This window comes from Acidithiobacillus sp. (assembly GCF_023229925.1).
In the GTDB taxonomy this organism is placed as follows: Bacteria; Pseudomonadota; Gammaproteobacteria; order Acidithiobacillales; family Acidithiobacillaceae; genus Acidithiobacillus.
The window spans coordinates 57,672-112,800 of the sequence record NZ_JALNYM010000004.1 but is presented as its reverse complement, the minus strand read 5'-3'; the positions used below and the strand labels follow the sequence as shown (position 1 = coordinate 112,800).

Annotated in this window: 62 protein-coding genes and 1 tRNA gene (1 of these 63 running past the window's edge); 40 read left to right on the top strand and 23 right to left on the bottom strand. The window is 57.7% G+C overall.

Annotated elements, in window-relative coordinates; translation table 11 throughout:
* Nucleotides 1-630: the final stretch of an ATP-dependent Clp protease ATP-binding subunit ClpA gene (gene clpA, locus M0P56_RS12055; RefSeq protein WP_291510270.1), read on the top strand. 1,629 nt of this gene lie to the left of the window's left edge; only the last 630 of its 2,259 coding nucleotides appear in the window; its start codon lies beyond the left edge, outside the window; the stop codon is at nt 628-630.
* A gap of 14 nt (nt 631-644) precedes the next feature.
* Nucleotides 645-2,108 (top strand): YdiU family protein, encoded by a 1,464-nt coding sequence (locus M0P56_RS12050; protein WP_291510326.1) that lies wholly within the window; start codon nt 645-647, stop codon nt 2,106-2,108.
* 67 nt (nt 2,109-2,175) lie between these two features.
* On the opposite strand, the gene M0P56_RS12045 is transcribed toward M0P56_RS12050, so the two are convergent.
* The gene (locus tag M0P56_RS12045) at nt 2,176-2,784 is read right to left on the bottom strand and encodes a uracil-DNA glycosylase family protein (RefSeq protein ID WP_291510269.1); all 609 of its coding nucleotides are present in this window, start codon (nt 2,782-2,784) and stop codon (nt 2,176-2,178) included.
* Nucleotides 2,785-3,437: 653 nt separating this feature from the next.
* Here M0P56_RS12045 and tatA point away from each other — a divergent pair.
* The gene (gene tatA / locus M0P56_RS12040; protein WP_291510268.1) at nt 3,438-3,671 is read left to right on the top strand and encodes a twin-arginine translocase TatA/TatE family subunit; all 234 of its coding nucleotides are present in this window, start codon (nt 3,438-3,440) and stop codon (nt 3,669-3,671) included.
* Nucleotides 3,672-3,888: 217 nt separating this feature from the next.
* Complete coding sequence (locus M0P56_RS12035; protein ID WP_291510267.1) at nt 3,889-5,301, top strand: chloride channel protein; 1,413 nt, start codon at nt 3,889-3,891, stop codon at nt 5,299-5,301.
* An 80-nt stretch (nt 5,302-5,381) separates the two neighbouring features.
* Here the strand turns inward: M0P56_RS12035 and M0P56_RS12030 are convergent, their stop codons facing one another.
* The 7 genes from M0P56_RS12030 to M0P56_RS12000 form a co-directional block, all read right to left on the bottom strand.
* Complete coding sequence (locus M0P56_RS12030) at nt 5,382-6,851, bottom strand: sensor domain-containing diguanylate cyclase (RefSeq protein WP_291510266.1); 1,470 nt, start codon at nt 6,849-6,851, stop codon at nt 5,382-5,384.
* Nucleotides 6,852-7,257: 406 nt separating this feature from the next.
* Nucleotides 7,258-7,722, bottom strand: a complete 465-nt coding sequence (locus M0P56_RS12025) for an EVE domain-containing protein (RefSeq protein ID WP_291510265.1) — start codon at nt 7,720-7,722, stop codon at nt 7,258-7,260.
* Between the two features lie 4 nt (nt 7,723-7,726).
* Nucleotides 7,727-8,041 (bottom strand): iron donor protein CyaY, encoded by a 315-nt coding sequence (gene cyaY / locus M0P56_RS12020; RefSeq protein WP_291510264.1) that lies wholly within the window; start codon nt 8,039-8,041, stop codon nt 7,727-7,729.
* A gap of 87 nt (nt 8,042-8,128) precedes the next feature.
* A complete protein-coding gene (recQ, locus tag M0P56_RS12015) occupies nt 8,129-9,940 on the bottom strand; it encodes a DNA helicase RecQ (protein ID WP_291510263.1) in 1,812 nt (603 codons plus the stop codon).
* A gap of 38 nt (nt 9,941-9,978) precedes the next feature.
* Nucleotides 9,979-10,809 (bottom strand): hypothetical protein, encoded by an 831-nt coding sequence (locus M0P56_RS12010; RefSeq protein WP_291510262.1) that lies wholly within the window; start codon nt 10,807-10,809, stop codon nt 9,979-9,981.
* A 115-nt stretch (nt 10,810-10,924) separates the two neighbouring features.
* Complete coding sequence (locus M0P56_RS12005) at nt 10,925-11,764, bottom strand: symmetrical bis(5'-nucleosyl)-tetraphosphatase (RefSeq protein ID WP_291510261.1); 840 nt, start codon at nt 11,762-11,764, stop codon at nt 10,925-10,927.
* 3 nt (nt 11,765-11,767) lie between these two features.
* A complete protein-coding gene (locus M0P56_RS12000; protein ID WP_291510260.1) occupies nt 11,768-12,115 on the bottom strand; it encodes a DsrE family protein in 348 nt (115 codons plus the stop codon).
* 288 nt (nt 12,116-12,403) lie between these two features.
* Here M0P56_RS12000 and M0P56_RS11995 point away from each other — a divergent pair, with 288 nt between their 5' ends.
* From M0P56_RS11995 to rpsT, 3 genes are all read left to right on the top strand, one after another.
* A complete protein-coding gene (locus tag M0P56_RS11995) occupies nt 12,404-13,207 on the top strand; it encodes an ABC transporter permease (protein ID WP_291510259.1) in 804 nt (267 codons plus the stop codon).
* Between the two features lie 19 nt (nt 13,208-13,226).
* On the top strand, nt 13,227-14,240 hold the full coding sequence (locus M0P56_RS11990) for an ABC transporter ATP-binding protein (RefSeq protein WP_291510258.1): 1,014 nt from the start codon (nt 13,227-13,229) through the stop codon (nt 14,238-14,240).
* 138 nt (nt 14,241-14,378) lie between these two features.
* Nucleotides 14,379-14,654: a 30S ribosomal protein S20 gene (gene rpsT / locus M0P56_RS11985; protein WP_291510257.1), complete on the top strand. Its 276-nt coding sequence runs from the start codon at nt 14,379-14,381 to the stop codon at nt 14,652-14,654.
* Nucleotides 14,655-14,757: 103 nt separating this feature from the next.
* Here rpsT and M0P56_RS11980 read toward each other — a convergent pair whose 3' ends face one another.
* Both M0P56_RS11980 and lgt read right to left on the bottom strand, forming a co-directional pair.
* Nucleotides 14,758-16,740 carry a UvrD-helicase domain-containing protein gene (locus tag M0P56_RS11980; RefSeq protein ID WP_291510256.1) on the bottom strand — a complete coding sequence of 661 codons (1,983 nt, stop codon included), beginning with the start codon at nt 16,738-16,740 and terminating at the stop codon, nt 14,758-14,760.
* A gap of 29 nt (nt 16,741-16,769) precedes the next feature.
* Nucleotides 16,770-17,588, bottom strand: a complete 819-nt coding sequence (gene lgt, locus M0P56_RS11975) for a prolipoprotein diacylglyceryl transferase (protein ID WP_291510255.1) — start codon at nt 17,586-17,588, stop codon at nt 16,770-16,772.
* Between the two features lie 189 nt (nt 17,589-17,777).
* Between lgt and M0P56_RS11970 the strand changes: the two genes are divergently transcribed.
* The 3 genes from M0P56_RS11970 to M0P56_RS11960 all read left to right on the top strand — a co-directional run bounded on the left by M0P56_RS11970 (nt 17,778) and on the right by M0P56_RS11960 (nt 20,547).
* A complete protein-coding gene (locus tag M0P56_RS11970; RefSeq protein ID WP_291510254.1) occupies nt 17,778-18,221 on the top strand; it encodes a MarR family winged helix-turn-helix transcriptional regulator in 444 nt (147 codons plus the stop codon).
* Nucleotides 18,218-19,768, top strand: coding sequence for a DHA2 family efflux MFS transporter permease subunit (locus M0P56_RS11965; protein WP_291510253.1), 1,551 nt, complete (start codon nt 18,218-18,220; stop codon nt 19,766-19,768). The genes M0P56_RS11970 and M0P56_RS11965 overlap by 4 nt, the downstream gene beginning before the upstream one ends.
* Nucleotides 19,769-20,202: 434 nt before the next feature.
* Entirely contained in the window at nt 20,203-20,547 is a 345-nt protein-coding gene (locus M0P56_RS11960) for a hypothetical protein (protein WP_291510252.1), read from the top strand.
* A 121-nt stretch (nt 20,548-20,668) separates the two neighbouring features.
* Here the strand turns inward: M0P56_RS11960 and M0P56_RS11955 are convergent, their stop codons facing one another.
* The 3 genes from M0P56_RS11955 to lptF form a co-directional block, all read right to left on the bottom strand.
* Nucleotides 20,669-22,672, bottom strand: a complete 2,004-nt coding sequence (locus M0P56_RS11955; protein ID WP_291510251.1) for a dynamin family protein — start codon at nt 22,670-22,672, stop codon at nt 20,669-20,671.
* Between the two features lie 131 nt (nt 22,673-22,803).
* Nucleotides 22,804-23,877, bottom strand: a complete 1,074-nt coding sequence (lptG, locus tag M0P56_RS11950; RefSeq protein WP_291510250.1) for an LPS export ABC transporter permease LptG — start codon at nt 23,875-23,877, stop codon at nt 22,804-22,806.
* Nucleotides 23,874-24,995, bottom strand: coding sequence for an LPS export ABC transporter permease LptF (gene lptF, locus M0P56_RS11945; protein WP_291510249.1), 1,122 nt, complete (start codon nt 24,993-24,995; stop codon nt 23,874-23,876). The genes lptG and lptF overlap by 4 nt, the downstream gene beginning before the upstream one ends.
* Before the next feature lie 115 nt (nt 24,996-25,110).
* Between lptF and M0P56_RS11940 the strand changes: the two genes are divergently transcribed.
* Genes M0P56_RS11940 through nadC form a run of 6 tightly spaced genes read left to right on the top strand, consistent with a single transcriptional unit; the run spans nt 25,111 to nt 32,976 of the window.
* Nucleotides 25,111-26,613 carry a leucyl aminopeptidase gene (locus tag M0P56_RS11940; protein ID WP_291510248.1) on the top strand — a complete coding sequence of 501 codons (1,503 nt, stop codon included), beginning with the start codon at nt 25,111-25,113 and terminating at the stop codon, nt 26,611-26,613.
* Between the two features lie 12 nt (nt 26,614-26,625).
* On the top strand, nt 26,626-27,051 hold the full coding sequence (locus M0P56_RS11935; RefSeq protein WP_291510247.1) for a DNA polymerase III subunit chi: 426 nt from the start codon (nt 26,626-26,628) through the stop codon (nt 27,049-27,051).
* Nucleotides 27,052-27,065: 14 nt separating this feature from the next.
* A complete protein-coding gene (locus M0P56_RS11930; RefSeq protein WP_291510246.1) occupies nt 27,066-27,956 on the top strand; it encodes a hypothetical protein in 891 nt (296 codons plus the stop codon).
* An 11-nt stretch (nt 27,957-27,967) separates the two neighbouring features.
* Complete coding sequence (locus M0P56_RS11925) at nt 27,968-30,784, top strand: valine--tRNA ligase (RefSeq protein WP_291510245.1); 2,817 nt, start codon at nt 27,968-27,970, stop codon at nt 30,782-30,784.
* Between the two features lie 18 nt (nt 30,785-30,802).
* Nucleotides 30,803-32,152, top strand: a complete 1,350-nt coding sequence (gene nhaA, locus M0P56_RS11920; protein ID WP_291510244.1) for a Na+/H+ antiporter NhaA — start codon at nt 30,803-30,805, stop codon at nt 32,150-32,152.
* A complete protein-coding gene (gene nadC / locus M0P56_RS11915) occupies nt 32,149-32,976 on the top strand; it encodes a carboxylating nicotinate-nucleotide diphosphorylase (RefSeq protein WP_291510243.1) in 828 nt (275 codons plus the stop codon). Before nhaA ends, nadC begins: the two co-directional genes overlap by 4 nt.
* Before the next feature lie 9 nt (nt 32,977-32,985).
* On the opposite strand, the gene M0P56_RS11910 is transcribed toward nadC, so the two are convergent.
* A complete protein-coding gene (locus M0P56_RS11910) occupies nt 32,986-34,221 on the bottom strand; it encodes a hypothetical protein (RefSeq protein WP_291510242.1) in 1,236 nt (411 codons plus the stop codon).
* A gap of 140 nt (nt 34,222-34,361) precedes the next feature.
* Between M0P56_RS11910 and M0P56_RS11905 the strand changes: the two genes are divergently transcribed.
* The 3 genes from M0P56_RS11905 (at nt 34,362) to M0P56_RS11895 (ending at nt 36,867) form a co-directional block, all read left to right on the top strand.
* On the top strand, nt 34,362-34,979 hold the full coding sequence (locus M0P56_RS11905) for a TetR/AcrR family transcriptional regulator (protein ID WP_291510241.1): 618 nt from the start codon (nt 34,362-34,364) through the stop codon (nt 34,977-34,979).
* An 86-nt stretch (nt 34,980-35,065) separates the two neighbouring features.
* Nucleotides 35,066-35,794, top strand: a complete 729-nt coding sequence (locus M0P56_RS11900; RefSeq protein ID WP_291510240.1) for a dienelactone hydrolase family protein — start codon at nt 35,066-35,068, stop codon at nt 35,792-35,794.
* Nucleotides 35,791-36,867: an NADH:flavin oxidoreductase/NADH oxidase gene (locus M0P56_RS11895; RefSeq protein WP_291510239.1), complete on the top strand. Its 1,077-nt coding sequence runs from the start codon at nt 35,791-35,793 to the stop codon at nt 36,865-36,867. The genes M0P56_RS11900 and M0P56_RS11895 overlap by 4 nt, the downstream gene beginning before the upstream one ends.
* Nucleotides 36,868-36,877: 10 nt before the next feature.
* Here M0P56_RS11895 and M0P56_RS11890 read toward each other — a convergent pair whose 3' ends face one another.
* Nucleotides 36,878-37,504 (bottom strand): nucleotidyltransferase, encoded by a 627-nt coding sequence (locus M0P56_RS11890; RefSeq protein WP_291510238.1) that lies wholly within the window; start codon nt 37,502-37,504, stop codon nt 36,878-36,880.
* 54 nt (nt 37,505-37,558) lie between these two features.
* On the opposite strand from M0P56_RS11890, the gene M0P56_RS11885 reads away from it, so the two are divergent.
* Nucleotides 37,559-37,643 (top strand) — tRNA-Leu (locus tag M0P56_RS11885).
* A 130-nt stretch (nt 37,644-37,773) separates the two neighbouring features.
* The gene (locus M0P56_RS11880; protein ID WP_291510237.1) at nt 37,774-38,094 is read left to right on the top strand and encodes a hypothetical protein; all 321 of its coding nucleotides are present in this window, start codon (nt 37,774-37,776) and stop codon (nt 38,092-38,094) included.
* Here the strand turns inward: M0P56_RS11880 and M0P56_RS11875 are convergent.
* The gene (locus M0P56_RS11875; RefSeq protein ID WP_291510236.1) at nt 38,081-38,323 is read right to left on the bottom strand and encodes a hypothetical protein; all 243 of its coding nucleotides are present in this window, start codon (nt 38,321-38,323) and stop codon (nt 38,081-38,083) included. The genes M0P56_RS11880 and M0P56_RS11875 overlap by 14 nt on opposite strands.
* A gap of 184 nt (nt 38,324-38,507) precedes the next feature.
* On the opposite strand from M0P56_RS11875, the gene M0P56_RS11870 reads away from it, so the two are divergent.
* From M0P56_RS11870 to M0P56_RS11860, 3 genes are read left to right on the top strand one after another with little or no spacing between them, the layout of a single operon-like run.
* Nucleotides 38,508-38,744, top strand: coding sequence for a hypothetical protein (locus M0P56_RS11870; RefSeq protein ID WP_291510235.1), 237 nt, complete (start codon nt 38,508-38,510; stop codon nt 38,742-38,744).
* A 52-nt stretch (nt 38,745-38,796) separates the two neighbouring features.
* Nucleotides 38,797-39,108, top strand: coding sequence for a BrnT family toxin (locus M0P56_RS11865; protein WP_291510234.1), 312 nt, complete (start codon nt 38,797-38,799; stop codon nt 39,106-39,108).
* The gene (locus M0P56_RS11860; RefSeq protein ID WP_291510233.1) at nt 39,095-39,385 is read left to right on the top strand and encodes a hypothetical protein; all 291 of its coding nucleotides are present in this window, start codon (nt 39,095-39,097) and stop codon (nt 39,383-39,385) included. Before M0P56_RS11865 ends, M0P56_RS11860 begins: the two co-directional genes overlap by 14 nt.
* 161 nt (nt 39,386-39,546) lie before the next feature.
* Here M0P56_RS11860 and M0P56_RS11855 read toward each other — a convergent pair whose 3' ends face one another.
* Entirely contained in the window at nt 39,547-40,035 is a 489-nt protein-coding gene (locus M0P56_RS11855; RefSeq protein WP_291510232.1) for a tetratricopeptide repeat protein, read from the bottom strand.
* Nucleotides 40,036-40,350: 315 nt separating this feature from the next.
* Here M0P56_RS11855 and M0P56_RS11850 point away from each other — a divergent pair, with 315 nt between their 5' ends.
* The 3 genes from M0P56_RS11850 to M0P56_RS11840 all read left to right on the top strand — a co-directional run bounded on the left by M0P56_RS11850 (nt 40,351) and on the right by M0P56_RS11840 (nt 41,973).
* Nucleotides 40,351-40,965, top strand: a complete 615-nt coding sequence (locus M0P56_RS11850) for a prepilin-type N-terminal cleavage/methylation domain-containing protein (protein ID WP_291510231.1) — start codon at nt 40,351-40,353, stop codon at nt 40,963-40,965.
* Between the two features lie 215 nt (nt 40,966-41,180).
* Nucleotides 41,181-41,771: a hypothetical protein gene (locus M0P56_RS11845; protein WP_291510230.1), complete on the top strand. Its 591-nt coding sequence runs from the start codon at nt 41,181-41,183 to the stop codon at nt 41,769-41,771.
* Nucleotides 41,758-41,973 (top strand): hypothetical protein, encoded by a 216-nt coding sequence (locus M0P56_RS11840; RefSeq protein ID WP_291510229.1) that lies wholly within the window; start codon nt 41,758-41,760, stop codon nt 41,971-41,973. The genes M0P56_RS11845 and M0P56_RS11840 overlap by 14 nt, the downstream gene beginning before the upstream one ends.
* A gap of 207 nt (nt 41,974-42,180) precedes the next feature.
* Here the strand turns inward: M0P56_RS11840 and M0P56_RS11835 are convergent, their stop codons facing one another.
* On the bottom strand, nt 42,181-42,435 hold the full coding sequence (locus M0P56_RS11835; RefSeq protein WP_291510228.1) for a DUF2442 domain-containing protein: 255 nt from the start codon (nt 42,433-42,435) through the stop codon (nt 42,181-42,183).
* Nucleotides 42,436-42,783: 348 nt separating this feature from the next.
* Here M0P56_RS11835 and M0P56_RS11830 point away from each other — a divergent pair, with 348 nt between their 5' ends.
* Genes M0P56_RS11830 through M0P56_RS11805 form a run of 6 tightly spaced genes read left to right on the top strand, consistent with a single transcriptional unit; the run spans nt 42,784 to nt 50,322 of the window.
* Nucleotides 42,784-44,043 (top strand): type II secretion system F family protein, encoded by a 1,260-nt coding sequence (locus M0P56_RS11830; RefSeq protein ID WP_291510227.1) that lies wholly within the window; start codon nt 42,784-42,786, stop codon nt 44,041-44,043.
* Nucleotides 44,033-44,599 (top strand): GspH/FimT family pseudopilin, encoded by a 567-nt coding sequence (locus tag M0P56_RS11825; RefSeq protein WP_291510226.1) that lies wholly within the window; start codon nt 44,033-44,035, stop codon nt 44,597-44,599. Before M0P56_RS11830 ends, M0P56_RS11825 begins: the two co-directional genes overlap by 11 nt.
* A gap of 11 nt (nt 44,600-44,610) precedes the next feature.
* The gene (locus tag M0P56_RS11820; protein ID WP_291510225.1) at nt 44,611-45,084 is read left to right on the top strand and encodes a prepilin-type N-terminal cleavage/methylation domain-containing protein; all 474 of its coding nucleotides are present in this window, start codon (nt 44,611-44,613) and stop codon (nt 45,082-45,084) included.
* Nucleotides 45,085-45,086: 2 nt separating this feature from the next.
* On the top strand, nt 45,087-46,295 hold the full coding sequence (locus tag M0P56_RS11815; RefSeq protein ID WP_291510224.1) for a PilW family protein: 1,209 nt from the start codon (nt 45,087-45,089) through the stop codon (nt 46,293-46,295).
* Nucleotides 46,292-46,894, top strand: coding sequence for a hypothetical protein (locus M0P56_RS11810; protein ID WP_291510223.1), 603 nt, complete (start codon nt 46,292-46,294; stop codon nt 46,892-46,894). Before M0P56_RS11815 ends, M0P56_RS11810 begins: the two co-directional genes overlap by 4 nt.
* The gene (locus M0P56_RS11805; RefSeq protein ID WP_291510222.1) at nt 46,891-50,322 is read left to right on the top strand and encodes a type IV pilin biogenesis protein; all 3,432 of its coding nucleotides are present in this window, start codon (nt 46,891-46,893) and stop codon (nt 50,320-50,322) included. The genes M0P56_RS11810 and M0P56_RS11805 overlap by 4 nt, the downstream gene beginning before the upstream one ends.
* Nucleotides 50,323-50,390: 68 nt before the next feature.
* Here M0P56_RS11805 and M0P56_RS11800 read toward each other — a convergent pair whose 3' ends face one another.
* The 3 genes from M0P56_RS11800 to M0P56_RS11790 are packed head-to-tail and all read right to left on the bottom strand — an operon-like array spanning nt 50,391 to nt 51,546.
* Nucleotides 50,391-50,672, bottom strand: coding sequence for an XRE family transcriptional regulator (locus M0P56_RS11800; protein WP_291510221.1), 282 nt, complete (start codon nt 50,670-50,672; stop codon nt 50,391-50,393).
* Entirely contained in the window at nt 50,669-51,325 is a 657-nt protein-coding gene (locus M0P56_RS11795) for a type II toxin-antitoxin system RelE/ParE family toxin (protein WP_291510220.1), read from the bottom strand. The genes M0P56_RS11800 and M0P56_RS11795 overlap by 4 nt, the downstream gene beginning before the upstream one ends.
* Nucleotides 51,326-51,354: 29 nt before the next feature.
* Complete coding sequence (locus tag M0P56_RS11790) at nt 51,355-51,546, bottom strand: hypothetical protein (protein WP_291510219.1); 192 nt, start codon at nt 51,544-51,546, stop codon at nt 51,355-51,357.
* 90 nt (nt 51,547-51,636) lie between these two features.
* Between M0P56_RS11790 and M0P56_RS11785 the strand changes: the two genes are divergently transcribed.
* Nucleotides 51,637-51,894, top strand: coding sequence for an antitoxin (locus M0P56_RS11785; protein ID WP_014028940.1), 258 nt, complete (start codon nt 51,637-51,639; stop codon nt 51,892-51,894).
* Entirely contained in the window at nt 51,891-52,217 is a 327-nt protein-coding gene (locus M0P56_RS11780; protein ID WP_014028939.1) for a type II toxin-antitoxin system PemK/MazF family toxin, read from the top strand. The genes M0P56_RS11785 and M0P56_RS11780 overlap by 4 nt, the downstream gene beginning before the upstream one ends.
* A 115-nt stretch (nt 52,218-52,332) precedes the next feature.
* Here M0P56_RS11780 and M0P56_RS11775 read toward each other — a convergent pair whose 3' ends face one another.
* Nucleotides 52,333-52,698 (bottom strand): winged helix DNA-binding protein, encoded by a 366-nt coding sequence (locus M0P56_RS11775; protein ID WP_291510218.1) that lies wholly within the window; start codon nt 52,696-52,698, stop codon nt 52,333-52,335.
* Nucleotides 52,691-53,065, bottom strand: a complete 375-nt coding sequence (locus M0P56_RS11770; RefSeq protein WP_291510217.1) for a DUF6516 family protein — start codon at nt 53,063-53,065, stop codon at nt 52,691-52,693. Before M0P56_RS11770 ends, M0P56_RS11775 begins: the two co-directional genes overlap by 8 nt.
* Before the next feature lie 116 nt (nt 53,066-53,181).
* On the opposite strand from M0P56_RS11770, the gene M0P56_RS11765 reads away from it, so the two are divergent.
* The 5 genes from M0P56_RS11765 to M0P56_RS11745 all read left to right on the top strand — a co-directional run bounded on the left by M0P56_RS11765 (nt 53,182) and on the right by M0P56_RS11745 (nt 55,119).
* Nucleotides 53,182-53,748, top strand: a complete 567-nt coding sequence (locus M0P56_RS11765) for a Fic family protein (protein ID WP_291510216.1) — start codon at nt 53,182-53,184, stop codon at nt 53,746-53,748.
* 146 nt (nt 53,749-53,894) lie between these two features.
* Nucleotides 53,895-54,110, top strand: a complete 216-nt coding sequence (locus tag M0P56_RS11760) for a type II toxin-antitoxin system VapB family antitoxin (RefSeq protein ID WP_014028935.1) — start codon at nt 53,895-53,897, stop codon at nt 54,108-54,110.
* Nucleotides 54,097-54,510 carry a PIN domain nuclease gene (locus tag M0P56_RS11755; RefSeq protein ID WP_291510215.1) on the top strand — a complete coding sequence of 138 codons (414 nt, stop codon included), beginning with the start codon at nt 54,097-54,099 and terminating at the stop codon, nt 54,508-54,510. The genes M0P56_RS11760 and M0P56_RS11755 overlap by 14 nt, the downstream gene beginning before the upstream one ends.
* 130 nt (nt 54,511-54,640) lie before the next feature.
* Nucleotides 54,641-54,856 (top strand): antitoxin MazE family protein, encoded by a 216-nt coding sequence (locus tag M0P56_RS11750; protein ID WP_291510214.1) that lies wholly within the window; start codon nt 54,641-54,643, stop codon nt 54,854-54,856.
* Nucleotides 54,853-55,119: a type II toxin-antitoxin system PemK/MazF family toxin gene (locus M0P56_RS11745; RefSeq protein ID WP_291510213.1), complete on the top strand. Its 267-nt coding sequence runs from the start codon at nt 54,853-54,855 to the stop codon at nt 55,117-55,119. Before M0P56_RS11750 ends, M0P56_RS11745 begins: the two co-directional genes overlap by 4 nt.
* The last annotated feature ends 10 nt before the right edge of the window (nt 55,120-55,129 follow it).

The following is a 55,129-nucleotide window of genomic DNA, read 5'->3' as shown; positions in this document are numbered from 1 at the left end:
CAGGCTGGACAACTGACGGAGGCGGTGAGCCGTAATCCACATGCGGTGCTGTTGTTGGATGAAATTGAGAAGGCACACCCGGATATCTTCAATGTCCTCCTGCAAGTGATGGATCACGGCAAACTGACGGATGCCGGCGGCCGCACAGTAGACTTCCGCAATGTAGTGCTCATTATGACCACCAATGCGGGCGCCGAGTCACGTGGCAAAACGAATATTGGTTTCATGAACGTCCCCCAGAGTGATGGCGGACAGGAAATGGAGACCATCCGCCGGGTCTTCGCGCCAGAGTTCCGCAATCGCCTGGATGCCGTCGTACCCTTCACACCACTTTCCAAGGAGACGGTGCTGCACGTGGTGGACAAGTTCGTCATGGAGCTGGACGAGCAGTTGCTGCAAAAGGGCTATAGCCTGGAAATCAGCGCTGAACTACGGCAATGGCTGGCGGACAAGGGCTACGACCCGCAGATGGGCGCACGGCCGATGACGCGGATTATTCAGGAGCACCTGAAGAAGCCGCTGGCGGAGCATATCCTTTTCGGCGAGCTACCTAAAGGCACACGGATTACAGCGCGGCTGGAAAATGGCGAGGTAAAACTGGCCATACCGGAGCCGGTGCATCAAGACTGACGGACGGATAAGACATCATCACATTTGACAATACTTATGCGCGCGAGTTAGAGGGGTTTTACGCTCCCTGGCAGGCGGCCACGGCACCAGCACCCCGACTGCTGCTGTTGAACCAGGCACTGGCGGAGGAGCTGGGGCTCGACAGTGCTGTGCTAGACCGCGATCTGGGTGCCGCCATTTTTTCAGGAAATCAGGTCCCGGAAGGCGCGCAGCCTCTGGCCCAGGCCTATGCTGGCCATCAATTCGGCCATTTCTCTCCGCAACTGGGCGATGGCCGCGCCCTCCTGCTCGGCGAGCTGATCGATCGCCATGGTCGGCGCCGGGATATACAACTGAAAGGCTCTGGTCGCACGCCCTTTTCGCGGGGCGGCGATGGCAAGGCGGCACTGGGGCCGGTGCTGCGCGAATATGTCATCGGTGAAGCCATGCATGCGCTGGGCATCCCCACGACCCGCGCCCTGGCCGCCGTCACGACAGGGGAAACCGTCCGTCGGGAAACATCGCTCCCCGGCGCCATCCTCACCCGCATCGCCGCCAGCCATATTCGCGTCGGCACCTTTCAGTTCTTTGCTGCACGCAACGAAAATGCCAGGGTCAAACAACTGGCTGATTACACCATTGCCCGCCACTACCCCGCTCTGAAAAGTGCGGACAATCCCTACCTGGAGCTGTTTGCGGCAGCGTCCGCCGCACAGGCCGCACTGATCGCACGCTGGATGCTGGTCGGTTTCATTCACGGTGTGATGAATACGGACAACATGAGCATCGCCGGCGAAACCATCGACTATGGCCCCTGCGCCTTCATGGATGCCTATGATCCGGAGACGGTTTTCAGCTCCATCGACGCGCAGGGCCGTTATGCCTATGCCCACCAGCCGTTGATCGCACAATGGAACCTCACGCGCTTCGCCGAAACGCTGATTGATCTGGTTCACCCCGACGCCGATGCAGCCGTGCGCTTACTGACCGAGCAGATCAACGAGTTTCCTACGCTCTACACCCGCCACTGGCTCGATGGCATGCGCGCCAAGATGGGCCTGACCACGGCAGAGGACGGCGATCTCGCGCTGGCGCAAGCTCTTTTGTCCGCCATGGAAGGCCAGAATGCCGACTACACACAGGTCTTCCGCGGTTTATCAGCGGCAGTGCGCGGTGATCCGGCGCAGGTCCGCGCCCACTTTGCCAAGCCGGCGCCGTTTGATCTCTGGTTAGCGCAATGGCAGGCCCGGCTGGCGCGCGAAAGCACCACCGCGGAGGCGCGCGCCGCAGCTATGGATCAGGTCAATCCGCTCTACATACCCCGCAACCACAAAGTCGAGGAAGCCTTGGCCGCCGCCACACAGGACCAGGACCTCAGCCTGTTTAAAGCGCTGCTCGCCGTGCTGGAACAGCCCTTCACGGAGCGTCCGGGGCTGGAGAGCTATACTCAGCCCGCCCCCGAGAGTTTCGGGCCGTTCAAGACGTTTTGCGGAACGTAGCGATCACTGGGGCGCGGCCGCATGGCTGCCATGCACATCCGAGGATAACGCACTCCTGAATGCCATGTTAACGGTCATGCCCAAGCACCTCGGCTACGCGCGCCTGAAGCACCGGGATAAGTTCTTCCTCGAACCACGGATTGCGCTTTAGCCACAGATTATTACGCGGGCTGGGATGCGGCAGCGGGATCAGGTAGGGCCAGCCTTTCCGCCATGCATGAACCACCTGCGTCAGTGTCCCGCTTTCGGCTGGAAGGTGATAAGCCCGAGCATATTGGCCGATGACCAGGGTGAGCTGCAGATGCCGCAAATGCGGCATTAATTCCCCATGCCAGGCACGAGCGCACTCTGATCGCGGCGGCAAGTCTCCAGACGTTCCAGTGCCCGGGTAGCAGAAACCCATGGGCACGATCGCCACCTGTCGGGCGTCGTAGAATATCTCCCGGGAGATACCCAGCCACGCACGAAGCCTATCACCGCTGGCATCGTTAAAGGGAATACCTGTTTCATGCACCCTCCTGCCCGGTGCTTGCGCAGCAATCAAAATATGCGCGCGCGAATCCATCTGCAGCACCGGACGCGCACCAAACGGCAGGTGCTCGGCACAACGTTCGCAATGGCGAACACGGGTGAGTAGCGCGTCGAGAGCATGATAACACGTTGTGAAATCGGGCATCCAAATCTCATCGGAACAGGGGAAAACCTCACCATCTTACCCATCCCACACCACCGTGCATATGGGACCATACACGGTGGTTCAATGAACGCATTCCTGTCATCCGGCTACGCCGCGTTTGCGGTGAAACAGCCGCGGCTTCGCCATACCACAAATCCCTCTACCTCAATAATAGCGCGTTGGAATCCTTGCCCAGCCTCTGCAACATTAGTATACTCGGACTTTGCTGAAAAAATTATGCGATTTGATATTGAATTATTTACGTACAACTTTTCTGATCATATCATCCGGATCCTTTTTATTTTTCTTCTGGAGTTCGTTCCGTCTTACGCACCCGCTCCCGCCGATGCACCAACTGACGTTTGACCGGACCACCAGCATATAAAATATCGTTAAATATGAAATCCAGTGCACCATATGCTTAATTTTTAGAACGGCCATCAATCAAGCGTTCGCGTCGGTGAATGATTTATTTTGGGCTTGATTATAGATCAGTGTGTATAACGGGCGCTAGCTTAAGCGCGTCTCATGAAAGGACCGCTATTTAATCTGGCCTTACGCATGGGTTGTCCTGTTACGGGAGGGGCTACTTCCTTCAGGTACAGGCCGGATAAATCGGGATGAGATATGGATCAACCAGTGAGGATATGATCATGGATATATTCAGTCTTCCGCATTTGATTATTTTGTTATTAATTGTTATGGCGCTTTTTGGGACATCCAAAATCAAAAATACAGGAGCAGATTTAGGCTCTGCCATAAAAAGTTTTCGGCAGGCCATGAAGGAAGAAAAGCAACTACCCTCATCAGAAGTCGCAGACGCTGCGACCCAGCCGCTTGAGCACATGAGGGAGACGACCGCAGAAACTCTTCATACGAAGTCATAGGATAATAAATATACAACATATCCCGGAATATGAACGGCCGGAATACGTGGGCACTCAAAGGCGCCGCCGTTGATCTACACCTTTGTACCGACCTTTCCGTCTCGGTAAACGTCATCGAGCAAGCGGGTGTCATCCTTGGCTAATGACAGACGGTTTGGTAAAACCAAAAAGATCACCGGGCAGGCTATGGATTAACCAATATCAGACGGAATAATCAATGGGAAACGAAAAATTAGTCGCGAATTCCACCGGGGCTATTGATGAGAACATAATCAATCACAGTTGGAGAGATATACTGTCGCCACCGGCAAAAGGCAAAAACAAGGCGCGCTATTTTATTACTCCCATTATCATCGGGCTTATTACCGGGACGTTGTCTCTGGTGTTCATCGAGATAATGGATTTTTTTACCCAGTTCTCCTTGGGGACCCTCTCCCATTTCATCCCGCCGCGTTCATCCGGTTTCGGTGGCGGAGTTCAGACGTCTTATACACCCACTCCGGGCTACCCGTTCATGATACCCATCGTTGAGGGAGCGGCTGGGTTCATTTCTGGGGTACTATCCCATCTCGTTCTTAAAAACCCCAGCAGCCTGGGCGCCAATAAGGCGATTCGCGCCTACCATGAAAATCCGGAATCGCTCACCCTGGGGGAGTCTTTCACCACGCTTTTTACCTCGGCGATGGTGCTGGGTTCCGGCGGACCTTCCGGCCGCGAGGGTGCGATGAGTATGGTGGGGGGGAGCGTCGGTGTGTCTATCGCCAAACTGCTCAAGCAAAAGCCGCACGAAGTGCGCGAGGCCTTGGCCATAGGGGTTGGCGCAGGACTGGGGGCCATGTTCAAGGCCCCTTTGGCGGGCGCCATCGCCAGCAGTGAAATATTTTTCAAGCACGATTTCGATATCGAAACGATCATCCCTGCTTTTGCCGCCTCGGCGGCGGCTTACCTAGTGGTGGCCACCAAGGAGGGATTTTCGCCCTTGTTCCATATCGGCCTTCTACCGGTGCACAACTTCGAGTTGAAATATCTTCTGTGGTTTTCCATTTTTGGTGTTTTTGCCGGTCTGATTGCCCGTTTTTTGCTGTGGGTGTTTTATTATATCTCGGCTTTATGCAAGAAGATGAAGCGGCCGATCTATCTCCGCGCCATGATAGGTGGCGTCTTGGCTGGCTGCGTTGGCCTGTTATCATCTTATGCCATAGGAAACGGCTATGGATGGTTGCAATTGATCATGGACCACAAAATCTCTCCGGGGTTGACCGAGCTAGCCCTTGGTATAGTGTGCGTCATTCTGGCCATGTCACTGATTGCCGGCTCTGGCGCATCCGGCGGTGCCTTTAGTCCGACGGTAGTCATCGGTGGTCTTTCAGGCGCTCTATTTTGGCATCTTGCAAAGACCGTTTCCCCCGACCTTAATATACCCATTGCCATGTTCGTGGTGGTCGGAATGATGGCGGTCTTTTCCGTAGCGGCGAATGCTCCCTTGTCTACCATCGTTATGATCACCGAAATGACCGGAAGTTATGGCGTACTTTTGCCAGCTATGCTCACGGTAGGAATAGCTATGATGTTTGGCGGCGATCATTCGTTGTTCGACGCACAACACGATCATCGCACCGTGTCTAGCTGACTACATATTTGAGTTTGCAGCTCGAAAACAAGCGTTGACACAGCATCCTCTGCCGGAATAATGCGAAATTCGGTGAAACTTCAGTCTCCCTGGATCACCCAAAAATACGCTCTATCCGCCTTATGGGACTTGCTCTCATAGAGGGCATGGTCGGCGCTGCGCAGCAGTTGGTCACCCGTTTCTTCTTTCCCGAAGGGATACAGGGCGATCCCCATACTCCCACTGATCTGGACGATCTCACCATTGTTCAGTGGGATAGGGGTATTCATGGCTTCTTCTACCTTGGCGAGGATCGGGGTGAGATCATTCGGCCCAGAGAGGTCTTCCACTAGAAGCACAAACTCATCACCTCCCAGGCGAGCCACAAAGTCCGATTTACGCAATGCCTCCGGCAATCGCTTCCCCAGGGTCACGAGCACTTCGTCACCCGCTTCGTGGCCATAGGCGTCGTTCACCGGTTTAAAGCCGTCCAGATCCAGCATGCATACCGCCAGCAGCTTGCCGTGCCGCTCTGCACGGGTCATGGCTTGCTCCAGTTGTTCTTCCAGAAACCGGCGGTTTGGCAAATGCGTCAGCATATCATGGCGTGCCAGGTTTTCGATTTCTGCTTTTGCCTGTTCCAACTCGCGCTGTTCATAATATCGGCTCAGCCCCAACCCCAAGCTGGTAGCTAGCTGTTTCAATGTTTCCTGTAGTGACCGCGTGAAGTGCTGAATTTCTTCGCTCTCGATCACCAGCACAGCAAATGGGATTTCCCCTCCACCCACAAACACCGGAATGGCCATAACACTGCGGACCCGGTCAAACACACTACGGTCATCGTTGACATCTTGCGTCAGGGCCGATGAACTTGGATTCAGCGGGCCTTGCTGAAGCCCCGTACGGAACACCTCACCAGCCACTATAGTGGGGCATATTCCTTGCACTGGATATCGTAAAGGTACGACTCTATCGGACAACGGATCGTCGTCCGTATCTGCCATCGCCTGTATGGTCAAAAACGCGCCTTCCAATGCTCTGGTAATGACGTAGGCCCCAATTGCCTCCGTCTGCACTACCACATTATCCACCAACCGTTGGTACATGGCCTGAAGGTTATCCTGGCTCAGGAGATCCCGCTGAACCAGCAAGGTGACGGCCTGATATTGGCGCAGGCGTATCAATTGGCGAAGCAGATTTTGGGTAAACCAGCCGACCCCGCCAATCAACAACAAGACGAACAATAAAATGGGCAGCCTTCCCCGTTCCGCCCGCCAGAATGCCTGGCGTACCGACGATGAGGTCCATTGCATATGCAGAGTCCCGAGATATCCGGGAACGGGTATGCCTAGCATGCCGACGCCCACAGACAAATGGGACCCCGGCGATGCCCAATGACCATCTTTCAAGGAGGAAATCACCTGCCCTTGTGGATTGGTGAGCAGAACAATGTTGGGATGGGTGGAAAAGCCCGCCTGTATGACCTGCACCAGCACGGCGGCTTGCCAAAAGGCAAGCCCGACAAACGTTGCGGCCAACGCCACAAAAAAAGCGTTACTCCACCGCAGCATACGCTGTCCGGGCTGGGACAGAAATCGTTCAGATGCGCTGGCCAGGAAGCCTCGGAATCGATCAGAAATAGGCCGCCACGGCAAGTTGGGTGCAGATTTGGAGGAAATTTTTTCGATACTCCTGTCGGTGTCTCGCAAAGTGTAACTATTCACAAGGGGTATCGCCACCCCACCTTGGGCGTCCGCACAGCTTGTTCCGCAAGTTATTGGTGAATAGCACGTCCGGGTCCGAAAGAAGTCGAAGCACCTCTTCGCGGTGTTCGCGCAGTCGTCGCAGCAGGATTGGTCTGGCAGGACGAGCGCAGGCGCCTAATAATCGCGCAGGGTGCAGGGATGATCGTTTCAGTGCTGGCCTTTGATGCCGAGGAGCCGTGGTGGCGGAGCGCCGGCTAGGTCGTATTTTCAGTCATGCGTCAGTTGATCCGACCCAATGCAGGATGTGATTCCACTGGCCTGCGGTAATGGGTAGGATGGACAGGCGATTCCCTTTGCGAACCAGCAGGCTGTCAGAAAATTCTGGCATGGCGCGCAGGCTATCCAAGGCAATATTGTGCGCAAAAGTCTGACGATAAGCCACATCGACCAGGTCCCAGCGGGGTTGATCAAGACGCGATGCAGGGTCGTAATATTTGCTCTGCGGGTCGAACTGGGTGGGGTCTGGATGCGCGGTGCTGGCTACTTCGGCGGTCCCGACGATGCCGGGGACGGGTACGCGCGAGTGATAAATGAAGACTCCGTCGCCTATCTGCATGCTGCGCAGGAAGTTGCGGGCCTGATAATTACGGATACCGTCCCAGGGTTCCTGTCCGCGCTGCTGCAAGTCCTGCAATGAGAAGGCGTCCGGCTCGGTCTTCATTAACCAGTAAGCCACGCCGTCAATCCAGTGACACGGGATGGTCGAGACGCAGACTCAGCAGCCGACCGATGGCATGTTCCAGAGATTCCCCACTCTGGCTATCCCGCCATGCGCCGTCTTGCGGTGAAAATCGTGCCGGACCATCGCTGCAGGCCAGCCAAATCTGTTGCACCGCTTCCTGACGGTTGAGGATGATCTGACTGTCATCGGGCAAAAGCAAGGTAAGCACGTTGTCCACGAGATCGCTTTCCACTTCTGGAGCACTGGTCTCTATCCGGTTGAGCAGATCATTGAGCGTATTTTCGACGGTGACGGCAAAGCTTTGTGGGTTCATAGGGCTATCCTGGATCACCGCTCTATAATGACGCCTGCCGGGCAGCAGGGCAAGCCCGCGTCCACGTACCGACTTTGTAGGAAAGCTTTATGGACGCGGATCATCATGCAGTATCTTCAGGAACGACTCCCCGTAAGCCTCCAGTTTGCGTTCGCCGATACCGGGGACGGTGGCCAGCGCCCGCAGGTCGCGCGGGCGACGTTGCAGCATTTCCATAAGGGTGGCGTCGTGGAAAATCACGTAGGGAGGCACGCCCTGTGCCAGGGCGAGTTCGCGGCGGTGCTGGCGCAGGGCTTCCCAGAGGCCAGCGTCCTGGAGCGCGATCTCCGGGCGCTTGTCGCGCTGCTTCGGTGTCGTGCTTTCCTGCTGGCGTAGGGTGAGTTTTTCCTCGCCGCGCAGAAGCGGACGACTGCTCGGGCTGAGGCGCAGGCCACCGTGCCCTTGAGCATCGACCTCCACCAGCCCACGCAATAAAAGATGGCGAAAAAGGGCGCGCCAGGCATTGGCGGAGAGTTCCTTGCCAATGCCGTAGACGCTCAATTGCTCATGGCCCCATTGTTGGATGCGCGGTTCTTCGCGGGCCAGAAGTACGTCGACCAGATACTGCACCCCGAAGCGCTGGCCAGTCCGGTGGACGGCAGAGAGGGCCTTTTGGGCAGCGACGGTGGCATCCCAGGTGGCTGGGGGCTGCAGGCAGTTGTCACAGTGGCCACAAGGCTGGGCGAGAATTTCGCCAAAGTAGCCGAGCAGGGTCTGGCGACGGCAATCCGTGGTTTCGCAAAGGGCAAGCATGGCGTCCAGTTTCTGCCCTTCCATCTGCTTACGCGGCAGGTCGGCTTCCGATTGCTGAATCATCTGCCGTAGCTGCACCACATCCTGCAGGCCATAGTGCATCCATGCCTCGGCGAGCAGGCCATCGCGCCCGGCACGGCCGGTTTCCTGATAATAGGCTTCAATGCTCTTGGGCAGATTCAGATGGCCGACGAACCGGACATTGGGCTTGTCGATGCCCATACCAAAAGCAATGGTGGCGACGATGATCACTCCTTCATCGCGCTGAAAGCGCTGCTGATTGCGGCGCCGTTCGTCGCCGCTCAGGCCGGCATGGTAAGGCAAGGCATCGAGTCCCTCGCCTTGCAGCCATGCGGCAATTTCTTCCACGCGCTTGCGGGACAGGCAGTAAACGATGCCTGCCTCGCCAGCGTGGCGATCGTGGATGAAGCGCAGCAAGGCGTTGCGGGCGCCCTGGCTGCCGCTATGGATGTGGTAGCGGATATTAGGACGATCGAAAGATCGGGTAAAAACAGCGGCCTTCTGCAGCGCCAGTCGTTCGATGATTTCTGCGCGGGTTCTCGGGTCGGCAGTGGCTGTCAGGGCGATGCGTGGCACCTGGGGAAAACGCTCATGCAGCACCCGCAGTTGCAGGTATTCTGGACGAAAGTCGTGGCCCCATTGGGATACGCAGTGGGCTTCGTCAATGGCGAAGAGGTTGATAGTGGCCCGTTGCAGCAGGTTGATGGTACGTTCCTGGAGCAATCGTTCCGGGGCGATGTAAAGCAGATCAATGGTGCCTTGCAATAACGCGTCCTCAGTGGCGCGCACTTCCGCGGGACTGGCGCTGGAGTTCAGGGCAGCGGCAGCGACCCCGGCTTGGCGCAAGGCGTTGACCTGATCTTCCATGAGGGCGATCAGCGGCGAAACCACCACCCCTGTTCCTGCTAGGGCGATGGCGGGAATCTGATAGCACAAGGACTTGCCGCCCCCCGTAGGCATGAGCACCAGCGCATCTCTGGCCCCCATAAGGGTCTGGATCACCTCTTCCTGCGGCGCCCGGAACGCATCATAGCCGAAGGTGTGGCGGAGTATTTTTAATGGCTGCTGTGTGCTGGCGATTGGCATGGTGACTCAGGATAACGGCAAAGGCTGTCTGGACCTAATCAGGTGATCAGCCGTCCTTCTTGCTCCTCTGGCTGGGCGAGTGCGCCGCTGGCAATGATCAGGCTGCCATAAACCCAGATCAGCATCGCCATTATCAGTACAACGAGAATGACTGAAAATACTACCCCTACTACGAACTTCGCAACGAGCGGCATCGCCAGCAATTTCAGCAAAACCCCGATGAGGCCAAGGAAGAGCCCGACAGGGATAGCGGCGACTACCAGCACGAGCACCATGATCAGCGTAATTACGAAGGGAAAAATGAGCCAAATCAGACGGCTACCAAAAATAGGTAGCGCACTTTTTAGTGCCGATTTGGGTGTCGCACCATAAGCGGCATAGAGCATAAACACATATCCGAAAAAAGTGCCGATCAGGGTAGACACCAGCATTCCAATCCAGAAGTCAGGTCGGGTAAGGGTGTCCGGTGGCAGGGGATGCCCAGGCGTCACTGACAGCCCGGAAAATGCCATAAGTATCGAGACAAGTGCCGCGGGTAGCAGGGACAGGGCCCAGGCCTGGGCCCGTCCAATCCCCCACAACAAGTCCCCCATGGCCCAGTCCTGCCCGGCAATGACCTTGGCGAGCAGGTGGTAGTAGCCCATACTGACGACATACATCCAAAGATACATGGGGAGGTGCCACAGATCGGCATGGCCTGGGCTGACAACATCGAGAAGGTCACCGGCAATGAATCCGACCATGAGGAGGATCATAAAAATAATGAGGGCTCCGGCGAGGGACTTGAACTGCTGTCGCAATAGTTGCCAGCCACCGACAATCGCACTGCGATAGCTGGGTTGGCCGGGAACGAGGGGGGCATCTGGCATGGTGGAATCTCCTGGTAGGGGCTTCTTTATTCACAGGCTGCGCAGTAGGGAAGTAGGGAGTGCCCACAGTATAGGTGAAAATTCTGACCCTGCGTGGTCGATGTATGCTGCTTTTTTAGCCGTTACTCGGTTGCGCAAACATCGGGCAGGATATCTGATAAATCACGGGTTCTGCACCATCAAGGCGCGCGGCACTGAGTTGGCGGCCCCAGACACAGCCGCTGTCCAGTGCGAGCATACGCGGTTGCACCAGCAAACCCTGGGTGGCCCAGTGGCCGCAGATGATGGCGCCAGAGGTCTGCCTTTCAAAAAACCGCTGGTGCCAGGGTGCAAACTCGTGGGCAGTGTCCTTGGGCGGCGTGTTAGACCAGCTAAAAACGCCCTTGGCGGTCACATAGCGGGCGCGGGTGAACACCGCAACCCGGAAGCGCTGCGCGTCCTCTTCGTTGCGGCAATCTTGCCAGCGGTTGGGTGCCGGGGCTACCCAGAGGGATTTCATAAAACGTCGCCAGCGACGATCGTGCAGCGCATCCTCGACGGCATCAGCATGTCCGCGCGCTGTTGCCATATCCCAGTCAGGATGGATGGCAGCGTGGACCATGCTCCAGCCCAGTTGCGAATCCGTATGCAGCAACGGGCTACTGCGCAACCAGTCCATCCATTCGTCTGCCCGGGGATCGACTAACAAAGGGGCGAGCGTGTCATTTTTTTTTGCAGGGATGACGCCCGCCCAGCGGGCGAGCGCGTACAGATCATGATTGCCGAGGACGATCTGCACTCGGTCGCGCCAGGTGTAAAGCCGGTTAATGACAGCGTGACTGTCCGGCCCCCGGTTAACGAGGTCGCCCGCCAGCCAAAGCCGATCTGTTTGCGGCGCGAAACCAATTTGCTCCAATAGAGAACTAAAGGGCGCATAGCAACCTTGCAGGTCGCCCATGGCGTAGATGGCGGTCATATTTTAAAGCGTGACGACCTGATCAGAACGCTTCATCTGGCGAACCAGGGTTTTCATGCTCGCTACTTTAATACCGGGAATCAAGGTCCGATTTTTGGCTAGATGCAGCCACTCGAGACCAATCACATGAATTTCGGCACCCAACTCTTGAACCTCTGCGATGAGGTCGTGGTGGACACGCTGCCTCCCTCCCAGATTTTCCGAGTGTAACGCTAGTGATGCGGCTTCTTCGGCAAGAAATATACTGACATCAATGTCATCGGCGAGGGCGGCCGCCGCCATACGCAGGCCTTGGAGAACGGAATTGCCGCCAGCGTCCGGATGGGATTTGATAAGAATGGTCCAATGCATGATCTGTACGCTCTATACTATCTATGGCTCGTTCAGAAGCCTCAAGCCAACGCTCCTGCCCTCGCTGTCTAGATTGAAAGTTTAGCATAAAAATGTCCCGAAGGATATCATGCCTGCATGGCCCCCTGGGCCGCTTGACCCTTGTCGTAGTCACCGATATAAATCGGTTCTGGGGATATCCAATGGAGAATAACGATGCGACCATGCTGCGGAACGTGCTGTTTATGGCGTGGTGTCTGGTCCGGGTATTTGTTAACTCGCCTAGGGTAGACCAGATGGAAACGCCATTTGAGTGACGCGGCGACCTTGGCGATTGTCGCGCCACGCCAGCCACCCGCACGCGGGCTGGCGACGCTCATGGCGGCCGCTGTGCTGGTATTTCTGATAGCGCCCTTTGCGGCACTGGTCTTTGCGACAGACTGGCATGATTTCCAGTTCGCTCCAGGTGATCTCGGCGCCATTCGGGTTTCTCTGTGTTATAGCGGTCTGGCGCTCATGCTGGTGGTGCTGGCGGGCACGCCACTCGCCTGGTGGCTGGCGCATTATCATTACCGCGGCAAATGGCTGGTGGACGCGCTGCTGTTGCTACCGCTGCTGACGCCGCCCCTGGCCATGGGTATTTTGCTGAGCGCTCTCTACGGACCCTATTCACCGGTGGGCGGCTTGTTCGGTCAGGCGGGGTTCTATCTGACGAATACCGCACCAGCCTTTGTGCTGGCACAGATCTACGGGGCCATGCCCTACTATGTGCTGGCAGCGCGAGCGGCCTTCGAGGGCGTGCCTGAAGAGTTGGAGCAGATTAGTCGCACCCTGGGACGCAACCGCTGGCAGACCTTCTGGCGGGTGACACTGCCTCTGGCGCGCCTGGGGCTGACTGCCGGAGTGGCGCTGGCCTGGGTGCGCGCCATGGGGGAGTTCGGCATTGTGCTCATCGTGGCGTATTTCCCGCAGGGTATTCCGGTCAAACTTTGGGTTAACCTGCAGGATATCGGGCTGAGTGCGGTTTACCCCCTGCTCTGGGTATTCTTTCTCGTCGCGGTGCCCTTACCTTTGTGGCTGGGGCTGCGTTCGCGCCGACAGGGGATATTCTGATGGCATTGCACTGAAATTTATGGAAATTCGCTATCTGTTGGAAAAGCCGGTCACGCTGGATATTCAGATGGGAGTGCGGGATTTCACCGTCCTGCTCGGTCATTCCGGAGAGGGCAAGACGATGCTGCTCAAGGCCATCGCTGGCTTGATTCCGGCGCGTGGGCATCCTTTCGGCGACCTTGCTGCCGAGCAGCGCCCTATCGGTTATTTGCCTCAGGGTTATGCGCTTTTTCCGCACCTGCGGGCTTGGGAAAACGTCGCCTTTCCGCTGCCCAGGGGCGCAGGCCGCCGCGCGCAGGCTATGGATTTGCTAACGCGCGTGGGGCTTGTCGATCTGGCAGAGCGTTATCCGGCGGCCCTCTCCGGCGGGCAACGTCAGCGGGTGGCGCTCGCCCGCGCTCTGGCCCGGCGTCCTAAGCTGCTGCTGCTGGACGAGCCTACCTCGGCGCTGGACATGGCCACCCGCGACGAAATTCTGGACGAACTCATCCGTGAGGTCCACGAATTTGGGGTGCCGGTGCTGGCGGTGAGTCATGATCCGCACTTGGCGATGCGCGCAGATCACATGGCGGTGCTGCTGGATGGACGTGTTGCGCAAGAAGGGTCTCCCCGTGCGGTGTTTGCGCGACCCGCCACTACGGGAGTGGCGCGTTTGCTGGGGTTTCGTAATTTCCTGGCGGGGCGTATTGAGGAAATAGAGAGAGCCGGAATGGTGGTGGCAGGAGCAAAAGCCGACTGGCGCCTGCGTACCGGCTTGCAGCACGGCATGCGTCCGGGGATGGCGGTAACCGTGGCCATTCGTTCCGAGGATATCGTGCCGGACCATACCCCGGACGGCTCAGCGCCGAATGCCCTGAAACTGCGGGTCTTGAGCCTCCGGGAGGAGGGTGTTGCCTTGCGTGTCAGAATGGAAGGGGCTTTATCTTTGGATATGCTGTTACCGCGCTTGCAGTGCGAAGGCAGGTCTCTGGCGCCAGGCACCGAGCTGTGGGTGCAGGTGGTACCAGAGCATGTCCATGTGATGCAAGGGTAAAACGGGCCAGGGGTCCCCATTTTCGTAGTGCCCGATGGTTTTTGCAATCCATTGATATTGACAGGGTTGGGCGATGGCGCCAGAATACGCGACTTCATTTCCCGCAAACGCGGGATTGTAGATATGGAGAGTACAAAGTTGGCCAATACAGCTCAGGCGCGCAAGCGCGTATTACAAAATGAAAAGCGGCGCTTGCACAATGCCAGTCTGCGCTCGCGCTTGCGCACCTATGTAAAGGGTGTGCTGAAGGCCGTACACCTTGGTGACCAGGAGCAGGCCCGCAGCGCGCTCCGCGCTGCGGAGTCGGTCATCGACAAGACGGTTGGCAAGGGTGTGGCACACCGCAACATGGCGGCCCGCACCAAAAGCCGGCTCTCGGCCCGCGTCAAAGCGATGGGTAACGTCGCTCAGTAAAGGCAGGTAAGCGCATCCCGCAGTCCGAGTGGGATGCCGAGCAGAAGAGGCGATCCACACAACCGGATCGCCTCTCTGATTTTATGCGTGGCGAACGCACTTATCAGGTTTTGCCGAGCATCTCCCGGAGGCGGGCGAAAGCGGCAGTGGGGTCCATTTCTTCTTCCGGATTCTGGTCGCCCTGCCAGTCCAGGTGCTCTTTAGGGATCTCCCGGAGGAAGCGGGAGGGTTCTGGATGGACCTCTTGGCCGTAGCGGCGACGCTTACGACAGAGACTCAGGGTCAGGCGGAAGCGGGCGCGGGTCATGCCCACATAGAAGAGGCGACGTTCTTCTTCAATCTGCTCCGAGGTTTCGCTGTTGCGGTGGGGTAGCAGTTCTTCCTCGGCACCAACCAGAAACACCTGCGGGAATTCCAGCCCTTTAGCGGCGTGCAGGGTGGACAGGCGCAGCACATCGCGTTCGTCGTCCTCTTCGCGCTCCAGCACGTTGAAGAGCATCAGGCGGTTGAGAATCTCCGCGAGGGTTTGCGGGCCTTCGTCCTGTTCCTGCAGGCGCTGCATCCAGTTGAGGAGTTCCTGAATATTCTCCCAGCGGCGCCCCGCCTCTTTTTCGTCACCTTCACTCTGTAGATACTGCAGATAGCCGATTTCCTCGGGTAGGCGCTGCAGGGCTGGGATCAGTTCGGCTTTGTCCACCTCACCAGCCTTGAGATTCACCCAGCCAGCGAAGCTACGCAGAGCGGTGCGCGCCTTTTCAGGCAACTCCAGCGCGTCTTCCCAAAGCGCGGCGAACAGCGAGAGATTTCGCTCCTTGGCGAAGGCGCCCAGGCGTTCCAGGGTGCCGCTGCCGATGCCCCGACGTGGCGTGTTGACCGCACGCAGGAAAGCGGGATCATCGTCGGAGTTGACCAGTAGCCGCAGGTAGGACAAAAAATCCTTGATTTCACTGCGTTCAAAGAAGGAGAGCCCGCCGGATATCTGGTATGGAATCCGGGCATTGCGCAGGGCCGCTTCAAAGGGGCGGGCCTGATGGTTGCTGCGGTACAGAATGGCGTAATCGCGGTATTCACCCTGCCGCTGAAAGCGGTCGCGGAGAATGGCATTGACCACTTGCTCCGCCTCGTCGGCCTCGTTGGCGCAGCGCAGGGCGCGGATACCGTGGCCATCGCCCAGCGTGCTCCACAAGCGCTTTTCAAAGAGGTGGGGATTTTGCGCAATGACCGCATTGGCGGCCTGGAGAATGCGACCGGTGGAACGGTAGTTCTGCTCCAGTTTAACGACTTTGAGGTTGGGGAAATCCTGCGCCAGCCGATGCAGGTTGTCGGCGGCCGCACCCCGCCAGGAGTAGATGCTCTGGTCGTCGTCACCCACCGCCGTCAGGTTGTGACGGGTGCCCAGCAGACTCTGCACCAGGCGGTACTGTGCGCCGTTGCTGTCCTGATATTCATCCACCAGCAGGTAGCGGATACGATCCTGCCAGGCGTGGCGGGCCTCTGCGTGGTCTTGCAGCAGGCGGGTGGGCAGGAGGATGAGATCATCCAGATCCACGGCGTTGCAGGCACTGAGAGAGCGCTGATATGACGTATAGATATTGGCGGCCTCCTGACCGAAGCGGTCATCCGCATGCGCTTCCTCGGGGAAGAAACCGTCATTCTTGAAACGGGAGATACGGGCCTGGATGGCTTCGGCGAGATCGCTGGGGCCGTTGGCCTCGCGGAGCAGGTTACGGACCATCCCCAAGCTGTCGCCCGGGTCAATGACGCTGAAGTTACCGCGATAGCCCAGGCGCTCGATGTCTTTGCGCAGGATTTGCAGGCCGAGATGATGGAAGGTGGAGACCATCAGGCCGCGGCTGTTATGGCCCCGCAAAGCCTCAGCGACGCGGCTTTTCATCTCGCGTGCGGCCTTATTGGTGAAGGTCACGGCGCAAATGTGTTTGGGGGCAACCTGCTGCTCGCGGATAAGATGAACGATTTTCCGGGTGATGACCCGGGTCTTGCCCGATCCGGCCCCGGCCAGCACCAGCAAGGGGCCGTGGATGTGTTTTACGGCTTCCTGCTGTGGTGGGTTGAGCTCATCAGCCATGGGCGTCATGCGGATGCAACGTGCAGCAGTTAATGATCGGCTGCCAATGTGGTTTGGGGCGATTCGGAGAATCCGCCCTTATAGGCCCACCAGATCACCAGCGGGCCGAGAATAATCATGGGCACGGATAGGACCTGGCCCATGGTGTAGTGACCGAAGACAAAGCCCAACTGAATATCCGGCTGGCGCGCGTATTCCGCGATGAAACGGAAAATGCCATAAAAGAGGACAAACATACCGCCAACGGCACCGGCAGGACGCGCTTTGCGACTGTAGATGGCCAGAATCAGCAAGAGCAGAACGCCCTCCAGCAGAAACTCATAGAGTTGCGAGGGTTGCCTGGATTGCGGACCACCGGCGGGAAAGACCATGGCCCAGGGCAGGTGACTGACACGGCCGAAAAGCTGGTCGTTGATAAAATTGGCCAGTCGCCCCAAACCCAACCCGATGGGCACGGCTGGCGCGATGAAATCCAGCGTAGGCAGAAAGGTATGTTGCTGATGGAACCGTGCAAATACCCAGCAGGCGATGACAACCCCCAACAGGCCACCGTGAAAGGACATACCGCCATCCCAGATGGCCAGCATTTTCCCGGGATTGGCGAGATAATAGGGAAGGTTGTACCAGAGCACGTAACCCACCCGGCCACCCAGTATGGCGCCGACGGCCACATAAAATTCCAGGTCGACGACCTGCTCTTTGCGCCAGTTCCAGTGCGCCATGCGACCGCGCCGGATGAGCCAGACGGTGGCGATAACAAAGCTGATGATTTCCAGCAGACCGTACCAGTGAATGGTGACAGGGCCAAGCTGGAACCCGACGGTGTTGATATCCGGAAAATGCAGCATGAGGGTCCTCGTAAATTTAGGCCACCATGGCGGAGCCCTGCGCTTCTGTCAAGGTGATGTCGTGGGCTTAGGCATGTCGACTGGGTTTTCAGGGGTTATTTTTGGGTGCGTGACTTCTCTTGTAAATAGATAGAGCACTAAGTATAAGTACCCTAATAATCTGGGCGGCTAAAAATACCGGAGGGAATCATGAGCAAAGAGCTGTTGCAGGAAGCGTTTGCCCGGGCCCTGCATGACAGCGCCCGGGCCTGGCGCCACGCGCTGGATCGTCGCCTGAAGGATCTCGGACTGAGCCAGGCGAGTTGGATGGGTATCGCTTTTCTGGCGCGGGCGGACCCCCCCCTCACCCAGACCGAACTGGCGCATCGTCTCTCGGTGGAAGGGCCGACGGTGGTAGCCATGGTGGACCGGTTACAGCGCGCTGGATTGGTACGCCGCGAGATCGCTCCGGAAGACCGGCGTATCCGACGGGTGTTGCTGACGCCCGCGGGGCAGACCGTGTATGCGGAGGTGAAGCGTGTCGCCGGCGACTTCCGCCGCGAAATGCTGGATGGCCTGGATGCTACTGCGTTACAACAAGCAACGAATATCCTGCAGCGTTTGCAGCGCTTTACCGAAGAATCCTCCCGATGACCGTGGAGAGCACCGCAGTCCGCACAGAGGGGCTGAATCGACCCCTCATTACCCTGTCCATCATGCTGGCTACCATCATGCAGACCCTGGACAGCACCATCGCCAACGTGGCCCTGCCGCATATGCAAGGCAGCCTGTCTGCGTCTCTGAACCAAATCGGCTGGGTGCTGACCTCATATATTGTAGCGACGGCCATTGCCACACCACTGACCGGCTGGCTCTGTGACCGCTTTGGTCAGCGTACCATCTTGCTGGCCTCGGTACTGGGGTTCACGCTGGCCTCCATGTGGTGCGGCATTTCTACTTCGCTGGGGGAAATTGTCGTTGCGCGGGCGCTGCAGGGTATCTTCGGAGCAGCGCTAGTGCCGCTTTCGCAAACCGTCCTGCTCGACATCAACCCTCAGGAAAAGCAGGGTTCCGCCATGGCCGTGTGGGGGATGGGGGTAATGATTGGGCCCATCATCGGGCCGACGTTGGGCGGGTGGCTGACGGATACGATGGACTGGCGTTGGGTATTTTTTGTGAACGTGCCGGTGGGGATCATGGCGTTTATGGGAATCTGGAAATCCTTCCCCAAGGATTCGGCGCTGCGGCGGATGCACTTTGACATGGCAGGATTCGTCAGCCTGAGTCTGGCCATCGGGGCCTTGCAGTTGTTGCTGGATCGCGGACAAGAGCAGAGCTGGTTCGCTTCGGTGGAAATCTGGATAGAAGCCTATATTGCAGGGTTCGCAGCCTTATATTTTATCTATCATACCTGGCACACCCCCTTTGACCGTTCCTTCTTTGATTACCGGCTGATTTTCGACCGCAACTACGTTACCGGCCTGCTTTTCATCTTTATTGTCGGACTGGTGCTCTTTGCATCGCGGGCGCTGATCCCCACCATGCTGCAGGATCTGATGGGCTACACCGCAACAGCAGCAGGTTGGGTAACGGCACCGAGTGGTCTAGGCACCATGTTCGCCATGCTTTTCGTCGGGCGCCTGGTAGGCAAGGTCAATCTGCAGCTGCTGCTCGCCATCGGTTTCGGTATCACGGCTTTTTCCCTCTGGCAAATGCAAAGCTATGGTCTGGTGATCAGTGAGGGTGATGTGATTTGGCCGGGCGTCTGGCAGGGGCTGGGGATTGGTCTGGTTTTTGTGCCTTTGAGTGCCGCCACCTTTGCGACCCTGAGCCCGGAAATGCGGGCTAACGGCACGGCGATTTACAGTCTGGTGCGTAATGTCGGCAGCAGTATCGGGATTTCTCTGGTGGAGACGTTGCTGACCCGTAACACGCAAATTGCTCACGCGGCGCTGACCGCCCACATTGATGACCGTAATCCGGCTTTTCAGAATCCGGCCGTGGCCAGGCTCTATAATCCCCATGATGCTTTGGGCCAGAGCCTGCTCAACGCGGAAATTACCCGGCAGGCGACGATGATCGCGTACATTGATGATTTCTGGCTGATGCTGGTGATGACGCTGGTGGTTTTTCCACTGCTGCTGATTATTCGCTCGCCTAAACGTGGCGCGGTGACGAAGCAGGAGATGATTGTGGATTAGCTGGGAGAAGTGATTCGCAGCGATGGGTATTTCAAGGGGAAAAGGGCGATCCACATGGCTCGTCCCTATGGGGGCGGAAGCGCAATCTCGCAGGGCAGCAATTTTGGGGGCGCAGACATTTTGTTTAGACGGTGGATAGGTGTACTCTTTCGCTCAGGAACCACAAGGCGTATGCCCAAGGTCAAGCAAAAGGTCTTTCGTGGCCTCCGCACTTTCGACGGGGCTACGACCTTCTGTACGATTCAATCTTATCTGGACACCTTATGCAAGCAAGGCACCGACCTGTTGCAGGCCCTGGCCCCATCTTTTCAGTCAGCCCGCGACGGGATAGCGATATCCCCTGTGAATAGTTGCTCATTTTCAACGTGTCGCCGAAGTGCAGATGTTTACTTCAACGACGGCATGACTCATTTTCTTTAATCCTGGAGTCCACCATGACCTATCAAGAACTTATAGAATTTCTCGACCAGCATTTGGGATACCCTTTCCTGCAGGACATGGCTCCGGATGCGGCGCTGAGTGCGGCGCAGCAAGGCAAGCTCAACGATGCGCTGACCTCTGAGGTGCTGACCGCCCTCTATCTGGGCAATCAGTGTAACGCGGCCAATGCTCCCGTGGATCGTGCGCACAGCTTTGATGGCCTTGCCCGCCTGCGTCTGCGCAGCCAGGCCGACGATTCAGACCCCACCATCTTCCGCAAAGTGCTCAAACTCTCACAGGAGATCGACCATGCATTTGACCAGGAATTGATTCGCCAGCGTAACGAGAATGCCTCCTGAACCTATTTTTACAGAGGCAGGCAGACGGGTCAGCCTGCTTCTGTCTGATCGGGGTCGGCGATATCCCGATGGTTGACCGAGAAGCGCACCCAACACCTCGCCTGAACAATGGCGATTTTTATTAGCCAGCCGGATTATGACCAGGAATAATGGAGCACTGTTGTGGTAGATTGTTCTCGGTGTCGATCTGAAACAAGTCTGCGAATCCGGCATAGGCATTATTCAGAGTCTCAAGTTGTTTCGTTTTCTTCTGTCGGTGCTCGCTCAATACACGAATGCGTGGCTGAATGTTTGCCGATGATTCAACAATGGATCCCAGCGCTTCGAGTTTTTCCATAGACTGAGACGCATACAAGTCCATCTGTCGGTTCATCATTTCGAGCAACTCCTTGACCCATGCCTGCAATTCGCGGCGGGTTTCCTCGACAAAATCCTGCACCTGATTAGCGAGCGATAGAAAAGCCTTACGCACGACCGCACCTTGCGTGGTCGCTGCGATTTCCAGACGCTTACCAAATCGTTCGTAGCGCTCCATCATGGCCAGCAACTCGGCCCGACGCGGCAAAATAGCGTAGGGGATGGTATCGAGCTTCGGCAACCCATATTGCTGCTCCAGAACGCGATAGGCATCAAGCATCAGTGCCGAAAGCCGATTCGCACGTTCAAGCGCGGCATCAAATTGCACCAGTGTTTCGACAAAAAACTGCGAAAAGCGATCGTAAATACCTACCGTCGTCCACGCCGCCAGCAATTCGGCGCGTGCGGATTCGATAATCTGGTCGAACCGCTCCAGGGACAGCGCTTGTAGCAGCCAGGTATTCGCTGAATCTATAAATTCTTTTTCCTTCACCCCAAAGGCATCACGATCCCTGGCAAAAGTCCGCACCAGTTTTTGCTGACGATCCAAAAGGCGCGGCAACTGCTCGCCCGTTTGCGCCTGCAGGCGTTCCATACTTTCGATTTCCCCGGCCAGATTCTGAATCTGCTCATCCAGCAACACTCTTTGATCAAGCACCACCCGGTTGAGCAGGCGATGGGCATTTTCGAGCATGGCGTTACGCCTGCCCGGAATAAGAATTTCGCCGATGGCTTTTTCAAGAAGGTCCAAACCGCTTCGCGCGCACAACGCCTCATCCTTGCGGATACGGCCCAACAGGCCCTTCTGCGCCGAAGCCGCCACCACCTGATCCAAGTTGAGATTCAGTCGCTGCGCCGTGATTTCCCGCTGAGTGAGGATCGCCGCGGCTTCCTGATCGGTGTCGCGCAGATCATCCCAAAGCATGTCCACTTTGTTGAGTACCACCAACTGGTTCTGTAAGGCGCGACGGCCAAGAAGTTGCTCCCAGATCTCCAGATCGCTTTGCGTAACCCCGGTATCCGCACTCAGCACGAAAATCAGGGCATCGGCTTCGCGCGCGGCTTCCAGACCCAGATCGGCCTCGCTGCCGAGGGAGTTCAGACCGGGTGTATCGAGAATCACCAGCCCAGCTTCCAACACCGGGTGCGCCCATTGCAGCAACGCATAACGCCAGCGTGAAATACGCACTTTTCCCTCACCACAAGAGGGACAATTACTGATTCGCCCACTATTGCCTGCTCCCTTCAATGGAGGGCAAAGGCCATAGCCGCGCGCCTCTTCCAAAGTCACACAAAGTGTTTCTGTAAGCTGAGCCATACTCTCCGTACAGGCATTGTGATCCTCCGAATTGAGCGGAGAAACAGACCAAAGATCCCTGGATCGCTTCAGCTTTTCCATAGAATCACTGAGCGTATAACTGCGGATAGGTAATAGCTGGAGAGAAGGGGCCAGATGACAGTGACGAATTTCCACAGGACACATGGTCGTCTGCCCAGGTCCGGAGGGCATTAAACGCGCGCCCAAGTCAGAAAAAAACAATGCGTTAATCAACTCTGATTTGCCACGGGCGAACTCACCGAAAAAGGAAATGCGCAGTTGATCATGGGCGATTTCCTGCGAAAGATTCTCCATCCGCAGCATAGTTCCACTGGGCAACAGTTCGAGCTCCACCGAAAGCTGCGCCATTTGATGGACTGCTTTGGCAATATTGCGACGCCGCTGGTGATATTCACGCAACTGTTCAACCAGCAAGGGCAATTTCATCATCGCATCCCCCATTCTATAGCGGAACTATCCAGCACCGCGCTCCATCGCCCACGCCTAGCGTACCATTATAATATACATCGGCATCACTACAACGCAGCCTGTTTTAAGCGAAGAAGCACAAAATGCCACCTTCAGTTGAAACGATGCAAAAGCCCGGCAATAGCTGCAAAGAGCGCAATAGGTAAGAAAGTGGCGGCTAAAGGGGGTATTCCACCGGAGACACTGATATATCCCGACATCTCCGTGAGGAAATGGAATCCCAACCCCAACACCAACCCCGCCATAATCCGCGCTGCCAGACCACCGCCACGCGGATTGCGCGTCACAAAAGGTACCGCCAGCAAAATCATCACCAGACCCACCCATGGATAACTCACCCTGCGCCAGAAAGCGAGGGCGACGCGGTTCATATTCAGCGCGCCGCTCTGCAAAGCCTGGTAACTTTGCCACAGGGCAGGCAGCGTCATGGTTCGTGTCGGATGAGCAAAGCTACGCAAAGTGGCCGGATGCAGCGCCACTGACCACGGCATCTCCGCAACACGTGTCACCTGTATCTGATCGGGTGTAATTTCGAAAAGCTGGACATTGTGCATGCTCCAATGCCCCTCTTTGAATGCCGCCTCACTCGCCGTTGTGATGGCGCTTACTCCCACCATACCCTGGCGTATCCGCACGATATGCAGATCCTGCAAAATCTTCCCGTCATCGCCCACCGCACCAATCTGGATAATCTGTGCACCATAGCGCAACCATAGTCCTTGCGACCCCATATTATGGAGGTGGGTCCCCGGTTCACCGGTATTGGCCCACATGGTCTCGGCGGCGGGTGCGGTGACCGGTATCACCCATTCTCCCAAGGCAAACATAAGGCCAGCACCGAACAGCCCGACCAGCAGGAGCGGCTGCTCCAAACGCCAGACCGACCACCCCGACATGCGTAAAGCGATTACCTCAGAATGTCCACTCAGAATACTCACCCAGACCAGCGCACCGAGCAGTAACGCCAGTGGAATCACATCATAAGCCACATCAGGCAACTGCAGAGCGGCGTAAGAAAGCAGCCGCGTCATGGACCAGACTCCATGCCCCGGTCCGGAGGATTTGGCGACGAGTTGGGCGATGTAAACCAACGCCAGAAGCATAACCAACACGAGGCTGCTATAGAGCAACATGCCACGAAACAGCAACCGATCTGCGCGTTTCATAATGCGCGCCGCCCCGGCCAGGCGGGTAAAATCGGCAGATCGCGACTGCGCCTGAAAAAAGTGTACGCGGCCACCACCAAAATCAGCAGGAGCACCCAAAATAATCCGGGGAAAACCGACATCTTGCCACTCATCATGTGCTCTTTGAGATAAATAACGATGTTATTGATGGCCAGCAAAAACAGTATGCCTACCAGCATGCCTGCCGCCCGCCCTCCCCCCCGGGGCTCGCTGTAGGCCAGAGGGATAGCCAGCAAAGCCAATAGAGGCAGCGCGAGCGGCCAGAGCAGACGCCACTCCAGTTCGGTTACGGCGAAGCGCATCTCGGTGCCGTGCAGGTCACGCCCAAGCTGAGACAGAGACACGCTACCCCAGTTGATGCCGCCCGGCTGGGCAGCGCTGGTGACCGGGCTACCCAGCAACACTCGATAGCGCGCGAAGGAAAGAACTTTGAACCCGTTTTGCCCGGGCCGTCCCAGATAACGTTGGCCATCCACCAGCACCAGCGTCAGGGCGCCATCCTGACGGGGTTTGATCTCCCCGTAAGTCGCGGTCGCCAAATCCAGTTGATCACCTTGGGCAATGGACAAAAATATCTCGCGGAAGCGGTGACTGTCTTTACCCACGGGCTGCCCCACATAAATCACCCGACCGCCGGGTAAATTCGTGAAACTGCCAGGCTGCAGCATAGCTTCGGCCGCGGCATTGGCCAGGCGCACAGAGTCGGATTGTAACTGACGCTGCGCACCGGGCGCCCAGGAAAGAGACAATAACAATTCCAGACAAAAGACACCTGCCGCAACCGCCGCAACAGATGGCAGAAGTCCCGACAGCCCGGTACCGGTACTGCGAATGGCCACCATCTCATTGGAACGATAGAGATTGCTGAACACCAGATAAACCGCGAAGAAAAAGGCCAGAGGCAATACCATGACCAACAGTGTAGGTACTGCCAGGCCGAGCAACTGTAGTACAATCGATAACGGCAACTGCCCGGAAGCGACTTGCCTCAACAATTGGGTCGCCTGACCGATAGCCAGGATGGCAAGCACCACCAGGCAGGTCAGCAGAAAAGAGGTCGTGATATTTCGCACGAGCTGCATACGGATGCGCGTCAAGCGGGCAACCCCTGAAGATTACTCACAAGACTTGATTCCCGGTGCCTCTGGGGCTTATTTTCCATCTTTGACGTCATCTCGAATTCCTCGCTTACAGATTATCAGGAGAACCGCCGTGGAGATAGCCGTACAGTGCCAGAACCCAACCGCCGACAACAATGACTGTGTAGTCGTCGGAGTGTATGAAGGCGGCACGCTGAGTCCCGCCGCCACGCTGATTGATCTGGCCAGTGGCGGCGCCCTCCAGGCCCTCCTCGATACCGGAGATTTTAGCGGCGCCTGTGGCGAGACGCAGATGCTCTATCAGGTTCCGAAAATTGCCGCTGCGCGAGTGCTTGTCCTGGGCCTCGGTACCCATGGCAAGGTCAAGGATAGTCAATTTCGCAAAGCCGCACTCGCCGCCGCGCACGCTTTGCAGAATGCCCGCATCAGCCGCGTCAGCTTACACCTGCTGGACACCCCGGTGATCCGCCGTTCCGCACCTGCACTCGCAAAAATTTTGGTTCAGGCGATGGCGGAAGTCGATTACCACTTTGACCAGCATAAAAAGCCTGCAGATAAGCCGCAACGGGCCTTTGGCGCCATGCAGCTCATCGTTTCCGAAGGCAACATGGCCGAACTGGCAGAAGTTCAGCGTGCCGCAGCAGAAGCCCATGCGACAGCACGGGCCGTCGCATGGGCCAAGGATATGGCCAACGAGCCGGGAAATGTCTGTACTCCTGCCTGGCTCGCCGGGCAAGCGGAGGCCATGGCCCAGCGTTTAGGCATCAAAAGCACCATCCTCGGTCCGGACGCCATGGAAGCCCTGGGAATGCATTTGCTCCTCGGCGTCGCCAACGGATCCCGACAGCCGCCCCGGCTGATCATTCTTGAATATTGGGGTGGCGCCGAGGATCAGGCACCGATCGTGCTGGTCGGCAAGGGGCTCACCTTTGACGCCGGTGGAATCTCCCTGAAGCCCGCTGACAAGATGGAGGAGATGAAATATGACATGTGCGGCGGAGCTTCAGCGTTGGCGGCTATTCAGGCGGCAGCGGAACTTAAACTCCCGCTGAACGTTATTACCGTGGTACCCGCTTCAGAAAATCTGCCCGACGGGCAAGCCACCAAGCCTGGTGACATCCATAAGAGCATGAAAGGCCTGAGCGTGGAGATTGTGAACACCGATGCCGAGGGACGGTTGATCCTCGCGGACGCCTTAACCTATGTTGAGCGCTTCGAACCCGACGTAGTGATCGATATCGCCACCCTTACCGGCGCCTGCGTCATCGCTCTGGGGCACCAGACTGCGGCCGTGCTCGGCAATCATGAGGGACTCGTCCATGAACTGATTGCTGCGGGCAAGGAAAACATGGATCGGGCCTGGGAGCTGCCGCTCTTCGACGAATATCAGGAGCAATTGAAGAGCCCCTTCGCTGACCTCTCCAACGTCGGTGGCCGACCAGCAGGGACTATCACCGCCGCCTGTTTTCTCTCACGCTTCACTGAAAACTATCATTGGGCGCATCTCGATATTGCCGGGGTAGCATGGAAGAGCGGCGAGAACAAAGGTGCGACGGGCCGCCCGGTGCCGTTGTTGGTAGAGTATTTGCTACAACGGGCGCGGCAGTTGGCTTGAGAGGACCACCGCTTGCCCATCGCCTCGTTCTATGCGTTGCCGCCGACGTTGCTCACCCCGCACGAGCAGCAGCGCGGTATATGCCGGGTAATTGCCAAAGTCTGGCAGGTCGTAGGAGAAGCAGATATCCTGTGCCCGGATGTAGAGATGGGGCAGATCATGGATGATCTTCTGTGGACTTTCCAGGCTGGTGCTTTCGTGCCCCATGTCCGGGGTGCAGGAGAATCCATACGCATCCATGATGGCGGCGCCTGGCCCCCACAGAGTAAGGCCTTGGTGCTCTGCGGGCTGGACGCATTGCCGACACCTGTCCCTGCATGCGAACGGCTCATCGACTTCATTCCTGTCGCAGAGCAGCCCCGCAGCCTCGCCAGAGAACGATACAAACAATTAAAGAACGCGGGATACACCATGCAGGTGCATCCCCTGGAAGCCTGACTGGAGACGCACCCATGGCAAGCATACCGACACGTAAAGAACCCGTTCTTGAAGAGCAAAGGGACGCCGATGATGGCGGCGGCCCATTGCTACTCACCCACCTTTTGCGTCAGGGACTGCCGCCACAACTTTGGCGGCATACGGACGACGCGACGCCGGAAGCCATAACCTATCCGGCAGCAGAGGCGGCAGAGGCGTTGCCAGATCATCTCTCATCACTCCCTCCCGAATCGGTGGCGGTGCCCGAGAGTCCCGCCGTTTTTTCGATGCGCTGGGAGGAGGCTACGGTCGCAGCGCCCAAAAGTGCTGCGGCGGCGCATACGGAATACGCACAAGCAGAGCCACACTGGCTGGACACGGTTGCGGCCGCATCCCCCATCACAGCCAACAAAGATATTGAAAAGCATGAACTGGATGTAGTCCTGGCGCGGATTCGTGAAGCAGCCGAGTCCACTGCAGGGAACGACACGGTTGCGACCTCACCCATTGAGGCCACTTCTGAGAAGATCGCCGATGCGATAGCACTGGAACAGTCCGCCCCCGTTCCTCCAGCTGCATCAGAACCGCTGCCCATGCAAGGGGCCGCAATGGCCGATGCTCGCCAGCCTGTTCAGTCCACCGTCCCGCCACCTCCCGTAGATCTCGACTTTCTCAAAGACTTCGAGAATCTGCTTTTCCAGGAGGTTGAACGACGAATCATCAATGAGATAGAAGATCTGGTGACACAGCGCCTGCAAACCGTCTGGAAAGAGCAGGTCAGTCTGACTATCATGCGAACCCTTGCGCTGGAGGGCATCAAGTTGCGCGAAGGCCTGGCTGGAGATATCCGCCAGTCGCTTCCGGAAATACTGCAGCGCGTCCTGCACGACGGTCTGGACCAGATCAACACCTCGGAAATTGAGTAACGTACCCTACTATGACTGACACCCTGGATCGCCCCTTCGCCCCCGCCGCAATCGAAACCCAGTGCTATGTGCGCTGGGAGGCCCATGGCCTGTTCCAACCAGCAGGCGACGGCGCGCCCTACTGCATCATGCTGCCGCCACCCAACGTCACCGGCACCCTGCACATGGGCCATGCCTTTCAGGATACCCTGATGGACATCCTCACCCGCGTCCACCGGATGCGCGGCGAGCGTACCCTCTGGCAGCCGGGCACCGACCATGCGGGCATCGCCACCCAGATGCTGGTGGAACGACAACTGGCGCAGGAAGGCGGTGACCGCCACCAAATGGGCCGCGGTGCCTTTCTGGAGCGGGTCTGGCAGTGGCGCCAGGAATCAGGCGGCCATATCACCCGGCAAATGCGACGGTTGGGGGCCTCCTGTGACTGGTCGCGCGAGCGTTTTACGCTGGACAGCGGGCTTTCCCATGCCGTCACCGAGGTCTTTGTCCGCCTGCATGACGAAGGTCTGATTTATCGCGGCAAGCGGCTGGTGAACTGGGACCCGGTCCTGCGCACCGCTGTTTCTGATCTGGAAGTCGTCAGCGAAGCGGAGCAAGGCGCCCTCTGGCACATCCGTTATCCCCTCAGTGACGGCAATGGTGCCCTCGTGGTCGCCACCACCCGCCCGGAAACCCTGCTGGGCGACGTGGCGGTGGCGGTTCACCCCGATGATCCGCGCTACGCCGACCTCATCGGCAAGACCCTGCGCCTGCCGATCATGAACCGCGAGATCCCCATCATCGCGGACACTTATGTCGAACCAGAATTCGGCTCGGGCTGCGTCAAAATCACCCCGGCCCACGATTTCAACGATTATCAGGTGGGGCAGCGGCACGGTCTGGCCCTGCTCAACGTCTTTACCCCCGATGCCCGTATCCGGGACCGTATCGAAGTCTTCGGCGACAACATCGTCGCCGGAGAGATTCCCGAGCCCCTGCGCGGACTGGACCGTTATGCCGCCCGCAAGCAGATTCTGGCCCTGCTGGAAGCGGAAAATCTGCTGGAACGCACCGACGAACACCAGCTCATGGTGCCCCGTGGCGACCGCTCCCAGGCCGTCATCGAGCCCTACCTGACCGATCAATGGTACGTGAAGGTCGCGCCACTGGCCGAACCCGCCATCCGCGCGGTGGAAGAGGGCCGCATCCGCTTCGTACCGGAAAACTGGAGCAAAACCTACTTCGACTGGATGCAGCGCATCGAGGACTGGTGCATCTCCCGCCAGCTCTGGTGGGGGCACCAGATTCCCGCCTGGTACGGCCCCGACGGTAAAATCTTTGTCGCCCGTCATGAAGAGGAAGCACAGGCGGAAGCCGCGCGCCATTACGGCGTGCCGGTGGTTCTGGAACGCGACCCGGACGTGCTCGACACCTGGTTCAGTTCGGCGCTGTGGCCCTTCACCACCCTGGGCTGGCCGGAAAAAACACCGGATCTCGCCCAATTCTACCCCACCAGCGTGCTGGTCACCGGCTTCGACATCATTTTCTTCTGGGTGGCGCGGATGATCATGATGGGCCTGCGCTTCATGGACGACGTGCCTTTCCATGAAGTCTATGTCCACGGTCTGGTGCGCGATGCGGAGGGCCAGAAGATGAGCAAGTCCAAGGGCAATGTCCTCGACCCCATCGACCTCATCGACGGGATCAGCCTGGAAGACCTCGTCGCCAAGCGTACCAAGGGCCTCATGCAACCGCAGATGGCGGCCAAAATCGAAAAGGCCACCCGTAAAGAGTTCGCCGACGGCATTCCCGCCTTCGGCACCGACGCCCTGCGCTTCACCTTCGCGGCCCTGGCCACCCAGGGCCGCGACATCAAGTTTGACCTCAAGCGGGTGGAGGGAAATCGCAATTTCTGCAACAAGCTCTGGAACGCCTCGCGTTTTGCCCTGATGCAGATACAAAATCCGGCCGATCTGGAAGGCGAGCGTGAACTGTTGGCGCCGGAACGCTGGATTATCGGTCGTCTGCAGCACTGCGAAGCGGCCGTCAACAGCGCCATCGACCAGTATCGCTTTGCCGACGCCGCCCATGCGCTGTACCAATTTTTCTGGAATGACTACTGCGACTGGTATATCGAGCTGACCAAGCCGATCCTGCGCAGTGACAGCCCGTTCACCTCGGCGCAACAGTGCGGCACCCGCAATACCCTGCTGCGGGTATTGGAGGCTGGCCTGCGTCTGATGCATCCGGTGATGCCTTTCCTCACCGAGGAACTCTGGCAACGGATAGCCCCGATCATCGGCAAAGCAGGCGACAGCATTGCCCTCGCCCCTTATCCGGTGGCGGACCTCTCCCGTATCGACGTCCAGGCGGATGGCGATACGGAATGGCTGATTGCGGTCATCCGCGCCATCCGCTCGGTGCGTGGTGAAATGGATATTGCGCCCAGCAAGGCACTGCCGCTGCTGCTGCAGGGGGGCGATGCCAGCGACCGCCAGCGTGCGCAACAATATGCTCCCTGGCTCTTCGCTCTCAGTCGCCTCGCCAGTCTGGAATGGCTGGGCACCGCAGAAGAAGCGCCGCCCGCCGCCTTGCAACTGGTCGGGGATCTGCGCGTCCTCGTCCCCCTCGCCGGAGTCATTGACGTGGTGGCCGAGCAGGCCCGTCTGGCGAAAGAACAGCAACGTCTTGAGCAGGATCGCGCTAAAACCGCCGCCAAGCTGGCCCAGGAAAGCTTCCGCAGCCGCGCCCCCGCCGAGGTCGTCGCCAAGGAAGAAGAGCGTCTGCGCGAAATAGACGCCGCCCTGCTACAACTCAGCGAACAGGCACAGCGACTGGAGCATTTGTGACCGGGCAGCGGGGTCTGCATGGCTGACCGCCCGGTTTATCTGCTCGAGCCTTTATTCGGGCGCATGCTGTCGCCCTTCGAGCAGTTTCTGCGGCGGGCGACGGCAGGCGGCATCGTCCTCATCGCTGCCACGATCCTGACCCTGATGCTCAGCAACTCCGTCTGGCATGTACCCTACCACGCCTTTTGGGAAGAGCACTTAGGGCTGCATTGGGGTGCCTGGGGCCTGGATCAAAGCCTCCATCACTGGATCAACGACGGCCTGATGGCGCTGTTCTTTTTTGTCGTCGGGCTGGAGCTGAAGCGGGAATTTCTGGTGGGGGAACTCTCCTCCCTGCGCGATGCCGCCCTGCCCGTCATTGCGGCCCTGGGGGGAATGATTGTCCCGGCACTGATTTATCACCAGTTTAATCCCGGCGGCTCCGCTGCAGACGGCTGGGGTATTCCCATGGCGACGGATATTGCTTTCGCCATCGGTATTCTTGTACTGCTGGCCTGGCGCATTCCCCGTAACCTGATTATTTTCCTCACCGCCCTGGCCATTGCCGACGACCTCGGCGCAGTGCTCGTCATTGCCATTTATTACACACCCGCACTCAACGTGACCGCCTTGATCGTCGCCGGAATTTTATTGCTCGTGCTGATTCTCTTCAATCAGGGCGGCATCCGTAACGCCCTGCCTTATCTGCTGGTAGGACTGCCCTTTTGGTATTTCGTCTTGCTGTCGGGTATACATGCCACGGTCGCCGGGATACTGCTGGCTTTCACCATTCCGGCACGCGGCCGCATACGGCCCGACGAGCTGGCCGACACCCTGAGTGCCCGCGGGCAAAATCTGCGGGATGTCATCATTCACAGCAGGCGCCTTGACCCTCTGGTGAACGACCAGCTCGCCGGCATCATCCAGAGCTTGCAACACAGCAGCGCCGCCGCCCTCGCACCCCAACAACGCCTCGAACATGCGGTTCAACCCTGGGTCACCTTCGGCGTTATCCCCATTTTTGCCCTGGCCAACGCGGGCATCAACTTTGCGCAGGTGTCCACCGGAATGCTGTTGAGTACGGTCACCCTGGGCACCTGTCTGGGTCTGGTACTGGGCAAATTTATCGGAATCAGTCTCAGTAGCTGGATAGCGGTACGTTTCAAAATCGCGCGCCTGCCCCACGGCGTACAATGGCGACACCTGCTCGGCGCCGCCTGGCTGGGCGGAGTCGGCTTCACCATGTCGTTATTTATCAGCCAACTGGCCTTCACTGACCATCATCTGCAAGAAGAAGCCAAGCTAGGCATTCTCCTCGCCTCCCTGATCGCCGCCATTATCGGTCTGACCTGGCTCTTCTGGGTCGGTCGCAACGAGGTTCCCGCATGATTCCTGCTGATTTATCACGCACCGTACAACACGCCCTTTCCGAAGATATGGGCAGCGGCGACCTGACTGCGGCACTCATCCCTGCCGCCAATCGTCTCAGTGCCCGTATCATCAGTCGCGAAAAGGGGGTTCTCTGCGGACAGGCGTATGCGGAGGCCACCTTTGCCGCTCTCTCGCCAACAATCCGGATCACCTGGCAAGTCGCCGAGGGTGCACATGTTGCCCCCGATCAAGTCCTCTGCACCCTGGAAGGTCCCGCGCGCGCTGTACTTTCCGGAGAACGCACGGCACTGAATTTTCTGCAAACCCTCTCCGGTACCGCGACCCAGGTTCGCGCCTGTGCCAACGCGCTGAGCGGCCATAAAACGCGGCTCCTGGATACCCGCAAGACCATCCCCGGCCTGCGTCAGGCCCAGAAATATGCAGTACGCATCGGTGGCGGTCATAATCACCGGCTGGGTCTTTACGACGGCATCCTCATCAAGGAAAACCATATCGCCGCCTGCGGGGGCATCACCGCAGCGCTGACGGCAGCATGGCAAATCGCCCCGGCGCTGACCCGCATAGAAATTGAAGTAGAAAATCTGAGCCAGCTGGAAGAAGCGCTGAGCGCGGGCGCCGACATGATCCTCCTCGACAATTTCTCCCTGGAGGATTTGCGCCATGCCGTGCAGCGGGTCGCCGGGCGTCTGCCCCTGGAGGCTTCGGGGAATATGGGCCTGCACAATATCGCCGAGGTGGCAGCCACCGGCGTGGATTTCATTTCCGTCGGCAGCCTCACCCGCCATCTGCACAGCCTGGACCTGTCGCTGCGCTACCTCTGAGCGTTCTGCTCAGGCACGAGCCGCCGCGTCCAGGCTGCGCAGGGTCTCATCCGCACCTGCCGCAGCGGTCAGGTCGGCGACATTTTCTTTGGTAAAGAAGCCCTGAAAATCTCCGAAGCGCTGTACATACTCCACAATCAGTGAGGAATGCTCCGAGGCGCTGGAGAAAATCTGCTTCAACCCTTCCTGCTCTGAGCCAATGACCTCCAGCAGAAATTTCTGCCCGCAATTCTGCAAGGCGCTCACCACGTAGTCGATATTGATCTGATCTCCGGTGCGTCCGTCCCGCACCGCCACCGCCAGATGATGCAAACGCGGCCCAAAATTGCGCACGAAAGCCTCGGTGGGCGACGGCCTGCCGATCAGGTGGCTACAGAAATACGGCTGGTTGGCTGCGGTAAAAACCTTGGCGGGGCTATGGAGTTCGCTGGCAAAATGCACACTCTTGGTCACATTCGTGGACGAGTTCTGCTCAGAAATATCGTAGGAACCCCAATAGTAATAACTGGACAGCGTCAGATATTCGAGAATGGCCACCTCGCGGTTCTGGCTGTATACCCGTGTTGCCAGATGGTCGATGGGCAGGAGCAGCAGGTCGAGACCGAGGGTTTCACGCAATGCCTTGGCCCGTTCAAAAGCCGCCTGCATATCCTCCCGAATGGACGACACACCCAGCGAGTAGACACGGATATGATCATCTGGGCGCTCCCAGTAACCGACAATATTATGGGTATAAGGAGAAGGCTTGACGATGGCCATATTCCCGGGTAACTCCAACTGCCGGATCTGCTCCTGATTAAAGAAGCGGATTTCCCGAGCCTTCTGCGTCTCCACCACCTCGTGCAGATTTTTAACCTGAAAGATTTCACCCATGTACCGGGAGTTCGGCCGCTGCGCCCCGATGGGGTAGACCTCATTGAGGCTGCGAAAGATACCGTGCAGGTTGGGATCTTTCACTTCACGCACCAGCACGTCGGGCGCATTCATGTCGATACGCAGGATATGGGTCGAGTGCTGTTCCGTTTCCAGGGTGACCAGATAGTTATAGGGCGTCATCAGACAGAGTTCACCCACATAGGCTGCCGAATGCCCAGGCTCCACCGTCATCATCAGACTGTCGATGCGGCCGATATTTTCGCTCAGGCCCTGACGATCGCGGTCCGCCAGCAACCGGCCCAACCATTCTTCAAAAAAGGCCGAATTCTGCTTGTCGCCATGCCGCTGAAAATCTGCCGATGCCTGCATGTCCTTCTCTCCATTTGCCCCTACCGGCCAGTGTAGCGCCATTGATCCTGGCAGCCAACGCAGCACCCGCCTCCCGCATCCTGGCGGGAAGCGGGCAAATTCCTTGACAGGATACCGATTGGTCGGTATCTTCCAAGTCCATGATGACACAAGCCCTACGAAAAACCCGCAATCCCGAGCAGACGCGCAGCGATCTACTGAGTGCCGCCTACGCCGAGATTCTGGAATCCGGCTTTCAGGCGGCCAGCCTGGAACGCATTCTTGCCAACACTTCGGTAAGCAAAGGTGCCCTTTACCATCACTTCGGCACCAAACGCGAACTCGGTCTTGCCGTGGTTGAAGAAGTGATTGCGCCGCAGCTTGCGCTGCGCTGGTTCGCCCCTTTTGCCGAGCATGACGACCCGCTGGCCAGTCTCCAGCGTATTCTCGAAGAAAAAATCAACACCGCCGACGAATCGGTCATCCGTTGTGGCTGCCCCCTCAATAATCTCATTCAGGAAATGAGCCCCCTTGATGAAGCATTCCGCCACGGTCTGCAACAGATCCTGGAACGCTGGGTAGAGGTCATGGCCACCGCCCTGACCGAAGGGCAACTTGCCCGCAAGGTCCGCGCCGACATCGAACCCAAAGAGGCCGCACTCTTCATCGTTGCCGCGATTGAAGGCTGCGTCGGCCTAGGCAAAAATGCGCAATCCGTCGAAGCCTATCAGCGCTGCCTGCGACAGCTGCAACTTTACGTCCGATCACTGGCCGCCTGAAGGGTACCTCGTATCGGGCCGTGAACATCGGCTTACTATTCGACACCGCATCATTTTCCGCTTCCTGACTGTAGCAAGGAGATATCATGTCGCAGATCTCATCTGAATGGATTCAACTGGAAAACGGCCCGCGGGCCTGGTATGCCCGCCCCACCGACGCGGGTCCACACCCGGCCGTACTGGTCTTCATCGAAGCCTTCGGCGTCAACGCACACTTTCAGGACGTGGCCGAACGTCTCGCCCAAGCCGGTTATTGCGCCATAGTGCCCGACCTGTATCACGGCAAGACCTATGAATATTCCGATTTCGCCAACGCCATCGGCCATCTCAAAACGCTGAACGACGAGCTGGCCATGCAGGAGGCGGGCCTGGCCATCCAAGCACTACAGCAGCGCGCCGAGGTGCGGAAGGACGCCATCGGCGCGCTGGGGTTCTGTATGGGCGGGCGCTACGCCTTCATGGCCAATGCCGTCCATGCAGACCAGCTTCGCGCCACGGTCGCCTTTTACGGCGGCGGTATTGCTCCCGACCAGGATTCCGTCGGACGCAACCCGGTGCTGCATCTGGTGGATCAGATGCAGGCGCCGCTGCTGCTGCTCTATGGTACCGAAGACCAGTCCATCACCCCCGAAGAACACGGCCGCATTGCCACCGCGCTCAGCACCGCCCAAAAGCGCTATACCCTGACGGTGTTTCCGGGCGCGCCCCACGGCTTCTTTGCCGATCCCCGGGACAGCTTCCGTCCCGAGGCCGCGAAGGAAGGCTGGCGCCTGACCCTTGACCACTTCACCCGTTATCTCGGAGCGTCGGCATGACCCACAAGCTGTTCTCGCCCTGGACCTTGCGTAGCGTCACCCTGCCCAACCGCATCTGCGTGGCGCCCATGTGCCAGTATTCCACACCCGATGGCGTCGCTGGGGACTGGCACATGGTGCACCTCGGCAGCCGTGCCGTCGGTGGCGCCGGGCTGGTCATGGTCGAAGCGGCGTCCATCAGCCCAGAGGGTCGCATTTCCCCCCGCGACCTCGGCATCTGGACGGATGCACAGGCGCAGGCGCTGGCCCCCATCGTCGCGTTCATGAAGGCGCAGGGGGCGGTCGCCGCCATCCAGATCGCCCATGCAGGACGAAAGGCATCCACCCAGCCGCCCTTCCTCGGTGGCCACCCCATTGCACCCGATGCCGAGGGCGGCTGGAAACCTCTGGGACCCAGCGCCCTACCCTTCAGCCATAGCCACACGCCGCCCCACGCCATGGACGCTCAGGACTTGGAGAAAGTGCGCAAAGACTTTGTGACCGCGGCGCAGCGTGCGCTGACGGCGGGATTCCAGGTCCTGGAACTGCACATGGCCCACGGCTATCTGCTGCACAGCTTTCTTTCTCCCGTCAGCAACCAGCGGACCGACAATTACGGCGGCAGCCTGGAAAACCGTATGCGTCTGGCGCTGGAAATCACCGCTGCCGTGCGCGCGGTCTGGCCCGAAGACCTGCCCCTCTGGGTGAGAATTTCCGCCACCGACTGGGTACCCGGTGGCTGGGACCTGGAGCAGTCTGTCGTCCTCTCAAAAGCACTGAAGGACCGTGGTGTGGACGTCATCGACTGCAGCAGCGGCGGCATGACGCCGGATGCGGTCATTCCCGCCGGTCCCGGCTTCCAGACGCCCTTCGCCAGCGCGATCCGGCAGAAGGTGGGCATACCCACCGTCGCCGTCGGCCTCATCACCGAGGCCATACAGGCGGAACACCTCCTCGTTACCGAGCAGGCGGATGCGGTGGCCTTGGCGCGTGAACTGCTGCGCAATCCCTACTGGCCTTTGCATGCAGCACAGAAACTGGGCGTAGACCTCACCTGGCCCGTACAGTACGATCGCGCCAAACCACGCCCCTAAAAAACCCGCTTCAGATGGCATTCGAGATCGGCTCCGCCAGCAGTTTCTGCAACTGCGCCAGTGTCGCCCGGCGCAAGGGCTTACCATCCACGGGTGATGCGGGGCTGCGCCGATCCTCGTCCAGATCAAAGAGGATCAGACGCAAATCCGCGCTGGCATAATTCAACTTCAAGGAAGGATAGTCGCGGGCTGGCGCATCCCCATAATGGAGTCGCTGCCAGACCTCTTCATACGCCACCCGCTGATCCATCAGAAAAAAGATCACACTCTCCGGCGTATCGGCAAAAAGATGGAGCGTGATGGCTGCGTGGCGCGTCGCGGTCCCGCTCAGTACCGGTCCGGTCAGGCGCGGCTGAAACTCCGCGAGCCAGTGCATAGCCTGCGCCGCCTGCTCGCGGAGCTGGCGCAACTCCGCACTATGCGCCTCACCATGAAAGAGCTGCAGGCGCGACTGGAGCTCTTCTTCGATCTCCGCATTGCTCGGCCAGCCCTGCTGGGCGTCGCCGCCAGCGCCCAAACGGCGCGCCGCCTTTTCCTTGGCCACCCGAAAGTCGGCCACCCCCTCATCGGCCATGATCCGCGCCGACTCCACCGCCAACAAGCGCCGCAAACGGGACTGTTGCCGTAACTTGGCCATCTTTGCACCCCGGTCATTGTCCGCAAACGGTATTCCGCATAAGATAGCGCGATTGCGAGAGTGGCGGAATTGGTAGACGCACTGGATTTAGGTTCCAGCGGTTACGGCCGTGGGGGTTCGAATCCCCCCTTTCGCACCAATAACTTACACTTTCGGACAGCGCTGAGCACCGGCTGCACGACGCGCTGGCCAGAATGAGCGCATAACGGGAGCCGTCCACAAGGCGGTGGGGTTTGTGAGGAAGGCGGGGGTGGCTTATACTTTCCGCTATGGATATTCAGGAAACCATAGACAGTCTGCGCAAGGTGCTGGAAAGCGTCATCGCTCCCGGCGTGGAGTCTTTGCGCCTGCGACTCGATGCGCTGGAAAAGGATATCCGGGAGAATGGTCAGGGCATCGACCGTCTTGATGCCCGCGTGGATCGCCTTACTGGAAGAATGGAAGAAGGCTTTTCACGGCTGGACGCTCGTATCGACACCTTGGGCACAAGTATCAATGCCCGCGTGGATCACCTAACCGAACGCATGGAAGAAGGGTTTTCCCGCATGGATACACGCCTGGACGCTCTCACTTCCGCTATTCTGACATAAACAAATTCGCCATCTGTAGGGCTTCCTTGACCATTTCTTCACCGAAGCGCTGGGCGGTCTCCTGTGCTGCCTTAACTACGCGGGCGTTCCGCCCCGTGGTCACCAGGTGCTGGCTGACCAATGGCGCGCGGATAGTGTTGCCGGTGCTGGGCACAGGTGCTGCGGCAAGGCCGCCAGAAGCCATCGTACCTGGGCCATGGCCGGTGCCGGTGTGCGCACAAGGACTCACGTTCGAGGAGCCTTCGCCGGAAGAAAGGCGATAAAAAACCCGGCGGAGGAGCCGGGCTGAGTGTCTAAGCTTGAGATGTCATCTATTCTGCGGGTGCCAAATTCGTGAGAGTTGTTCTTTCCGGTTATGGCGTCCATACTGACCGTGAATATCCAGAACTGCGGAATGGCGAAGAGGTTCAGACATGGTGGAAGACCATCTGGTGTTGGAACAACTCAGGAAGATTCGGGCGGAACAGGATGCGGCTCGCGAACGCGATCACGAGATCATGGCGCGGTTGAGCGGCATAGAGACCGGACTTACCCGCATCGCCAGGGATGAAGCAGGCAACTACGCGGAAATCATCCAGGACCGGCACGCTATTGACCGCATCCGGGAGCGCCTGGACCGGATTGAGCGGCGCCTGGAACTGGCTGACTAGCCCGCGCGCTGGCGGTCGAGGCCGCCATCTCCAGGGTGAGTCCTTCTGCCCTATGCTGACCATTATGGACATTCATTACGAACTGAACGGACTTTCTTTTGTCTGGGACGACAGGAAAGCCGCCAGCAATCCCAGAAAACATGACGGGGTGACGTTCGAGGAAGGGGCTACGGTGTTTTTCGATCCGTTCTTTCGCCTGATGAACGCCAGTAGCGATCATGAGGCCAGAGATGCGGCCATTGGCTCCAGCGCGGCGGGGCACCTGCTGTTCGTAGTACATATTGAGATTGAGGGCGAATCCATCCGCATTATTTCGGCCCGCAAACTGACAAATGATGAGAGGCAAGATTATGAGCATTCCTGAACGTATCAAAACCCGTCTGAACAAGGAGCGCGCCATGACCACGGTTACGCTGCGGGTACCGGTGGACGTGGTGGAATCCCTGAAAGAGATCGCACCACAGCGCGGATTTTCAGGTTATCAGCCATTGCTCAAGGCGTATGTGAGCGAAGGGCTACGGAAGGATGAAGCGCGGTACACCTTCGGGGCTACCGCTCGGCTGATTGCTGCCCTGAGAAAGCGCGGGGTTCCTCAAGCGGTGCTGGATGAGGCCGTGAAGGATGAGGCCATATCCGCATGATTGCAGGTTCATCCCCGGCGGCGGATGCCGCCGTCTCTTGAGCATATAAATGGATAAGTGATCCCGGAAGGAGTTAATTGCTCCTCGTTGAGCACGAAGTGGCGACGATCCGCGAGTGCCTGATTGGCAGATTTGGTCACCCAGCGTTGTTGGGCCATGACTCAAGCCTCGAAACCCAGGGCCTGCAGTTTGACCTTGGCAATGCCATGCCCAAGGGACGCCGCCTTTCCGAGCCACTGGATACCGAGCGCGTGGTCTTTCTCGACGCCAATCCCGTTGAGGTAGCAGATTGAGAGCCACTCCATGGCGTCCGCGTGCCCCTTTTTGGCGGCGAACGCAAACCACTCCACGGCGATCTTGAATTCCTTGGACTGGTAAAAACAGGTCCCGACGTTGTTCATGCCGTCGACATCACCCGCATCCGCACGCCCGATTTCGGCCATGCTGTCGGCGGTCAGTTCCATGGGGATGTACGCGGCCATACTGGGCAAGTCTATTTTCCACATCAGGCCGCCAGGTCCACGCTCGGACTGCACCCGACTGCCGGTTATGGCCCCGGTCTCCAGCCAGTTGTTGATGGTGCGCACGGATCGGCCGGTCAATATGGCTGCGGTTTGGGTGCCGACGTCTACCGCTGATCCCCCGGACATGCCCATCAGTATCTCCTTTAATCATGTATTTCCACGGCATTACGTGGAAATCCGTGTAGCATTTCCACATAGTATCGTGGAAAACTCATGAAAAACCATAGGGCATTTCCACGTTATCCTGTGGAAATAGCCTGCGCTTGTTTCCAGCCATGCCGGCCCGCATGGCGCATGGAGAATATAAATACACCGTCATTACGCGATGTTACACCATATTCCACGCCGCCGGTAACCACCTTGGCACAATTCATGCCTAATCTACGACAACCCACGCACGTTGCCTGGGTAGCGCTTCACTCCACCTAAGGAGATTTACTCATGAGCAAATTCGTAGAAAAGGCACAGGCCCGCGCCGAAGCCGGTTTCACCCTTATTGAATTGATGATCGTCATTGCCATCATCGGCATTCTGGCGGCTATCGCTATTCCGCAGTATGAGAAGTATATTGCTACCTCGCAGGGCACGGATATTGCCACCAACTTTCACGCGGCAGTCACTGCCGCAACGGCGGCAGTTTCTGCAATGCAAGCGGGTCAGTCCACGATAGTCGCGGCAACAGGTGGCTCAACACCGGCTGCTGGCCAGACCCCTGTACTTAGCACCACGGCCCCAAATCCGTTTCCTGGTGCTGGTACCACATACGCTTATAGTGCAGGTGGGAGCAACGCGGCAACTACTGGCACCGTAGCTTTATCAGTGCCTATTGTGAACACATCAAATATGCCCACAGGCACAAATGAAAAAATTACCGCTAATTTATCTGGCGCCACACCAGGTAAGGGTTTGAATGCAGCGTTAGCGGCAATGGGCGCGATTAACCAAGACTTTCCTGGTGCTTGCAGCGGAGGCACCGCTCCGAAGACGCTGCCGTTTACAACTCCAGCCGACTGTGTTGTGAACATTAGCCCTGAAGGCACAGTAACCAACGGCTAAATAATAGCCAGAAAGAAACCCATCGCTAACCAGTGATGCATAACAGAGGGCATCTAGTTCCGGTGCCCTCGATTATGCAAAACCTCATCCATAGCCATAGCTCATGTTTACGCCGCCAATAACGGCCAGAACACCCATCAGCGTCAATATGCAATCAACTAACGCGAGCGATATAGGAGTTATCCCCCTGCATACCATTTATATGGTGGAATAAAATGGCTTCTTCACTCTTGCTGAATTTTCTAGGGTCGCTGCCAGCCATGCATTTCAGCCATCCAGAGGCGTTGATAGGTACAGTGCTACTCCCCGTACTCCTCAGCACCGGGCTTCTCCTGAAGTACTGGCGTCAAGTCAAAGACCAGCAAATCATTCTGGGTTTTCTGTTCTTTGCCGTGACCATGGGTTTATTCACGCAGTATTGGGGCATCACCGGCTTGCATCTGTTGACCGGGGGCTTCGTGATCTGGCCCCTGCTCGTTCTGATCCTGGGGGACCGCCTCCCCTGGCCCTTGGCCTATCCGTTGACTTTTATCGGCACCCTGATCCCGGACCTCTATGGCGCCGGAATGGCCGCCGACTGGTCTGGCGGCTGGTTCTTCGGCGTCGGTGGCGCTGGGTTCCGGGATGCGCTGTTCCTGGTGCCTCTGGAGGCGCTGATAGCGGCGGTCGTGCTGAATCGATTTGGTATTTTCATGCGAAAACGCGGGTATTTTAATAGAAGGACGAACGTCGAAAGCGGCGTTTTTCCCCATGGCATAGACAGACGCACCAACCCCAAAGGAGAAACACGCGATGAACGACAGTGACCGCCAAGCCCGCATTCGTCAGCTCCAGAACCATCGCCATGCCCTGCTCCAACAACGCGACAAGCGGGGCGCGCCACTCGCTTCGATCGACATGGAACTCAACGTGGTGCGCAGCGAGTTGCAGGCCCTGTATGAAGCCGGACGAGAGATGCAACAGACACCAATGCCCAGAGTCAGAGCCAACCGCGCACAGATCGCCTGAGCGGTATTCAGCGACTAGACGCCAAATAGGCTCATCCCCAAAATCCACGGCTCCTGCCTGAGCAACAAAGACCCCAGACAAGGGGTCGTGTGGCCGCTCAGGTTTGTGGTCGGCAAGCTGGCGCGTGCGCTGGCAGCTGGTCCCGTCATAGATGGCATGGATGCCTCCTCCCCCTACACGGCGCTCACATGCGACAAAAAGATAATGTCAGCCACCCAATACCCACTTTCCATGCGCTTTAATGGCGTCATACATAGCGTCTGGTGCCAGGTCTATTTCCTCTGGCCACGTCACCACCCCATGTTCCAGACCTACGGCGCTGAACACCTTGGGCTCTGAGAGGCATCCAAAAACGCCCGCACCTGGGCTATGAATCAGGGCATCCATCCAGACCTCGCCCTCTGTACCATCCACAAAGCGGACATGCAGTCGGTATCCGTCGAGCGCGCGCACGGAAGCCACGCGCCATGGTGCTTTCGGGTAGATGGGCGGTACTAAGGTAGCGGATGAATTTTTTTGAGTGACTGGTTGTGTGTGCATAGCTCCCAATTCTCCATAAGTTCAGCCACCCCCTGGCGTCACTGCAATGGGGCCGTTTGGGGGGATGCGCCGAGCGATGGGCGCATAGCATCTCTCCGATCCTCAATATAACCACTTAATAGTATATGGTATTTTCATCTTTTCCACATCCTCCGGCCCCTCCAGTGACCTGAGGGCGCGTCTCACCAGCCCAAAATGAAACGTAGCCCTTCCGCGCGTGGCATTTTTTCGGATCTATGCTAATTATGTAGAGCAACGGGGAGGGGCAACATGGCATCAGTCCTGAGTAAAGACAAGAAATCCGCAATCCGCGAGGCGAAGACCTACGACTTTACCTGGGAGGCGACCGCACCCGGTGGGAGCGAAAAGAAAAAGGGCGAGATGAACGCCGTCTCCGCCAATGCCGTGCGCTCCAACCTGCGCCGCATGGGCATGATGCCGACCGTGGTGCGTAAGGTGCCGCAGCCCCTGTTCGGGGAAAAGGGCGTCAAGGAAGCGCAACTGGTGGTGATGGTCCGTCAGCTTTCGACCATGATCAACGCCGGCGTGCCCATTGTGCAGGCCTTTGAACTGCTCATCTCCGCCACCTCCGGCGCGGGCATGAAAAAACTGCTCAAGGGCATTCTCAAACACCTCAAGGAAGGCGAATCGCTGTCGCAGTCCATGGCCCACTTTCCCAAATACTTCGACCGCCTTTTTGTGTCCCTGATCGCCGCCGGTGAGCAGGGCGGCATTCTCGACACCATCCTGCTGCGTCTGGCCGAGTACCGCGAAAAGACCCTCGCACTCAATAAAAAGGTGAAGTCGGCCATGTTCTATCCGGCGGCCATCATCACCGTGATGGTCGTGGTCGTGGTCATCCTGATGATTTTCGTCATCCCGGTGTTCTCGCAACTCTTCAGCAGCTTCGGTGCCACCTTGCCGCTGCTGACGCAGATCGTCATCAATATCTCCAACTGGATGAAAAGCCACTGGTATATTGTGGTGCTCTCGCCCATCGCCGCGGTGTGGCTCTTTGTTTACGCCTACAAGCACAACCTGTCCATTAAGACCGTCATAGACCGCTTCTCCCTGAAAATCCCGGTGCTCGGCGACATCCTGCTCAAAGGCGCCGTAGCGCGCTTTATGCGCACCCTGTCCACCATGCAGGCGGCGGGCGTGCCCATCATGGAAGCGCTGGGCACCCTTTCCAAAGTCTCCGGCAACGTCATCATCGAACGTAGCGTCCTGGCGGCCCGTGACGACGTCGCCAGCGGCGGACGCATCACCACCCGCCTCAAAGCCGACGGCGTCTTCCCCATCATGGCCACCCAGATGCTCGCCATCGGTGAGGAAACCGGTGCCATCGAAACCATGGCCGGCAAGGTCGCCGATTTTTACGAAAGCGAGGTCGAAGAGGCGGTCAACCGCCTCTCCACCCTCATGGAGCCCATGATCATGGTCGTGCTCGGCGTCATCGTCGGCACCCTGGTCGTCGCCATGTACATGCCGATCTTCAAGATGGGCGCGGTGGTGACGCATGGGGGGTGAGGGGGACGAGCGCGCCCTCTCTCTGACGGGCGCCGTCGGATTCACCCTGATCGAACTGATGATCACCATTGCGGTGCTCGCCATTATCCTCGCCGTCGCCATCCCGGATGTCTCGATCTGGATGGTGCGGGCGCGCATACAGGCCGCCGCCGGGAACCTCCAGCAGGATATCAACTGGGCCAAGGGCTATGCGATCCGTAGCGGCTATCCGGTGAACGTGAGCATTGGGGGCGGCGGTAATGCCTGCCATTGGACCATCACGCCGCAGCCCGTCAACACGACTCTGCAGAACGTCCCCCAGATGAACACAACGCAGTACGCTAACGAATACGAGAATACCCCTTGCAAGGTCCTGAGCGGCGCTGTCTTCAACGTCACACCCACGGGTATGGTGTACGACACCAACAACGCCGTTACCAGCGCCGCTATCGTTTTCCAGGCCGCCAGCCAGCAGCCGGCCACCTACGGTTACTGGCTGGTACAAGTCAGCGGTGCCGGGGACGTGCGCTCCTGCGCCACGGCTTCCGCCACCAGCACGGTATGCAACCTAAAATGAGGCACCTCGCCATGCACTCACCACAGCAGCCGGAGCAGGGCTTCACCCTCATCGAGACCATGATCGCCCTGGCGATTTTTGCCATTGGCTCGCTGGGTATCCTGGCCATCCTCATGACCGGTTTCAGCACCAGCGCCGAGGGCAACAATCTCACGGGCGGCTATCAGATTGCCCAAAACGCCCTCGGCCTGATCCGCGCCAATGGCAGCAACGCCCTGCAGTTCAACGGCGCCGCCATATCAACAACAGGCAACGTCACCGTTCCTGGCAGTGCCAACACCATTGTTACGCAAGCGATCAACACTTGGAAAAACATGCTGTATCCTCCGGGTCTCCCTCCCGCCCTCCCCTCCGCCTCTGGCAACATCACGGTTCTTTCCCAGCAAGGCAACGGGGTGTGCCCCTGCGCGGCTACCGTTTCCGTTTCCTGGCTACTGAACGGCACCCCGGAAACATACTCCGTGCAAACCATCGTGGGATACTGACCATGCGCCGCACTGACCGAGTTGAAGCAGGCTTCACCCTCACCGAATTATTGGTGACATTGGTCATCGGCACGTTGCTGATGACCGCGGTGTTTTCGTTCTTCCTGAATAGCAGCCAGATCATCACCAACCAGAGCAGCACCACGGATATGTGGCAGCGGGGACGTAACGCGCTGGCGTTAGTGCGCCAGGCGGTGGAGTCGGCGGGGTTTGGGTTGCCGTCCATGTCCGTTTGCCCCAATGGGGTTACAGACTACGCAACATCGGGCCAAACCTCTCCGTTAGCGCTTGCGGCTATCACTGCATTGGTACAACAGACACCGAGCTATGATCCCACTGCACTCTCACTGATCAATACTTATTCATTTACCACTATTTCCGGAAGCAGTAGTTTTGGCAGCGCTCCGGCCACAACAATAGCAAGCCTGCCCAACCTTAACGCCAGCTCTTTACAAGTAAATGATTCTACCCTTCTCAATCCCGGCGACATGGCGATTATCAGTATCCCCTCTTCCGGGGCCTGCCTTCTCGGCCAAATCACCAACGTATCGGGCAAAGGAACACTCAACTCTAGCGGTTCCTCGCCTTGTACTGTTTCAGGCGGGCAAGGTGGCGGTGGGAATACCATTGTAATGAACTCGAGTGGTTCAGCATGTTACCAGTTTAACCCCAATCAAATCTTTGCCACCGATTCATCTTTGTTATCTTCGCAACTGAGTAGTGCCGACTTTACAGGAGCGCCACTGTACGATTTAGGCAACAATCATTTTGTCGTCAATCAATTTCAAATAATGGATATTCCGCCAGGGACCAACCAGTCCATAGGCACCCCCACGCTTTACCTGACGCAATATACAGCCAATCAGTCCAGCACTCCCACTCCACAAGCCTTGGCGCGTGGGGTAGTGGATCTACAAATGCAGTATGGTTTGGGCACTAACGGTGCTATCACCCAGTGGGTCTATCCTGAAAATTATACCCCTTCCCAAACACTGCAGATTCTTGCCGTCAAAATTGGCATGCTGGCCCGAAGCACCCGCTATATGCCCCATGAAACCAGTCCTGCCACCTTCACCATGCCCGGTGGGCGAACCTACACCGTGCCCACAACCAATGGTCCCGGCTGCCTGCAAGGTGATTGTCGTCACTATGCCTACCATCTTTTCGAGAGCGTGGTGCCGGTTCGGAATAATATCTGGGGTGGACCATGATTGAGCAAGCAAAGCGGGTGCAATCCGCGAAGGAATCAGAGATCAATAAGCAGGAGGGCGGCGCGATTCTCGTCATCACCCTCGTCCTCGTGCTGGTAGTTACCATTGCCGTCCTCGCGCTCATGTACCTCACCCGTAACGATGTCCTCATTTCTTCCAATATGGCGGTGCAGAGCGCCGCGCAGGAAGCGACGGATCAGGGCGTGACCGCTGCGAATGCCGCTTTACAGATGTTGGCATCGGACACGCCGCCCCAATACCCGGAAGTTGTCTCTCCCGGGTATTGGTATCACCCATTGCTGACCAACTCTACACGTCCAACCCCTCCCACTGCCAGTTTTTGGTCCACTTGCACCGGGACAGCCTGTGCCTCCATCCCTGTACAGTACGGCAACTTTAATTTTAACGTGCAATACGTGATGTATCCTGCCGGTGTCCCTGCCACCCAAGTACCGGGCTACGAACAAGCTCAAAGCGGCGGACAAGCTGTACCGATCATCCGTTATTACGTCGTTTATGTGCACACATCCAGGGCCAGTGGCGGCGGCCTTGGAGTCACGGTGCAGGCTATTTTGAGGGAGGTGCTAATACAACCATGAATGAGAACGCTCGTCAGAAACTCATCGCCACTGCCGTCTGCCTGTCCATGACCGCCGCTCCGCTAGCGAGCTGGAGCAACTTCGCCCAGGCCAACAATACCATCAATATCCTGCCTGCCAACCAGCCGCAGGTAATGATATTGCTGGATAACTCACAAGGCATGGCGGGTGTGCTACAAGGCCCCACCGGCCTCTCCGGCGCCATAATGACCGGCTCCGGCACCGTGCCGGAGAATGCCAATTCGTCCTCACCAGCAAACTACACCGCCAGCGGCTTCACGCCTCCGGCGCTGGGGTCGTCCGGAACCAGCGTACCCTACTCCGTCCCCTGCAATACGTCCGGCATTACCGCCGCCGCCCAAAGCGCCTGTACATCCGTGGGGGCCTCCGGGTCCTCCAGCGCCTATATCGACAACTCACAATCCATGCTCAACGTGGCGGAACAGGCCATCGGCACGATTATCAATACACCGGAATATAGCAACAACATTCAGTTCGGCCTGATGGATTATGCCTTGTCTGGCAAAGTATCGCTTTATAATACTTGGGTATATTATATGAGCGACAACAGTGGATTTTCTTTTGGAAATAGCGCCACGGGAGCCCCCACTGGAGATGCAACAGTGGCGAATCCCTGTTACCAATCAGGCAGTAATTCATGTATTAATTTGCAGCAAACCGTATTTGGCCAAGGCAATGGAAGTATTAGCGATCCGTACTTGTATGTTCAGGCCAGCAGTGATGCCCCCGTAATCAATGACGTGCTTTACGCCATCGCCGCTCAATGGCAACCAGATGCCACCAATGCAGTCGGTTGGGGGCCAAACCCATACGGATTAAATCTGCAAAATTACATGACGGGTAATTCTGGCGTCAATTTTAGCAACTATTCAAATGGATTGGCATCGGGGATGACACCAACCAGTGCCGGTTATTTCCCTCTATCTCAGCAAGTGTGGGAGTCTCAACGCGGTTACGCCTTCAATGCAAGCACTTCCTACAATGCGGGCAACATTGTCAGCCCCATATCCGCAACCAATAGCACCAATGCGACCAATATCGCCAACGCCATACTCCCGGAAGTTTTCCGAACCGACAACTCCATTAACTATGCAACAAAAGGCCCGATAACCGCCTCCGCTGGCTATTCCCCCGTGGCTGGCGCCTTCAGTACGGCACTGAGCTATTATGGAAAAAAGCCTAATTATGGGGGACCACCACACACCTGCGGCAGCAGGTATGTCATCTTCATCACCGATGGGCAGCCCACCCAAGGCACGGGAGGTAATGTATATCCGCCCTTGGGCAGCGCCTCCGCACAGATGTTTTACGGTTCTACCTCCATTACAGCCAGCAATGCGGGTTCATCCACATCAGATCCAAATAATGCCGTAGTGGAAACCATTCAGAAAATCCAGACACTATATGATACAGTGGGCATCAAGACCTATGTATTAGGGGTGGGCTCCGCGGTCAACCCCAACGTGCCGGGTGCATCTGCTGCTGATCAGGCCGTAGCCCTGCAGGGTCAGGCCGTGCTCACCGCCATGGCGCAGGCGGGTGGCACCACCAACTTCTATGCCGCAACGTCTGCCTCCGATGTGCAATCCGCCATGAACAGCATCATCGCCAACATTCTCGGCAAAAGCGTTTCCGCGTCTTACGGCGCACCGCCCTCCGCAACCGTGGGGTCTTTGGAGTTTTTGCTCAAGAATATTAATCCGATCACTGGACAAGGCGACCTCTACGCCTATGCGCTACAGAGTAATGGTACACCGAGCGCCAGCCCGTCCTGGGACGCCAACAGCTTCATGAGCACCGGCAATCGCTCCAGCGCCCTCTATACCACCACGCCCGGGGGCACGAACGGAGCAGGAATAGAGAGCTCGCTGACCAGTGTCGCCACAAACACGCCCAGCGCATTCGGCACCCTGCCCACAAGCTTGACCGCAGGCACCATTGCCGCCTACACCATAAATCCATCTGCCAGCGGCGGCGCCTATCTCGGCGGGCGTCAAAGTGGCTGGTATATGGGGTTACCCACCTCCACGCCGCCGCAGGTGCTCACTGCGCCCAACAACGGACAACTGCTGGGTGCAGGCGGTATCACCAATAGTTACCTGACCTTCGCAGACACGCACTTCAACCGCCAGAATGCGGTCCTCTTTAGCGATAATGACGGCTTCCTGTACGCGATGGGCTACAACAACACCGGCAGCCCGACGCTCCTTTGGGGATGGATGCCTCAGGGCTTGCTGCCGCAACTCCAGAATTACAACACCTTCTGGCAAGGCACCAGTATGCAGGGTGGATTCCAAACAATCGATGCCACAAACGGGACGAACTCAGCCCCGTGGCATACTTACGTCGCAGGTAGTGCGGCCAATGGTGGCATTCTCTACGATCTCCAGTTGACCGGGACCACGGAGCCAAATCTGAAGCAAACGGTGTGGGAGGATGATCTAGGTGGCAATTATAGCCAACCGCAGCCTAGCGACCCGGTCTTTTATCAATATCAGGCACCGGGAACCACGAACTTTGGCCAGACCTGGGCGCTATGGGCCGTAAACCAGGCCGTCAGCGCTACCAGCAGCACCAGTTATCTGATAGGGGTCAATGTGGGCACCGGCCAAAGTTTTCAGGACACCCTCCCCTTTAATAACACCGCCACCCCCTATATCGACGCCTCTGGGAATCTCTATCTGGGCGACAATACCGGTAACGTATACGAAATATCCTCTGCTACATTGCCAGGCTTACTGACACCCGGCACCGCGACCCTCACGCTTGCTAATGACTTTGTTAATAAAACCGCCATTGGCAACTATTCGTCGGTATGGTCTGGGAGCCTCAGTGGCAGCAATCCGGGTGAAGTGCAGTATATCGGTGGTAGTTACTATCAAGGTAAAAACTATCTGCGTGTACAAGGACCCAATGGTATCACTATTTTTTCTCAGCTAAATGGCACTTGGTCACCAGTATGGACCGCCTACGCTGGCGGCGCCGGCACCTGGAGCAGCGGGGCCTTTACTACGCAGACCTCTGGTGCCAATCCACCCATCACGGCTTTGCCAGCGGGGTCCGTCGTTTCCGCACCCGCGTTAATTAACAGCGGTGCCGTCATTCTACCCGTTACCGTGCCGCCATCCGCAAACTCCTGTGGAAATGGCGATGCTTACTATTACCTCTATGCCCTCAACAATGGCATTTTCCCCAGCGGCACCTTCACCGATAGCAGCGGGACAGCCATTACTACCGCGCTTTTTGTGGGTTACGGAACGGCCTTCACGCCCACCGTCACCAGCTTCAATGGTCGCACTTTGTTGCAGGGCGCGGCTAGTAACACCGGACCGTCAAAAACATTCCCCACGGGCTTCGGTGCTGGTTTACCCTTGGGCGGCCCCACGGGATGGAAACTCGTCAATTGATGTCCCGGAGGCCTGGTCATCTTTGGAAAAATGTTGCTTGGGTGCCGGTACCAGCGCGGCATCAAGCATCAGGCTGCATCCAGCACCCGCAGCTCTATGTGCAGCCCGACTGCTGTCGCCATATTCACCAGCACGTCCAGACTAAACAGATCAATCTTGCCGCGCATCAGATCGGAAACACGCGGCTGTGTCACCCCAAAAAGCTCGGCCGCCCGTGCCTGGTTTATCTTGGTACGGGTAATATGACTCTTGAGGGACATCATCAATTGAGAACGTAGCTTCATGTTCTCCGCCCCCGCTCGCGTGTCCTCAATCGCATCCCATACACTCGCAAATCGTTCTTCACTCATGATTGCATTTCCTTCAATAAATCCCGGTACCGTTGCCCCGCAAGATCCAGATCCGCCTTGCGAGTCTTCTGGGTCTTCTTCTGAAAACAGTGCAGCACATAAACAGCTTCGGCAAACTTCGCCACAAACATGACCCGGTAGATGCCTGTTACATCCCGTATCCGAATTTCCTGAACACCTTGACCCACGCTATGCATCGGCTTCCAGTCGTCTGGTTGTCGACCTTTCTGCACCTGATCCAACTGGTGTCCTGCCTCGCGTCTGGCCGACAGAGGAAAGGTGCGGAGATCCTCCAGAGATAATCCCCGGAAGACGATAGGTTTGGGGTGCGTCACCGGGCAAATATACAAATATTTATATAATTCGACAACCCCCCTGTAGGGGTCTTTGCCCGCAACGACCAGTGCGAACTCCCACCGGCGGTGATTCTCTCTGGAGAGGTTCCCTGCGTCCACAGCACCGCACACCGCGCAAGCTTGCGAGGTGTACGCCGGGTCCACCAATAACAACATGCCGCCGGACCACTGGAGCTTGTAGCCCAGCATCCGTTTGAGTATGCCCCATCCCTGATCGAGAATGGATTTGTTCAGCCCCGCCTTTTGCCGGACGTTGCGCCCGGGTGCTTCCATGGTGCCCTTTGCGGACGCCGTCATGTTCTGCACTTTCAGATCTTCAAGTACCACTACCGCGTGATTTTGGCCTTCTGCTTTTTCCAGTTGGCCGAGAACTTCACTTTATGCGCGAGTTTCTTTTGTTCTTTGGCGAGTCGCTTTTGCAGATCCCGGTAGGCGGTGATTGGCGGTTCAAACATCGTGCCGTCGGACAGGGCCAGAATGTTGCCTGTGACATTCCGGTCGCCACCCACGGCGGACATGGCCGGGTGAACGGGGTCTAAACTTACAGCTTGCAGTCCAGATCAACAGAAGTTATACTTTGATATAACTTAACGCATTGGAGGTGCATCGTGCATACAACCAATCTGCGCAAGGTCGGCGGCTCGATCATGTTAGCCGTCCCGCCCGCATTCCTTGAACAACTGCACCTGCAAGCCGGTGCGACGGTCGGCTTGGTCGTCGATCATGGCTGTCTGGTGGTTAACCCCAACCCACGGCCGCGCTACACGCTCGCGGAGTTGCTGGCCGCGTCCGACTATTCGCAGCCGCAACCAGCCGAGGAACGTGAATGGGTCGATGCGCCCGCCGTAGGTGGCGAGCTGCTATGAGGCGCGGCGATATTTTCCTGGTGTCGCTCGACCCAACTGCGGGACACGAGCAAAGCGGTAGCCGTCCCGTCCTGATCGTGTCGCCCGCCGAGTTCAACGAAGCCACTAGGCTGCCGGTGATCCTGCCGATCACCAACGGCGGCGATTTCGCCCGCCGCCTTGGCTTCGCAGTGCCAGTGACCGGCATCAAAACCACCGGCGTCGTGCGTTGCGATCAGCCACGCGTGATTGACTTGGCCGCCCGACATGCCCGCAAAGTGGACACTCTGCCGGCCTCGATCATGGACGAGGTGCTGGCGAAGGTCGCCACGCTCTTCGAGTGAGCGCGGCTACCAGGTGTATCGTGGAAGAGGCAACCCGCAAGTCTTCCACACCAATGAACGGCTACAGACACGCTTATGCGGACGATTCGACACCAATGTACTGATTTATTTATGTTTATGCTACCGCACTCAAGGACAGGTGAATTTCCACGTCATCCCAAGGCACGAAAACCTGCTGGTCTTCCGTCTTGTCGATAAGATGGTGTTCCATGAGTTTCCGCACGTCCGCATGCACATTACTGTAGTTTCTGCCGAGTTGCTTGGCGAGCGCGTAAATGGACTGTGGCCCATCCTTTTTGAGATGTTCGAGCAGCGCCAACCGCGCCGGCGTCAACTCACGAAAAAGCTGTGCGGAATCGGAAAAACTCAGATGATAATCCGCTTCCGGCAGAATCTCTCCCCGGTCCAGTTTTTTGGCAATCTCCCGCATGTCGCTGAATAGCGTGCTGGTGGATGTGATGCTGATAATGGCTTTAGTCATGGGGTTCTCCTGTCAATCTTTGCACATCCCTCTCGAAATCGTCCACCAGGGCAGACAGCGATGAGAAAACATAGGATTCTTCCATGTCACCATAATGCCGGTGGTCCCCTTTGCCCGTTTCGTTGTCATACCGCACCAGGCATTGCCCGTTTTTGCCGCAGTAGAAACGGTATTTGAAGCCGTGCGGCCGCTCCGGTGAAGGCTCCGGAAGTTGCCAGATCACTGCCTCCACGATGACGTCATCTGGCCGGACTTCCTTCTTGTAGAATACACGGATCGCTTTCATATATTGCATAGTAGGCAATACATGCCCACAGGTCAAATTCACCATTGACGCATTGGTGGACATGCTGGCGAGAACAGGCAAGCACGTTCAGTTGTCTGTTCAGTGACTCTCACCTTGATTCCGCAGCACGAACTGTGCTCCTTTTCCAGCTTGCCGCAACGGAAGAGCCCGTGTACGGAGCGAATCGGTCCATTGAAATGAATCTCGCAGAAAGCGCCAAGCGGCTTTTGGCGATGGTCAAGGGCGGCCAGTTTAAACTCTCCAAGCCGGTGTTCACAGAACTAAACCGCATCGTCGCCCGCAAGGAAGCGTTGGAATGGGGGGTGTTCCGTGGCGAAGGTCAGGAAACGAACTACACCCCGGATGTAGGTCTTGGTGAGCATGGGCGCTATACCCCGCTGCCGACGCTACCCGGTGCGCCGGAACTCAACCGGGTGTTCCGTGAAGGGGTGGCGGCACTGCAAGAGCGCGAACCGTTTGAACGGGCAATGGCCTTCTTTCTGTTCGCTGCCTTGCAGCAGTTCTTCTTCGACGGCAACATGCGGACAGGGCGCTTCATGATGAACGGCGTACTCATGTCGCATGGGATGGACGCCATCAGCGTGCCCGCGGCCAAAGCACAAGCATTCAACGAAAAGATGGTGCGCTTTTACCTGTCGAAGGACGCCAGCGAAATGATGGCTTTCCTCGCGGGATGCCACCCGGATGCATCGGCCATTTTGCCGCCGCCCGCTTGCGGTGAAGGGCGATTGTCAAACGTCTAATTTTGACCAGAGTGCATGTGATAAAATTGGCTTTCCTCGCAGCCGTCAAATTGCGCCATAGCAGAGTGGAAAAACCCGACTCCAGCCGAGTTGCTCTTGTTTATGGTTTTGTTGTGGATTAGCATACACATCAGGAGGTGTATGCCATGAGAACCAATATCGTTATGGACGACCAGATTGTCGACGAAGCGATGCATCTGGCCGGGGTAAAAACGAAAAAAGAGATAGTGGATCGGGCGTTGCGCGAGTTTGTGGCCAGACGCCGCCAACGCCAGATTCTGGATCTGGTCGGTGAACCTCTGCTGGATCCTGAATACGATGTCCGCACTGTGCGCGCAAGGATGAACCGTGGTTCTGGTTGATACGACCATCTGGATTGCGTTGCTACGCGGCCACGCCAACGCCCAAGTCGAGCAATTACGCCAGCTCTTGCTGGATGGTGAGGCGCTGGTGTCGCCGGTAATCCTCCAGGAATTGTTGCAGGGGGCTGCTTCGCCAGAGCAGATGGAAAAGCTGCGTGCGCACTTTTTGCGCCTGCCGATCCTGATATCAAAAGATGCAGTGGCCACGCATGTCGCCGCCGGCGCCCTCTATGCCCGTTGTCGCTGGAATGGAATCACGCCGCGCAGCCCGCACGACTGCCTGATCGCACAGACAGCCATTGAGCACGGTGTACCACTCTTGCACGACGATCGCGATTTCGAGCAAATTGCCCAAGTAGACCCGCGTCTGTTACTGGTACGCACGCATATTCTGAAATAACCACCGTTCCGTTATGGGTGAGTTGACACACTTGGCATTCCACGAAAAGCGCCGTTCTTTCATGCTGCTATTGCATGTAACGCTATCGCCATCTACAGTGTTTCATGTAACCTGATAAAGGAGGTGGTGTATGACCACTGCACACGTGAACGCACGCGTTCAAAAGCACCGGGATGCCTTGCGCGCCGCCGGGCTGCGCCCCATTCAAATTTGGGTGCCAGACACCCGCCGCCCCGGCTTTGCGGAGGAATGCCGCCGCCAGTGCCTTGTCGTGCGAAATGATCCGCAGGAGAAGGAGATCATGGACTGGCTTGAAGCGGCGGCGGATACGGAGGGCTGGGAGTGAATCGAGGCGCCGTGGTCGTTGTCGCCTTGCAGGGGGACGATGGCAAGCCCGGCCCCGCGCTGGTCGTCCAGTCCGACATGTTCTCGACGTTGCCTTCCGTGACGATTCTCCCTATTACCAGCGATCTCCGGGACGCGCCGCTTTACCGCATTGGCATCGAGGCTTCGCCGGAAACCGGATTGCACAAGCCGTCCCAAATCATGGTGGACAAGCCGCAGACCGTTCCCCGCGAAAAGGTGGGTCAGGTGGTCGGACACTCTTAGGTTCCGGGCG

Bases quoted from the DNA above. Each gene is read 5' to 3' on its own strand.
- M0P56_RS11820 (WP_291510225.1), top strand. From the start codon at position 44,611: ATGCACTCACCACAGCAGCCGGAGCAGGGCTTCACCCTCATCGAGACC.
- M0P56_RS11905 (WP_291510241.1), top strand. From the start codon at position 34,362: ATGATGACACAAGCCCTACGAAAAACCCGCAATCCCGAGCAGACGCGC.
- M0P56_RS11955 (WP_291510251.1), bottom strand. From the start codon at position 22,672: ATGATGAAATTGCCCTTGCTGGTTGAACAGTTGCGTGAATATCACCAG.
- nhaA (WP_291510244.1), top strand. From the start codon at position 30,803: ATGGCTGACCGCCCGGTTTATCTGCTCGAGCCTTTATTCGGGCGCATG.
- cyaY (WP_291510264.1), bottom strand. From the start codon at position 8,041: ATGAACCCACAAAGCTTTGCCGTCACCGTCGAAAATACGCTCAATGAT.
- M0P56_RS11790 (WP_291510219.1), bottom strand. From the start codon at position 51,546: ATGTCCGCCGTGGGTGGCGACCGGAATGTCACAGGCAACATTCTGGCC.
- lptG (WP_291510250.1), bottom strand. From the start codon at position 23,877: ATGAAACGCGCAGATCGGTTGCTGTTTCGTGGCATGTTGCTCTATAGC.
- M0P56_RS11810 (WP_291510223.1), top strand. From the start codon at position 46,292: ATGATTGAGCAAGCAAAGCGGGTGCAATCCGCGAAGGAATCAGAGATC.
- M0P56_RS12045 (WP_291510269.1), bottom strand. From the start codon at position 2,784: ATGCCCGATTTCACAACGTGTTATCATGCTCTCGACGCGCTACTCACC.
- M0P56_RS12000 (WP_291510260.1), bottom strand. From the start codon at position 12,115: ATGCATTGGACCATTCTTATCAAATCCCATCCGGACGCTGGCGGCAAT.
- M0P56_RS11960 (WP_291510252.1), top strand. From the start codon at position 20,203: ATGACCTATCAAGAACTTATAGAATTTCTCGACCAGCATTTGGGATAC.
- M0P56_RS12030 (WP_291510266.1), bottom strand. From the start codon at position 6,851: ATGCTGCGGTGGAGTAACGCTTTTTTTGTGGCGTTGGCCGCAACGTTT.
- M0P56_RS11880 (WP_291510237.1), top strand. From the start codon at position 37,774: ATGGATATTCAGGAAACCATAGACAGTCTGCGCAAGGTGCTGGAAAGC.
- M0P56_RS11890 (WP_291510238.1), bottom strand. From the start codon at position 37,504: ATGGCCAAGTTACGGCAACAGTCCCGTTTGCGGCGCTTGTTGGCGGTG.
- M0P56_RS11925 (WP_291510245.1), top strand. From the start codon at position 27,968: ATGACTGACACCCTGGATCGCCCCTTCGCCCCCGCCGCAATCGAAACC.
- nadC (WP_291510243.1), top strand. From the start codon at position 32,149: ATGATTCCTGCTGATTTATCACGCACCGTACAACACGCCCTTTCCGAA.
- M0P56_RS11825 (WP_291510226.1), top strand. From the start codon at position 44,033: ATGGGGGGTGAGGGGGACGAGCGCGCCCTCTCTCTGACGGGCGCCGTC.
- M0P56_RS11775 (WP_291510218.1), bottom strand. From the start codon at position 52,698: ATGACTAAAGCCATTATCAGCATCACATCCACCAGCACGCTATTCAGC.
- M0P56_RS12005 (WP_291510261.1), bottom strand. From the start codon at position 11,764: ATGACCGCCATCTACGCCATGGGCGACCTGCAAGGTTGCTATGCGCCC.
- M0P56_RS11990 (WP_291510258.1), top strand. From the start codon at position 13,227: ATGGAAATTCGCTATCTGTTGGAAAAGCCGGTCACGCTGGATATTCAG.
- M0P56_RS11830 (WP_291510227.1), top strand. From the start codon at position 42,784: ATGGCATCAGTCCTGAGTAAAGACAAGAAATCCGCAATCCGCGAGGCG.
- M0P56_RS11965 (WP_291510253.1), top strand. From the start codon at position 18,218: ATGACCGTGGAGAGCACCGCAGTCCGCACAGAGGGGCTGAATCGACCC.
- M0P56_RS11855 (WP_291510232.1), bottom strand. From the start codon at position 40,035: ATGTCCGGGGGATCAGCGGTAGACGTCGGCACCCAAACCGCAGCCATA.
- lgt (WP_291510255.1), bottom strand. From the start codon at position 17,588: ATGCTGCATTTTCCGGATATCAACACCGTCGGGTTCCAGCTTGGCCCT.
- M0P56_RS11895 (WP_291510239.1), top strand. From the start codon at position 35,791: ATGACCCACAAGCTGTTCTCGCCCTGGACCTTGCGTAGCGTCACCCTG.
- M0P56_RS12035 (WP_291510267.1), top strand. From the start codon at position 3,889: ATGGGAAACGAAAAATTAGTCGCGAATTCCACCGGGGCTATTGATGAG.
- M0P56_RS11910 (WP_291510242.1), bottom strand. From the start codon at position 34,221: ATGCAGGCATCGGCAGATTTTCAGCGGCATGGCGACAAGCAGAATTCG.
- recQ (WP_291510263.1), bottom strand. From the start codon at position 9,940: ATGCCAATCGCCAGCACACAGCAGCCATTAAAAATACTCCGCCACACC.
- M0P56_RS11860 (WP_291510233.1), top strand. From the start codon at position 39,095: ATGAGCATTCCTGAACGTATCAAAACCCGTCTGAACAAGGAGCGCGCC.
- M0P56_RS11980 (WP_291510256.1), bottom strand. From the start codon at position 16,740: ATGGCTGATGAGCTCAACCCACCACAGCAGGAAGCCGTAAAACACATC.
- M0P56_RS11870 (WP_291510235.1), top strand. From the start codon at position 38,508: ATGGTGGAAGACCATCTGGTGTTGGAACAACTCAGGAAGATTCGGGCG.
- M0P56_RS11805 (WP_291510222.1), top strand. From the start codon at position 46,891: ATGAATGAGAACGCTCGTCAGAAACTCATCGCCACTGCCGTCTGCCTG.
- M0P56_RS11970 (WP_291510254.1), top strand. From the start codon at position 17,778: ATGAGCAAAGAGCTGTTGCAGGAAGCGTTTGCCCGGGCCCTGCATGAC.
- M0P56_RS11930 (WP_291510246.1), top strand. From the start codon at position 27,066: ATGGCAAGCATACCGACACGTAAAGAACCCGTTCTTGAAGAGCAAAGG.
- M0P56_RS11750 (WP_291510214.1), top strand. From the start codon at position 54,641: ATGACCACTGCACACGTGAACGCACGCGTTCAAAAGCACCGGGATGCC.
- M0P56_RS11845 (WP_291510230.1), top strand. From the start codon at position 41,181: ATGGCTTCTTCACTCTTGCTGAATTTTCTAGGGTCGCTGCCAGCCATG.
- M0P56_RS11865 (WP_291510234.1), top strand. From the start codon at position 38,797: ATGCTGACCATTATGGACATTCATTACGAACTGAACGGACTTTCTTTT.
- M0P56_RS11840 (WP_291510229.1), top strand. From the start codon at position 41,758: ATGAACGACAGTGACCGCCAAGCCCGCATTCGTCAGCTCCAGAACCAT.
- M0P56_RS12010 (WP_291510262.1), bottom strand. From the start codon at position 10,809: ATGCCAGATGCCCCCCTCGTTCCCGGCCAACCCAGCTATCGCAGTGCG.
- tatA (WP_291510268.1), top strand. From the start codon at position 3,438: ATGGATATATTCAGTCTTCCGCATTTGATTATTTTGTTATTAATTGTT.
- M0P56_RS11780 (WP_014028939.1), top strand. From the start codon at position 51,891: ATGAGGCGCGGCGATATTTTCCTGGTGTCGCTCGACCCAACTGCGGGA.
- M0P56_RS11765 (WP_291510216.1), top strand. From the start codon at position 53,182: ATGAATCTCGCAGAAAGCGCCAAGCGGCTTTTGGCGATGGTCAAGGGC.
- M0P56_RS11760 (WP_014028935.1), top strand. From the start codon at position 53,895: ATGAGAACCAATATCGTTATGGACGACCAGATTGTCGACGAAGCGATG.
- M0P56_RS11850 (WP_291510231.1), top strand. From the start codon at position 40,351: ATGAGCAAATTCGTAGAAAAGGCACAGGCCCGCGCCGAAGCCGGTTTC.
- M0P56_RS11800 (WP_291510221.1), bottom strand. From the start codon at position 50,672: ATGAGTGAAGAACGATTTGCGAGTGTATGGGATGCGATTGAGGACACG.
- M0P56_RS11815 (WP_291510224.1), top strand. From the start codon at position 45,087: ATGCGCCGCACTGACCGAGTTGAAGCAGGCTTCACCCTCACCGAATTA.
- M0P56_RS11900 (WP_291510240.1), top strand. From the start codon at position 35,066: ATGTCGCAGATCTCATCTGAATGGATTCAACTGGAAAACGGCCCGCGG.
- M0P56_RS11795 (WP_291510220.1), bottom strand. From the start codon at position 51,325: ATGACGGCGTCCGCAAAGGGCACCATGGAAGCACCCGGGCGCAACGTC.